General features: G+C 72.0%; 46 protein-coding genes (2 of these 46 running past the window's edge). 12 read left to right on the top strand and 34 right to left on the bottom strand.

The window, feature by feature from the left end; all coding sequences use genetic code 11:
• Together BKI49_RS26800 and BKI49_RS26795 are read right to left on the bottom strand one after the other, a co-directional pair.
• Window positions 1-863, bottom strand: the 5' portion of a protein-coding gene (locus tag BKI49_RS26800; protein ID WP_095936843.1) for a branched-chain amino acid aminotransferase. 226 nt of this gene lie to the left of the window's left edge; only the first 863 of its 1089 coding nucleotides appear in the window; the start codon lies at window positions 861-863; its stop codon lies off the left edge, out of view.
• A 263-nt stretch (window positions 864-1126) separates the two neighbouring features.
• On the bottom strand, window positions 1127-2170 hold the full coding sequence (locus tag BKI49_RS26795; RefSeq protein WP_095936885.1) for a 3-isopropylmalate dehydrogenase: 1044 nt from the start codon (window positions 2168-2170) through the stop codon (window positions 1127-1129).
• Between the two features lie 154 nt (window positions 2171-2324).
• On the opposite strand from BKI49_RS26795, the gene BKI49_RS26790 reads away from it, so the two are divergent.
• The gene (locus tag BKI49_RS26790; protein WP_095936842.1) at window positions 2325-3890 is read left to right on the top strand and encodes a purple acid phosphatase family protein; all 1566 of its coding nucleotides are present in this window, start codon (window positions 2325-2327) and stop codon (window positions 3888-3890) included.
• A 73-nt stretch (window positions 3891-3963) separates the two neighbouring features.
• Here BKI49_RS26790 and BKI49_RS36015 read toward each other — a convergent pair whose 3' ends face one another.
• Together BKI49_RS36015 and BKI49_RS26780 are read right to left on the bottom strand one after the other, a co-directional pair.
• Complete coding sequence (locus BKI49_RS36015) at window positions 3964-4092, bottom strand: hypothetical protein (protein ID WP_095936841.1); 129 nt, start codon at window positions 4090-4092, stop codon at window positions 3964-3966.
• Window positions 4093-4418: 326 nt separating this feature from the next.
• On the bottom strand, window positions 4419-4958 hold the full coding sequence (locus BKI49_RS26780) for a GNAT family N-acetyltransferase (protein WP_095936840.1): 540 nt from the start codon (window positions 4956-4958) through the stop codon (window positions 4419-4421).
• A 128-nt stretch (window positions 4959-5086) separates the two neighbouring features.
• On the opposite strand from BKI49_RS26780, the gene BKI49_RS26775 reads away from it, so the two are divergent.
• The gene (locus BKI49_RS26775; RefSeq protein ID WP_095936839.1) at window positions 5087-5959 is read left to right on the top strand and encodes an alpha/beta fold hydrolase; all 873 of its coding nucleotides are present in this window, start codon (window positions 5087-5089) and stop codon (window positions 5957-5959) included.
• 3 nt (window positions 5960-5962) lie between these two features.
• Here BKI49_RS26775 and pruA read toward each other — a convergent pair whose 3' ends face one another.
• Window positions 5963-7594: an L-glutamate gamma-semialdehyde dehydrogenase gene (gene pruA, locus BKI49_RS26770; protein ID WP_095936838.1), complete on the bottom strand. Its 1632-nt coding sequence runs from the start codon at window positions 7592-7594 to the stop codon at window positions 5963-5965.
• Window positions 7595-7630: 36 nt separating this feature from the next.
• Window positions 7631-8557 (bottom strand): proline dehydrogenase family protein, encoded by a 927-nt coding sequence (locus tag BKI49_RS26765; protein ID WP_095936837.1) that lies wholly within the window; start codon window positions 8555-8557, stop codon window positions 7631-7633.
• Between the two features lie 164 nt (window positions 8558-8721).
• On the opposite strand from BKI49_RS26765, the gene BKI49_RS26760 reads away from it, so the two are divergent.
• The gene (locus BKI49_RS26760) at window positions 8722-10059 is read left to right on the top strand and encodes a PucR family transcriptional regulator (protein WP_179332589.1); all 1338 of its coding nucleotides are present in this window, start codon (window positions 8722-8724) and stop codon (window positions 10057-10059) included.
• A 22-nt stretch (window positions 10060-10081) separates the two neighbouring features.
• Here BKI49_RS26760 and pdxR read toward each other — a convergent pair whose 3' ends face one another.
• A complete protein-coding gene (gene pdxR, locus BKI49_RS26755) occupies window positions 10082-11488 on the bottom strand; it encodes a MocR-like pyridoxine biosynthesis transcription factor PdxR (RefSeq protein ID WP_095936835.1) in 1407 nt (468 codons plus the stop codon).
• A 47-nt stretch (window positions 11489-11535) separates the two neighbouring features.
• Here pdxR and BKI49_RS26750 point away from each other — a divergent pair, with 47 nt between their 5' ends.
• Entirely contained in the window at window positions 11536-12714 is a 1179-nt protein-coding gene (locus BKI49_RS26750) for an MFS transporter (protein ID WP_095936834.1), read from the top strand.
• A 64-nt stretch (window positions 12715-12778) separates the two neighbouring features.
• Here BKI49_RS26750 and BKI49_RS26745 read toward each other — a convergent pair whose 3' ends face one another.
• Window positions 12779-13387, bottom strand: coding sequence for a TetR/AcrR family transcriptional regulator (locus BKI49_RS26745; RefSeq protein WP_095936833.1), 609 nt, complete (start codon window positions 13385-13387; stop codon window positions 12779-12781).
• Window positions 13388-13496: 109 nt separating this feature from the next.
• On the opposite strand from BKI49_RS26745, the gene BKI49_RS26740 reads away from it, so the two are divergent.
• Window positions 13497-15062, top strand: coding sequence for an MFS transporter (locus BKI49_RS26740; RefSeq protein ID WP_095936832.1), 1566 nt, complete (start codon window positions 13497-13499; stop codon window positions 15060-15062).
• A gap of 529 nt (window positions 15063-15591) precedes the next feature.
• Window positions 15592-18555, top strand: coding sequence for a helix-turn-helix transcriptional regulator (locus tag BKI49_RS26735; RefSeq protein WP_095936831.1), 2964 nt, complete (start codon window positions 15592-15594; stop codon window positions 18553-18555).
• A 997-nt stretch (window positions 18556-19552) separates the two neighbouring features.
• Here BKI49_RS26735 and serA read toward each other — a convergent pair.
• The 6 genes from serA to BKI49_RS26705 all read right to left on the bottom strand — a co-directional run bounded on the left by serA (window position 19553) and on the right by BKI49_RS26705 (window position 29581).
• Window positions 19553-21142 (bottom strand): phosphoglycerate dehydrogenase, encoded by a 1590-nt coding sequence (gene serA, locus BKI49_RS26730; RefSeq protein WP_095936830.1) that lies wholly within the window; start codon window positions 21140-21142, stop codon window positions 19553-19555.
• A 266-nt stretch (window positions 21143-21408) separates the two neighbouring features.
• Entirely contained in the window at window positions 21409-22410 is a 1002-nt protein-coding gene (gene ilvC, locus BKI49_RS26725; RefSeq protein ID WP_095936829.1) for a ketol-acid reductoisomerase, read from the bottom strand.
• 127 nt (window positions 22411-22537) lie between these two features.
• Window positions 22538-23068, bottom strand: a complete 531-nt coding sequence (gene ilvN, locus BKI49_RS26720; RefSeq protein ID WP_028805269.1) for an acetolactate synthase small subunit — start codon at window positions 23066-23068, stop codon at window positions 22538-22540.
• Window positions 23069-23087: 19 nt separating this feature from the next.
• The gene (locus BKI49_RS26715) at window positions 23088-24944 is read right to left on the bottom strand and encodes an acetolactate synthase large subunit (protein ID WP_095936828.1); all 1857 of its coding nucleotides are present in this window, start codon (window positions 24942-24944) and stop codon (window positions 23088-23090) included.
• 227 nt (window positions 24945-25171) lie between these two features.
• Window positions 25172-28420, bottom strand: a complete 3249-nt coding sequence (locus BKI49_RS26710) for a putative bifunctional diguanylate cyclase/phosphodiesterase (protein ID WP_095936827.1) — start codon at window positions 28418-28420, stop codon at window positions 25172-25174.
• Window positions 28421-28639: 219 nt separating this feature from the next.
• Window positions 28640-29581: a 2-hydroxyacid dehydrogenase gene (locus tag BKI49_RS26705; protein WP_095936826.1), complete on the bottom strand. Its 942-nt coding sequence runs from the start codon at window positions 29579-29581 to the stop codon at window positions 28640-28642.
• 76 nt (window positions 29582-29657) lie between these two features.
• On the opposite strand from BKI49_RS26705, the gene BKI49_RS26700 reads away from it, so the two are divergent.
• Together BKI49_RS26700 and BKI49_RS26695 are read left to right on the top strand one after the other, a co-directional pair.
• Window positions 29658-30656, top strand: coding sequence for an aldo/keto reductase (locus BKI49_RS26700; protein WP_095936825.1), 999 nt, complete (start codon window positions 29658-29660; stop codon window positions 30654-30656).
• A 100-nt stretch (window positions 30657-30756) separates the two neighbouring features.
• Complete coding sequence (locus BKI49_RS26695) at window positions 30757-31932, top strand: PQQ-dependent sugar dehydrogenase (RefSeq protein ID WP_095936824.1); 1176 nt, start codon at window positions 30757-30759, stop codon at window positions 31930-31932.
• A gap of 143 nt (window positions 31933-32075) precedes the next feature.
• Here the strand turns inward: BKI49_RS26695 and BKI49_RS36365 are convergent, their stop codons facing one another.
• From BKI49_RS36365 to BKI49_RS26630, 13 genes are all read right to left on the bottom strand, one after another.
• Window positions 32076-32462: a DUF6191 domain-containing protein gene (locus BKI49_RS36365; RefSeq protein ID WP_257004971.1), complete on the bottom strand. Its 387-nt coding sequence runs from the start codon at window positions 32460-32462 to the stop codon at window positions 32076-32078.
• Window positions 32463-32509: 47 nt separating this feature from the next.
• Window positions 32510-35599 (bottom strand): helix-turn-helix transcriptional regulator, encoded by a 3090-nt coding sequence (locus BKI49_RS26685; protein ID WP_095936884.1) that lies wholly within the window; start codon window positions 35597-35599, stop codon window positions 32510-32512.
• A gap of 185 nt (window positions 35600-35784) precedes the next feature.
• The gene (locus BKI49_RS26680) at window positions 35785-35976 is read right to left on the bottom strand and encodes a hypothetical protein (RefSeq protein WP_095936822.1); all 192 of its coding nucleotides are present in this window, start codon (window positions 35974-35976) and stop codon (window positions 35785-35787) included.
• Window positions 35977-36162: 186 nt separating this feature from the next.
• Window positions 36163-36780, bottom strand: coding sequence for a hypothetical protein (locus BKI49_RS26675; RefSeq protein WP_095936821.1), 618 nt, complete (start codon window positions 36778-36780; stop codon window positions 36163-36165).
• 35 nt (window positions 36781-36815) lie between these two features.
• Window positions 36816-37391: a GNAT family N-acetyltransferase gene (locus tag BKI49_RS26670; protein ID WP_095936820.1), complete on the bottom strand. Its 576-nt coding sequence runs from the start codon at window positions 37389-37391 to the stop codon at window positions 36816-36818.
• Entirely contained in the window at window positions 37369-39612 is a 2244-nt protein-coding gene (locus BKI49_RS26665) for an MMPL family transporter (RefSeq protein WP_095936819.1), read from the bottom strand. Before BKI49_RS26665 ends, BKI49_RS26670 begins: the two co-directional genes overlap by 23 nt.
• Window positions 39613-39795: 183 nt before the next feature.
• Window positions 39796-40104 (bottom strand): hypothetical protein, encoded by a 309-nt coding sequence (locus BKI49_RS26660; RefSeq protein ID WP_095936818.1) that lies wholly within the window; start codon window positions 40102-40104, stop codon window positions 39796-39798.
• A gap of 99 nt (window positions 40105-40203) precedes the next feature.
• Window positions 40204-41718: an Asp-tRNA(Asn)/Glu-tRNA(Gln) amidotransferase subunit GatB gene (gatB, locus tag BKI49_RS26655; protein ID WP_095936817.1), complete on the bottom strand. Its 1515-nt coding sequence runs from the start codon at window positions 41716-41718 to the stop codon at window positions 40204-40206.
• A gap of 15 nt (window positions 41719-41733) precedes the next feature.
• Complete coding sequence (locus BKI49_RS26650) at window positions 41734-41973, bottom strand: hypothetical protein (RefSeq protein ID WP_028805281.1); 240 nt, start codon at window positions 41971-41973, stop codon at window positions 41734-41736.
• Window positions 41970-43475, bottom strand: coding sequence for an Asp-tRNA(Asn)/Glu-tRNA(Gln) amidotransferase subunit GatA (gene gatA / locus BKI49_RS26645; RefSeq protein WP_095936816.1), 1506 nt, complete (start codon window positions 43473-43475; stop codon window positions 41970-41972). The genes BKI49_RS26650 and gatA overlap by 4 nt, the downstream gene beginning before the upstream one ends.
• Before the next feature lie 5 nt (window positions 43476-43480).
• Window positions 43481-43777, bottom strand: coding sequence for an Asp-tRNA(Asn)/Glu-tRNA(Gln) amidotransferase subunit GatC (gene gatC, locus BKI49_RS26640; RefSeq protein WP_095936815.1), 297 nt, complete (start codon window positions 43775-43777; stop codon window positions 43481-43483).
• A gap of 94 nt (window positions 43778-43871) precedes the next feature.
• Window positions 43872-44363 carry a cupin domain-containing protein gene (locus tag BKI49_RS26635; protein ID WP_095936814.1) on the bottom strand — a complete coding sequence of 164 codons (492 nt, stop codon included), beginning with the start codon at window positions 44361-44363 and terminating at the stop codon, window positions 43872-43874.
• A gap of 33 nt (window positions 44364-44396) precedes the next feature.
• A complete protein-coding gene (locus BKI49_RS26630) occupies window positions 44397-44765 on the bottom strand; it encodes a DUF4267 domain-containing protein (RefSeq protein WP_095936813.1) in 369 nt (122 codons plus the stop codon).
• Window positions 44766-44852: 87 nt separating this feature from the next.
• Between BKI49_RS26630 and BKI49_RS26625 the strand changes: the two genes are divergently transcribed.
• Complete coding sequence (locus tag BKI49_RS26625) at window positions 44853-45434, top strand: TetR/AcrR family transcriptional regulator (RefSeq protein ID WP_095936812.1); 582 nt, start codon at window positions 44853-44855, stop codon at window positions 45432-45434.
• A gap of 555 nt (window positions 45435-45989) precedes the next feature.
• Here BKI49_RS26625 and BKI49_RS26620 read toward each other — a convergent pair.
• The 5 genes from BKI49_RS26620 to BKI49_RS26600 form a co-directional block, all read right to left on the bottom strand.
• Entirely contained in the window at window positions 45990-48260 is a 2271-nt protein-coding gene (locus tag BKI49_RS26620) for a putative bifunctional diguanylate cyclase/phosphodiesterase (RefSeq protein WP_095936811.1), read from the bottom strand.
• A gap of 257 nt (window positions 48261-48517) precedes the next feature.
• Window positions 48518-50725, bottom strand: a complete 2208-nt coding sequence (gene ligA, locus BKI49_RS26615; protein WP_095936810.1) for an NAD-dependent DNA ligase LigA — start codon at window positions 50723-50725, stop codon at window positions 48518-48520.
• A 14-nt stretch (window positions 50726-50739) separates the two neighbouring features.
• Window positions 50740-51747 carry a methionine synthase gene (locus tag BKI49_RS26610; RefSeq protein WP_179332587.1) on the bottom strand — a complete coding sequence of 336 codons (1008 nt, stop codon included), beginning with the start codon at window positions 51745-51747 and terminating at the stop codon, window positions 50740-50742.
• 75 nt (window positions 51748-51822) lie between these two features.
• Entirely contained in the window at window positions 51823-52521 is a 699-nt protein-coding gene (locus BKI49_RS26605) for an SDR family oxidoreductase (protein WP_095936809.1), read from the bottom strand.
• A gap of 18 nt (window positions 52522-52539) precedes the next feature.
• Window positions 52540-53079 carry an LOG family protein gene (locus BKI49_RS26600; RefSeq protein ID WP_095936808.1) on the bottom strand — a complete coding sequence of 180 codons (540 nt, stop codon included), beginning with the start codon at window positions 53077-53079 and terminating at the stop codon, window positions 52540-52542.
• A gap of 51 nt (window positions 53080-53130) precedes the next feature.
• Here BKI49_RS26600 and BKI49_RS26595 point away from each other — a divergent pair, with 51 nt between their 5' ends.
• Both BKI49_RS26595 and BKI49_RS26590 read left to right on the top strand, forming a co-directional pair.
• The gene (locus BKI49_RS26595) at window positions 53131-53454 is read left to right on the top strand and encodes a DUF427 domain-containing protein (RefSeq protein ID WP_095936807.1); all 324 of its coding nucleotides are present in this window, start codon (window positions 53131-53133) and stop codon (window positions 53452-53454) included.
• Window positions 53455-53492: 38 nt separating this feature from the next.
• Window positions 53493-54287: an alpha/beta fold hydrolase gene (locus BKI49_RS26590; RefSeq protein ID WP_095936806.1), complete on the top strand. Its 795-nt coding sequence runs from the start codon at window positions 53493-53495 to the stop codon at window positions 54285-54287.
• Between the two features lie 147 nt (window positions 54288-54434).
• On the opposite strand, the gene mnmA is transcribed toward BKI49_RS26590, so the two are convergent.
• On the bottom strand, window positions 54435-55556 hold the full coding sequence (gene mnmA / locus BKI49_RS26585; protein WP_095936805.1) for a tRNA 2-thiouridine(34) synthase MnmA: 1122 nt from the start codon (window positions 55554-55556) through the stop codon (window positions 54435-54437).
• Between the two features lie 60 nt (window positions 55557-55616).
• Here mnmA and BKI49_RS26580 point away from each other — a divergent pair, with 60 nt between their 5' ends.
• Complete coding sequence (locus BKI49_RS26580) at window positions 55617-56300, top strand: N-acetylmuramoyl-L-alanine amidase (RefSeq protein ID WP_095936804.1); 684 nt, start codon at window positions 55617-55619, stop codon at window positions 56298-56300.
• Between the two features lie 57 nt (window positions 56301-56357).
• Here the strand turns inward: BKI49_RS26580 and BKI49_RS26575 are convergent, their stop codons facing one another.
• Window positions 56358-57168, bottom strand: partial view of a cysteine desulfurase family protein gene (locus BKI49_RS26575; protein ID WP_095936803.1) — the 3' portion only. It continues 359 nt past the right edge of the window; the window shows 811 of its 1170 coding nt (coding positions 360-1170); the start codon falls outside the window, past its right edge; it ends in the stop codon at window positions 56358-56360.

The raw sequence follows: 57168 nt of genomic DNA, 5'->3' as shown, positions 1-57168 counted from the left end.
ATGGAGACGCGGCCCTCCTCGGAGCCGTAGCCGAGGTCACGGGCGACGGTGAGGAGGGAGTCACGGGTGACGCCCTCCAGGATGGAGCCGGTCAGCGACGGGGTGACGATCTTGTCGCCGTACACGAAGTACAGGTTCATGCCGCCGAGTTCCTCGACCCACTTGTGCTCCACGGCGTCGAGGTAGCAGACCTGGTCGCAGCCCTTGGCGGCGGCCTCGGCCTGGGCGAGGAGGGAGGCCGCGTAGTTGCCGCCCGTCTTGGCGTCGCCCATGCCGCCGGGGACGGCGCGGACACGGTCCTCCGAGAGCCAGATCGAGACCGGCTTCACGCCACCGGCGAAGTAGGCGCCGGCGGGCGAGGCGATCACCAGGAACAGGTACTCGTTGGCGGGCTTCACACCCAGCCCGACCTCGGTCGCGATCATGAACGGACGGAGGTAGAGGGACTCCTCGCCGCCGTGCGCGGGCACCCAGGCGCTGTCCTGCTGGACGAGCACGTCACAGGCCTCGATGAACGTCTCGACGGGCAGTTCCGGCATGCCGAGGCGGCGGGCCGAGGCCTGGAAGCGCCGGGCGTTCTTGTCGGGGCGGAAGGTCGCCACGGAGCCGTCGGGCTGACGGTACGCCTTGAGGCCCTCGAAGATCTCCTGCGCGTAGTGCAGGGTCATGTTCGCGGGGTCCAGGGAGAGCGGGCCGTACGGAACGAGCTGTCCGTCGTGCCAGCCGCGGCCCTCGGTCCACTTGATCGTCACCATGTGGTCGGTGAAGTGGCGGCCGAAGCCGGGGTTGGCCAGGATCGCCTCGCGCTCCGTGGCGGAGAGCGGACTGGCGGACGGCTTGAGCTCGATCGTGGGCTGCGTCATGAGTGGTTGTCCTTCACCGGTTGTGTGTGACGGGCCGCGCTCACGCCCGAACTGCCAGTGGCCAGTGTTAGGACGTCCGAGCATTCCCTCATTCCGCGGCTCCGCGTTCGATTATCGCGCGCGGGGCACCGGGGACGAAAACTGCGTGAATGCGGCCCTTGGGGTTGCCCAGGGGTTGATGGTGGCACCCGGCGAGGGCATAGCAAAAGCCGCCGGGTGCGGATGCGACCCGGCGGCTCCTGTGTGAAGCGAGTGGCGGCGGGTCAGCCGGCTACTCGTACGGCGAGCGCGTCGCCGATTTCGTCGGTGCTCCTGGCGGGCTTGCCGACGCGCTCCGCGAGGTCGGCCGAGACGGCTTCCTCGATGCGGACGGCCTGCGTCTCGTAGCCGAGGTGGCGCAGCAGCAGGGCGACGGACAGGACCGTGGCGCTGGGGTCGGCCTTGCCCTGGCCCGCGATGTCGGGCGCCGAGCCGTGCACAGGCTCGAACATCGAGGGGAACTCGCCGCTCGGGTTGATGTTGCCGGAGGCGGCGACACCGATGCCGCCGGAGACGGCCGCGGCGAGGTCGGTGATGATGTCGCCGAAGAGGTTGTCGGTGACGATGACGTCGAAGCGGGCCGGGTCGGTGACGAGGTAGATCGTCGCGGCGTCGACGTGGATGTAGTCCGTGGTGACCTCGGGGAACTCCGCGGCCACCCGGTTGAAGATGTTGGTCCACAGGTGCCCCGCGAAGGTCAGCACGTTGTTCTTGTGGACCAGCGTGAGCTTCTTGCGCGGGCGGGCCTGGGCGCGGGCGAAGGCGTCGCGGACGACGCGCTCGACGCCGAAGGCCGTGTTCACGGAGACCTCGGTGGCGACCTCGTGCTCGGTGCCCTTGCGGATGGTGCCGCCGTTGCCGGTGTACGGGCCCTCGGTGCCCTCGCGGACCACGACGAAGTCGATCTCGGGCTGGCCGGCGAGCGGGGTCTCGACACCCGGGAGGAGCTTCGAGGGACGCAGGTTGACGTGGTGGTCGAAGGCGAAGCGGAGCTTCAGCAGGAAGCCGCGCTCCAGGACGCCGGACGGGACCGACGGGTCGCCGATCGCGCCGAGCAGGATCGCGTCGTGCTGCTTGAGGGCGTCGAGGTCCGCGTCGGTGAGGGTCTCACCGGTGGCGTGGTACCGCTTGGCACCGAAGTCGAACTCCTTGGTCTCCAGCTTCACATCCTGCGGGAGGACGGCGGAGAGGACCTTCAGACCCTGGGCCACGACTTCCTGGCCGATGCCGTCACCGGGGATCACTGCGAGATTGATGCTGCGAGACATGACGGCACCGTACTCCTTGTCCCATGGGATGACACGCCATGTCCGCCATCCGGACATCGCGTTCGCCGCCACGGCCCCGCGGAACGCCGACCCGACGCCCACCGTTCACCCTTACGTCCCGCGGCCGTTGGGGCGTCCTGGGAAGTTTCCCGACATGGACACCCCTGACGTCGGCATCCCGGAACAACTCGCGCGCCGTATGAGCATGGCCGAGCAGCACGAGTACCTGCGGACGAAGCTGACCCGCAGGCGCGCCCTGGTCACCGCGGGCGCGTTCGCGGGCGGCGGTCTGCTGGCCGGCTGCTCGCAGGGGGCGGGGGCGGCGACGCGCACGTCCGGCCCGTCCGTGCGTACGGCGACCGGGCAGGTGCACGGCTCCGTCGTCACGCCCTTCGGCCGCCACCTGGCCTTCGGCGCGGACCCGCGGACCCAGATGCGCGTCTCCTGGCAGGTGCCGCTCGCGGTCAGGAAGCCGTACGTGCGGGTGGGGCTGACGCCCTGGGAGCTGAGCCGGAAGATCGAGGCCGAGGTCAGGCCCCTGCACACGCCCGGCCTGCCGGGCCAGCGGTTCGCGCTGGACCAGTACTACCTGCACGCGGCGCTCGACGGGCTGCGCCCCGGCACGACGTACTACTACGGCGTCGGCCACGAGGGGTTCGACCCGGCGGCGCGCGACCGGCACGCGACGGTCGGCCGTTTCCGCACGGCGCCCGCCGCTGCCGAGAAGTTCGTGTTCACCGCCTTCGGCGACCAGGGCGTCACTCCCGAGGCGCTCGCCAACGACAAGCTGATCCTCGGCCGCCACCCGGCCTTCCACCTGCACGCGGGCGACATCTGCTACGCGGACTCGGTCGGGCTCGGCAAGGATTCCGACATCTACGACCCCAGCGCCTGGGACCTGTTCCTCAAGCAGACCGAGTCCGTGGCGAAGTCGGTGCCGTGGATGGTGACGACCGGCAACCACGACATGGAGGCGTGGTACTCGCCGAACGGCTACGGGGGCCAGTCGGCCCGCTGGTCGCTCCCGGACAACGGCTTCGACGCGCGCAAGGCGCCGGGCGTCTACTCCTTCACGTACGGCAATGTCGGGATCGTGGCGCTGGACGCGAACGACGTGTCGTACGAGATCCCCGCCAACAAGGGCTACTCGGGCGGGCGGCAGACGGCCTGGCTCGACAGGCGGCTCGGCGAGCTGCGGCGGACGGCCGACTTCGTGGTGGTCTTCTTCCACCACTGCGCGTACTCCACGGCGACGCACGCCTCCGACGGCGGGGTGCGGGACACCTGGGGGCCGCTGTTCGCCAAGCACCAGGTGGACCTGGTGATCAACGGCCACAACCACGTGTACGAGCGGACCGACGCCATCAAGGGCGGAAAGGTCGGCAGGCGCGTCCCGGTCGGCGCGTCGACGGATCCGACACGGGACGGGATCGTCCACGTCACGGCGGGCGGCGCGGGCAAGAGCCTGTACCGGTTCCCCACCGGGGTGAAGGACAGCTACGAGGGGAAGGTCGACAACCGCGAGTCCGTCGAGACCTTCCACTGGACCGGCTCCCGGCAGCAGAGGGCCGAGACCGTGGAGTGGTCACGGGTGCGGTACACCGGCTTCTCCTTCCTCTCCGTGGAGGCGGAGGCGGGCACCACTCCCCGGCTCAAGGTGTCGGCGCTCGCGCAGAGCGGCGAGCGCATCGACCACTTCGAGGTGCGGCGCGGCGCGTGAGCCCCGCGCCGCACCCCGTGCGGGTGCGGCTCCCGGTACGTGGCCCGGCCGTCGGCCGGGGCGTGCGGTCGGCTCAGTGGCCCGTCTCGCCGCCGTTGTCCCGGCGGTCGAGGGCGCGCTGGAGGGCCGCTGCCGCGTTCTTGCGGTCGGAATCGCTCGTACGGGAGATGTGGCGGACTCGGCGGACGGTCGTCTCGGCCATGATGAATCGACTCCTTTGCCTCCGGACGCGGTGGTCCGGAAGTGCGGTGAGGGATTTACGAGACGCCGGATGGGGCGGGGAGCGGTGCCGCAGGGGTTACCTGCCAGGGGCTCCGGCTCACGACCGCCATTCGCTGGGTCGAGCGAGACGTTCGGCTCCTACAAAACTAGGCGAGGAGCGGGCATCTGTCTCCACAGTTAGTCGGACTTCCTACTATCTGAGACGGCGATTCGGGTCACACCGCTCTGACCTGCACTGATCCCACTGGTCACATCGCTCACGGATGGATGCGGCCGCAGGGTGGCCGCCGCCCGTCCGGTCCGGCGTCAGAGCACGTCGCCGTCGCGCCAGTCGAGGACCAGCTCGTGCGCGGGATCGAGTGGGCCGGCCGACGAGGGGCGGACGAAGGTGGTCCCTTCCTCCTCCGGCAGCCGCACCACGCCGTCCGGGCCGAGCACGCAGATCCGGCCCGGCCAGACCCGCCAGCCGCGGGCCGCGTAGAGCGCGGCGCCCTCCTCGCTCGCGGAGAGCGCGCCCAGCGCGTACGCGCCGTCGACGATGCGCTCCAGCTCGGCCATCACCCGCCCGCCCAGGCCCGTGCGCCGCACGTCGGCGCGCACACCGACCGCCTCCACGTATCCGGTACGCAGCGAACGGCCGCGATGCAGGACGCGGCGCTGGACCACCGAACCGTGGGCGGCCAGGCCCCGCGCGTCGTGCACGAGGACGTGGAGGCCGCCGAGTCCATGGTCCCAGTCGTGGTCGTCGAAGCCCCCGTCGAAGGCGGCGTCCAGGAGCTCGCGGACGGCACGGAGGTCGCCCGGGGCGAGGTCCGCGGTGTGGGCCGTGCGCAGTCGGAGGGTCATCCGGCCAGTATCGCCGGGGAGTTGACCCTCCGTCGGCCTAACCTCCAAAAACATCTTGACCGGTTAGTCATGGATATGGTGAGGTGATCTCACCACCAAGGAGAACTTCAGGGGTTAGGGGAACCGTCATGACCGCGCACCGGATCCACCACCGCACCACCACCGTCCGAGGCCTGGAGATCGCCTACCGGGAGGCGGGCCCCGCCGACGCCCCCGTCCTGCTCCTCCTGCACGGCTTCCCGACCAGCTCGCACATGTTCCGGGACCTGATGCCGCTGCTCGCCGACCGCTACCACCTCGTGGCCCCCGACCACATCGGCTTCGGCCGCTCGGCGACGCCCGCCGCCGACGAGTTCCGCTACACCTTCGACCGACTGGCCGAGATCACCGGCGAGTTCACCGAGCAGCTCGGACTGAAGGAGTACGCGCTCTACATCCAGGACTACGGCGCCCCGATCGGCCTGCGCCTGGCCCTCGCGCACCCCGAGCGGGTGACCGCGATCATCACGCAGAACGGCAACGCGTACGAGGAGGGCCTGGGCGCCGACGCGTGGGCACCGGTGCTCGCGCTGATCGCGCAGCGCACGCCCGAGACCGAGGCGCCGGTCAGGGAGATCAGCAGCCCGGACGGCATCAAGTGGCAGTACCTGCACGGCGTCCCGGACCCGACGCTCGTCAGCCCCGACGCCTACGAGCACGACGCGGCCCGCATGGCCCGCCCGGGCCAGAGCGAGATCCAGCTCGACCTGATCTCCGACTACGGCTCCAACTTCGCCCTCTACCCGGCGTTCCACGAGTACTTCCGCGACAGCCAGGTCCCACTGCTCGCCGTCTGGGGCGCGCACGACGAGATCTTCGTCCCGGCGGGCGCCCTCGCCTTCCGGCGCGACCTCCCGCAGGCCGAGATCCACCTGCTCCCCGCCGGCCACTTCGCCCTGGAAACGCACGCGGGCCAGGCAGCCGCCCTGATCGGCGACTTCCTGGCCCGGCATGTCCGCTAGCGGTCAGCCCATGTGCGGGTAGCCGTAGTCGGTCGGCGGCACCAGCGTCTCCTTGATGGCGCGGGTCAGCGTCCAGCGCATCAGGTTCTGCGGGGCGCCGGCCTTGTCGTTGGTGCCGGAGGCACGGCCGCCGCCGAAGGGCTGCTGGCCGACGACGGCACCGGTCGACTTGTCGTTGATGTAGAAGTTGCCCGCCGCGTAGCGGAGCTTCTCCATCGTGTACGCGGCCGCCGCGCGGTCGCCGGAGATGACCGCGCCGGTGAGCGCGTAGTCGGACGCCGACTCCATCTGGGTCAGCATCTCGTCGTACTTGTCGTCCTCGTAGACGTACACGGCGAGGAAGGGGCCGAAGTACTCGGTCGTGAAGACCTCGTTCTCCGGGTCCGAGCACTCGACGACGGTCGGGCGCACGAAGTAGCCGACGGAGTCGTCGTACGAGCCGCCCGCGATGATCGTGCAGGTCTCGTCGTCCTTCGCGCGGTCGATGGCCGCCTTGTTCTTGGCGAACGCACGCTCGTCGATGACCGCGCCGATGAAGTTCGACAGGTCGGTGACGTCACCCATGGTCAGGTAGTCGACCTCGGCCGCGAACTCCTCCTTGAAACCGGAGTTCCAGATGGAGGCCGGGATGTAGGCGCGGGAGCTCGCCGAGCACTTCTGGCCCTGGTACTCGAAGGAACCGCGGGTCAGTGCGGTCTTGAGAACCGCGCGGTCCGCCGACGGGTGGGCGACGACGAAGTCCTTGCCGCCGGTCTCGCCGACCAGACGCGGGTAGGAGCGGTACTTCTCGATGTTGTTGCCGACCGTCTTCCACAGGTACTGGAAGGTCTTCGTCGAGCCGGTGAAGTGGATGCCGGCGAGGTCGCGGTGCTCCAGGGCGACCTTGGACACCTCGATGCCGTCACCGGTGACGAGGTTGATGACGCCCTTGGGCAGGCCCGCCTCCTCCAGGAGCTGCATCAGCAGCACGGCGGCGTGGGTCTGCGTCGGGGACGGCTTCCACACGACGACGTTGCCCATGAGCGCCGGAGCGGTGGGCAGGTTGCCCGCGATCGCGGTGAAGTTGAAGGGCGTGATCGCGTAGACGAAGCCCTCCAGCGGACGGTGGTCCATGCGGTTCCACACGCCCGGGGAGTTCGCCGGCGGCTGCTCGGCGAGGATCTGACGGGCGTAGTGGACGTTGAAGCGCCAGAAGTCGACGAGCTCGCACGGGGTGTCGATCTCGGCCTGCTGGGCGGTCTTCGACTGGCCGAGCATCGTGGAGGCGGCCAGCGTCTCGCGCCACGGGCCGGCGAGCAGCTCGGCGGCGCGCAGGATGATCGCGGCGCGGTCGTCGAAGGACATCGCGCGCCAGGCCGGCGCGGCCGCGAGGGCGGCGTCGATGGCGTCCTGCGCGTCCTGCTGGGTGGCGTGCGCGCCGGTGCCGATGACCGCCTTGTGGTTGTGCGGCTGCACGACCTCGAAGCGCTCACCGCCGCCGAGCCGCTTCTCGCCGCCGATGGTCATCGACAGCTCGATCGGGTTCTCGGCCAGCTCCTTGAGCTTGGCCTCCAGGCGGGCACGCTCGGGCGAGCCGGGGGCGTAGCCGTGCACCGGCTCGTTGACGGGGGTGGGGACCTGGGTCACAGCGTCCATGTGTTCCGTACTCCTTAGTGAGCGGGTGGTTCGGGCTCAGCCCTTGGTGAGGATCGAGCGGGCGAAGAAGAGCAGGTTGGCGGGCTTCTCCGCGAGGCGGCGCATGAAGTAGCCGTACCAGTCGGTGCCGTACGCGGTGTACACACGCATGCGGTGCCCCTCGGCGGCGAGCCGCAGGTGCTCGTCGCTGCGGATGCCGTACAGCATCTGGAACTCGTACTCGTCCAGTTTGCGCCCGGCCTTGCGCGCGAGCTCCTGCGCGATGGAGATGAGCCGCGGGTCGTGCGACCCGATCATCGGGTACCCCTCGCCCTCCATCAGGATCTTCAGGATGCGCACGTACGCCTTGTCGGTCTCCGCCTTCTGCTGGTAGGCGACCTCGGCGGGCTCCTTGTAGGCGCCCTTCACCAGGCGGACACGGCTGCCGCTCTCGGCGAGGCGGCGGGCGTCGGCCTCGGTGCGGAAGAGGTAGGCCTGGATGACGCAGCCGGTCTGCGGGAAGTCCTTCCGCAGCTCCTCGTGGATGGCGAACATCGAGTCGAGGGTGGTGTGGTCCTCGGCGTCCAGCGTCACGGTGGTGCCGATGGCGGCGGCGGCCTCGACAACCGGGCGGACGTTGGCGAGGGCGAGCTCGTGGCCGCCCTCCAGCGCCTGGCCGAACATCGACAGCTTGATGGACATCTCGGCCTTGGTGCCGAGGTCGAGCTGCTTGAGGCGCTCGATCAGGTCCAGGTAGGCGTCACGGGCCGCGGTGGCCTGCTCGGGGGTCGTGATGTCCTCGCCGACGACGTCCATCGTGACCTCGAGGCCCTTGCCCGTGAGCTCCCGGATGATGGGGACGACCTGGTCGACGGTCTCGCCGGGTATGAAGCGGTCGACGACCGGCTTGGTCACCGGGGCCGCCGAGATCAGACGGCGCATCTTGTCGCTGCGCGAGGCGGCGAGAATCACGGGACCCAGCACGGGGCACCTCCACAACAAAGCCAGCAGGAGGCCGAATCCCGACCATTCGGGTACGGCACGGAGAACCACCGTGAAACCTATGGATCGCTCCGATCCTCTGCCATCGACAGCTGTCACGCATCCGTGCCCTGGATCTCAGACAGATGTATGAAGGCCGCGCGAAAATGCGGGAGAATGCCCGGGTGACGGGTGAATACAGAGGGGACTACCAGGAGCTGGTCGACGAGATCTCGGCACTGCTCGGCGTCCCGGCGACGCTGGAGAACCGGGACTTCGAGCTCATCGCCTTCGGCGCCTACGACTCCGAGGGCGAGCTCGATCCATCGGCCCTGGACCCCGTGCGCGCCCGCTCGATCCTCACGCGCCGCTCCACCGCGGCGGTCCGCACCTGGTTCGAGGGCTTCGGCATCACCCGCGCCACCGGTCCGGTGCGTATCCCGCCCACCCCGGAGGCGGGCGTGTACCGCGGGAGGATCTGTCTGCCCGTACGCCATCGGGGTGTCGTCCTCGGCTACGTCTGGCTCCTCGACGACGACCCCGGTCCCACCGCCGCCCAGCTCGCCGCCGCCATGGAGGTCGCCTCCCGTATCGGCGCCCTGCTCGCGGACGAGGCGCAGGCGGGCGCGGACCTCACCCGCGAGCTGCGCGCGGTGCTCACCGCGGAGCGCGGCTGGCAGCGCGACATGGCCGTCGCCGAGCTGCGGTCGGCGCTCGGTCCGCGCGCCGACGTCCTGCACACCGTCGTCTGCGTGGCGCCGTGGCCGTCGGCCGACCCGGACGACGCCCCCTCCGCCCGTACGGTGCCGGGCGCGACCGCGCTGTGCACGGTGCCGTGGGGTGAGGGCACCTCTCACGCCCCCGAGGCAGGGGACCCCGGGCAGAGTCTGGCGCTGCTCGTGCGGCTGAGGTCGGCGGACGTGCTCTCCCCGGCGCTGACGGCGGCCTCCCGGTTCGTGCGGGAAGCGGAGGGCGGGCGCCGGGAGAGCGGGCCGTCGGCGGGCGGCCCGGACGCGACACGCGGGGAGGACGGACGGCTCCCGGGCACCAGGGAGGGCGCACGGACCAGGGCCGGCGCACGCGGCGGGCGGGGCCGGGCCGCGGCCGGGGTCGCCGTGGCCCGCGTGGGTCTCGCGGAGCTCGGGGCCGCCTGGCAGGAGGCCTCCGCCGCCGCCCGCGCCGTCCTCGCCGAGCCGCGGCTCGGCCCGGTCGCCGAGTGGGCGTCCATCGGCCCCTTCAGACTGCTCACCTCCCTTCCCCCGGAGGTGGCCCACGACCCCGTGGTGAAGGCGCTGCTGGCGCCCGCCCACCGCGAACTGGCGCGCACGGCCGAGGTGTTCCTCGACTGCGCGGGCCAGGCCGGCCGTACCGCCGCCGAGCTGGGCGTCCACCGCCAGACGCTCTACTACCGCCTGTCCCGGGTCGAACAGCTCACCGGCCTGGACCTGGACGACGGCGAGGACCGGCTGCTGCTGCACATGGCCCTGAAGGGGGCCCGGCTGTAGGGCCGTGCGGGCCGGCGCGCCGTCAGGGGCCCGCCAGCAGGTCGCCGACGGCCGCGATGCCCTCGGTGATCGCCCGTTCGCCCACGTCCCCGAAGCCCAGGACCAGCCGGGGCGGCTCGCTCGCGCCGGTCGAGCGGCACGGGCTCATGCCGTAGAGGCCGACGCCGCGTTCCCGCGCCGCGGCCACGACGGCCTGCTCGTCGGCATCCGGGGTGAGGTGGGCGACCGCGTGGAAGCCGGCGGCGAGGCCCGTGAGACGCACCGCGGGGGCGTGCTCGGCGAGCGCCGAGACGAGGGCCGCGCGCCGGGCCGCGTAGACCGTCCGCATGCGGCGCAGATGACGGTCGTGGCGGCCGGACTCGATCAGCCGGGCGAGGGCCAGTTGGTCGAGGGTCGGGGAGCCGCGGTCGGTGAGGTGCTTGGCCCGGGTGAGCGGGTCGGTGAGCGCGGGCGGACAGAGCAGCCAACCGATGCGCAGCGCCGGCGCGAGGGACTTGCTGACGGTGCCGACGGAGATCACCCGGTCCGCCGCGAGCCCCTGAAGTGCGCCCACGGGCTCGCGGTCGTAGCGGAACTCCGCGTCGTAGTCGTCCTCGACGACGTACGCGTCCCGTCGTGCCGCCCAGTCGACGAGGGCGAGTCGGCGCCCGGGGGCGAGGACCACTCCGGTCGGCCATTGGTGGGCCGGGGTGACGATGACGGCCCGCGCTCCGGTGGCGTCGAGCGCGGCGACGTCGACGCCGTCCTCGTCGACCGGGACGGGCACCGCCGTCAGGCCCGCGGCCTCGGCCGCGGCCGTCGCCGTGGCGGGCGCACCCGGGTCCTCGTACGCCACGACGCGCACGCCGGTCCGGGCCAGTGCGTGCAGGGTGAGGCCCAGGCCCTGCGCGTATCCGGAGCAGACCACGATCCGTTCGGGGTCGGCCGCCGCGGACCGCACCCGGCGCAGATAGCCGGCCAGCACCTCGCGCAGGACGGAACTCCCGCGCGGGTCGCCGTAGTCGAGGCCGGAGGTCGGCATGGCCCGGCCCGCCTCGCGTATCGCCCAGAGCCAGTCGGTGAGGGGGAAGCCGCCCAGGTCCGGTACGCCGTGGCGGAAGTCGGCGATGAGCCGTGGGGCCGCCGGGGTCGCGGGGACCGGCGCGGCGGGCACGTGGGCGACCGTCGCGACCCGGGTGGCGGAGCCGACCCGGGTCACCAGGTAGCCCTCCGCCTGGAGTTGGGCGTAGCAGTCCTGGACCAGACCTCTGGACAGGCCGAGCGTACGGGCCAGTTCGCGGGAGGACGGCAGGCGCTCGCCGGGGCCGAGGCGGCCGGTGCGGATCGCGTCGCGGACCTGGCGCTCCAGCTGGGCACGCAGCTGCTCGCCGCTGTCCCGGTCGACGGACAGGAGCAGTTCGGGTGACAGACCGGCCCACTGCAACGGCATGGAATTGGAGCTTACCGGCGGTCCGGCGCGCACCTAGCGTCGTTCCCATGACGACTACCGCGACGACTTCCCCGGCCCGCCCGCGTCTGGTCACCCGTCCGCTGCTGCTCCGCTTCGTGAGCATGGTCGGCGCCTCGACCGGCTTCTTCCTGCTCCTGTCGGTCGTCCCCCGCTACGCGACGGCGTCGGGCGCGGGCCCGGCCACCGGCGCGCTGATGCTGTCCACCGTCCTCGGCGAGCTGGCCGCCCCCCGTTTCGTGGCTCGTTACGGCCACCGGTTCGCGCTGGTCGTCGGGCTGGTCCTGCTCGGCGCGCCCGCCCTGGTCCTGACCCTCTCGCACGACCTTGCGTGGATCGTGGCGGTGTGCCTGGTGCGGGGCCTCGGCTTCGCGCTCACCCTGGTCGCGGGCGGGGCGCTGACCGCGTCGCTCATCCCGGCCGAGCGGCGCGGTGAGGGGCTGGCCCTGGTCGGAGTGGTCTCCGGCGTCCCCTCGCTGATCGCCCTGCCGCTGGGCGTGTGGCTCGCCACGCACGTCGGCTACACGCCCGTCGCGGTCGCCGCGGGTGTGGCGGCCCTGGCCTCGGTCGCCTCCGTGCCGGGTCTGCCGGGCCGTCAGGAGCCCGCGCCCGGTGGGGAGAAGCCGGTGGGTGTGGTGGCCGGCCTGCGCACCGGAGGCCTGGTGCGGCCCGCCGCGGTCTTCGCGGCCACGGCCGTCGCGACCGGCATCGTCGTCACGTTCCTGCCGCTCGCGGTGCCCGCCGCGCTGGACGGCGTGGTCGCGGTCGCCCTCTTCGTCCAGCCCGCCGCGTCGACGGCGGCACGCTGGGTGGCGGGCCGCCACGCCGACCGGCACGGGCCCGCGCGGCTGGTGCTGCCCGCTCTGGTCCTGTCCGCCGTGGGGATGCTGGTCACCGCCGCGACCGGCAGTGCGGTCGCCGTGCTCGCCGGGGTCGCCCTGTTCGGCATCGGCTTCGGCATCGCCCAGAACGCGACGCTGACGCTCATGTACACACGGGTCTCCGCCTCCGGGTACGGCACCGTCACCGCGCTCTGGAACCTCGCGTACGACGGCGGCATGGGCGTCGGCGCGGTCGGCTTCGGCGCGCTCGCCGGGTGGACGGGCTACTCCTGGGCGTTCGTGCTCACCGCCGTCCTGATGCTGGTGGCACTGGTGCCCGCCGTGCGCGACCGGCACACGGAGGCACCCGCGCGGCCGTCGTGCTGAGCGCGCCGTGCCGAGGCCCCCGGGCGCCGGGGGCCTGCCCGTCCGACGTCAGCCCCGTACGACGTCAGCCGGCGGCCGTCTCCCCCTGGCTGCCCTTCGCCGCGCCGTCGAGCACCCGTCGCAGGCCCTCGGTCAGCTGCTCGGCGGTCGTCGCCGAGTCCGCGTCGAAGAGCCACTGCACGCTGAGTCCGTTGAGCAGGATCTGGTAGAAGCCGCCCACCGTGCGCAGCGTCTCCTCGTCCACGTCGTCCTCGGATCCGCCCATGAGCAGGGGGACGAGGCCACGGCGCCCCTCGTCCGAGGCCTTCACCAGGTGATCGCGGACCGTGGGCAGCCGGTCGGTGTTGGTGATGACCTCGAAGGTGAGCATCCAGATCGCGCGGTCCTCGACGAAGGACCGGGTGACGTTCGTCCAGACCTCCTGGAAGCGGGCGAGCGAGCCCGGCTCCCCGACGGCCCCGCCGGCGCCGATGGACTCGAACGTCCCGCCGACGTCCGAGATGAGTTCGACGTAGGCCTGGGCGAGGAGCGCGTCCTTGGAGCCGTAGTGGTAGCCGATGGACGCCAGGTTCGTCCCCGACTCCTTCACGATGTCGCGCGCCGTGGTGCGCACGAACCCCTTCGCCAGCAGGCAGCGCTTGGCGCCTTCGAGCAGATCCTCACGGTGTCCCATGCGGGTCAGCGTACCCCGATCCACACAAGCGTCCTATACGCACGTATCAAACCAACGTCTTATACGCTCGTACTAGACAAGCGTTTAAGACGTCCGTACAGTCACTGCCATGACGAACCCGAAGAGCACGACCGCCTTCGCGTCCGGCGCTCCCGCCGGCCGCCGCGAATGGACCGCCCTCGGCGTCCTGATGCTTCCGCTGCTCCTGGTCTCCATGGACGTCTCGGTCCTCTACTTCGCGATCCCCGCGATCAGCGCGGACCTGGAGCCCAGCGGCACCCAGCAGCTCTGGATCTTCGACATCTACGCGTTCGTGCTCGCGGGCCTGCTGATGACGATGGGCTCCCTCGGCGACCGCATCGGCCGCCGCAAGCTCCTGCTGATCGGTGCCGCCGCCTTCGGCACGGCCTCCGTGATCGCCGCCTACGCCGACAGCGCCGAGATGCTGATCGCCGCCCGCGCGGTCCTCGGCATCGGCGGAGCGACCCTGATGCCGTCGACGATGGCGATCATCCGCACGATGTTCACCGACCCCGGACAGCGCGCGAAGGCGATCGGACTGTGGTCCGGCGTCATGACCGGCGGCATCGCGCTCGGCTCGGTGATGAGCGGCGTCCTCGTCGAGTACTTCTGGTGGGGCTCGGTCTTCCTGGTCAACCTGCCCGCGATGGCGCTGCTGCTGATACTCGGCCCGATCCTGCTCCCCGAGTCCAAGGACCCGAACCCCGGCCGCTTCGACCTGCTCGGCGTGCCGCTGTCGATGGCCGCCGTCCTCCCCGTCATCTACGGCATCAAGGAGATCCCCTCCGAGGGCTGGAACGTCCGCTACGTCGTCTCCATCACCGTCGGCCTGCTCTTCACCGCCCTCTTCGTCCACCGCCAGCGCACCACGAAGTCCCCGCTCATCTCCCCCGCCCTGTTCCGCGGCCGGGGCTTCGCCCCCGCCGTCGTCCTCAACCTGGTCTCGTCCTTCGGGATGATGGGATCGGCGTTCTTCACCACGCAGTACCTCCAGTCCGTGCTCGGCAAGAGCTCCATGGAGGCCGCGCTGTGGGCGCTGCTCCCCACCGTCCTGGTCGGCGTCGCCGCGCCGGTCGCCGCGCAGCTCGTGCAGAAGGGCGTGCACCGCGCCCACGTCGTCTCCGGCGGCTTCGTCACCGCCGCCTGCGGCTACGCGCTGCTGGCCCTCGCCGGCACCGACTCGATGTGGCTCGTCCTCGCCGGCGCCGGTGTCCTCGCCTCCGGCATCGTCACCGTGATGTCGCAGATGATGGACCTCGCCCTCGGCACGGTGCCCATCGGCAACGCCGGTGCCGCGTCCTCCCTGCTGGAGACGGGCGCCGAGTTCGGCGGCGCGCTGGGCATGGCCGTCCTCGGCTCCATCGGCACCGCGGTCTACCGTCACGACATGCCCTCCGGGGTTCCGGCCCCCGCCCACGAAACCCTCGGCGGCGCGCTGGCCGTGGCCCGGCAGCTCCCCGGCGACACCGGCCAGGCCTTGGCGACGGCCGCCCGGGAGGCCTTCACCCACGGCATGCAGGCGGCGGCGATCGCGGGCACGGTCGTACTGCTGGGGGCGGCGGCCCTGGCCACCGCGACCCTGCGGAAGGTGCACGTCCGGGAGGCCGAAAGCCCGGACGCCACGCACCCGGAGGCGGAGGGCGCGACCGCCTGACACGGTCCACCGAGCACGTTCCGCGAGGGGCCCGGACCACCGCAGGGTGGATCCGGGCCCCTCGCGTGCGTGGGACCGGGTCCCTCGTCCCGGAGGCCCGCCGCTCGGAGGCTCGCGCACGGGGCACGCGAGGCCGGAACGGGTCTGAACCGCGTGCTCGGGTCGCCGTCTACCGAGGTCCACCGTTCAGGTCGCCACCTGCTGGAAGCCAGTCGCCGTGGTCGCCACCTGTCGCGGCCCGTCGCCGTGATCGCCAGCTGCCGGGGCCCGTCGGTCGGCCCGCGTCGGTCGGAGTACGCGGGCCGGAGCACGCAGGACGGAGCCGTCGCGCCGGTCGCCACCCGCCGAGCGCGCCATTGGTCGGAGTGCACAGGCCGGAGCCGCCGCTTCCGGTCGCCACGCCCAGGGTCCCCGCCGGTCCCGGCGCACAGGCCGGAGCCGCCGCTCCCCCTCGCCGCCCCCTCGGGCCCGTCGGTCCGAGTACGTCGGTCGGAGCCGTCCTGTCCGAGCCGCGTGCCAGGATGTCCTCGTGGCACAGACTTTCGGTACGCCGTTCATCGGCCGCGCGGACGAACTCGCCCGGCTCACCGGCGTGCTGGAGCGGGCGAAGCAGGGCGACCCGCGCGCCGTGCTGGTGGCGGGCGACGCCGGCGTCGGCAAGACCCGCACCCTCGCGGAAGCCGCGGCCCACGCCGCCGCCATCGGCATGACGGTCCTCACCGGCCACTGCGTGGACCTCGGTGACGTAGGCCTGCCGTACCTGCCGTTCACGGAGATCCTCGGTGCCCTCGCCGCGGACGAACGCTTCGCCCCCGCCCTCGCGGCGCACCCTGCCGTGGGCCCGCTGCTCGGCGCCGGCCCCGGCACCGGCGCGGACCACGGCGGACGGCTCCAGCTCTTCGAGGGGCTGGCCGGACTCCTCGCCGCCGTCACCGACATCAGCCCGCTGCTGCTGGTCCTCGAAGACCTGCACTGGGCGGACCAGTCCTCCCGCGACCTCCTGCGCTTCCTGCTCAGCCGCGGCGTCCTGCAACGGCCGGCGGCCGGCGCCGCCGCGCACCGCCTCGCGGTCTTCGCCTCCTACCGGGCGGACGACCTGCACCGGCGCCACCCCCTGCGCCCCCTGCTCGCCGAACTGATACGACTGCCCGCCGTCGACCGCCTCGAACTGCGGCCCATGCCCGACGCCGAGGTGGCCCGCCTCGTCCGGGCCCTGCGCACGGACCCCGTGCCGGACACCACGGTCACCCGCATCGTCGAACGCGCCGAGGGCAACGCCTTCTACGCGGAGGAACTGCTCGCCGCGCTGCCGGGCGGCGTCGACCCCGCCTCCCCCGCCATGCCCAGCGGCCTCGCCGACGTCCTCCTCATCCGGATCGAGCAACTCTCCGAGACCGCCCAGCAGGTGCTGCGCACGGCCGCCGTCGCCGGCCGCCGCGTCGAGCACGACCTGCTGCGCGACGCCGTACAACTGCCGGAGGACGCGCTGGAGTCGGCGCTGCGCGAGGCCGTCGGCCGGCAGCTGCTCGTCCCCGACGAAGCTGCCGCGTACTCGTTCCGGCACGCTCTGACCCGCGAGGCCGTGTACGCCGACCTGCTGCCGGGCGAGCGGGTCCGGTTGCACGGAACCTTCGCCAGGCTCCTCGCGGAGAACGGCCGTTCGGCACGGAGCGCGGCGGAGCGGGCCCATCACTCGCGCGAGAGCCACGACCTCGCCGACGCGCTGACGGCCTCGCTCGAAGCCGCCGACCACGCCCAGCAGGTCGGCGCGCCCGCCGAAGAGCTGCGCCACGTGGAGATGGCCCTCGAACTGTGGCCCGCGGTGGACGCCGCGGCCCGCCCGGGGGACGGCGACCCGGTGACCCTCACCCTGCGCGCCTCCGCGGCGGCCGCGCGGGCCGGCGAGTCCCACCGGGCGGTCCACCTCACCCGCGCCGCGCTGGCCCGGGCGGGCTCGGACGCCGACTCGGAACTCGCGGCGCGCGTCCGCTACACCCTCGCGGGCAACCTGATGCGCATCGACAGCCTGAAGGCGGCCTTCACCTACAGCAGCGAAGCGCTCGCCATGATCCCCGAGGAGCCTCCGTCGTACACCTGGGTGTGGGCGGCGGCCACCCATGTCATGGCGGCACGGTACGTGGGCCGGGACGAGGACGCCGAGCGGGTCGCCCGGCAGGCGCTGCGTACCGCCGAACAGCTCCGGCTCGTCGACGCGCAGGCCGATCTGCTGGTCTCCCTGGTCGGCCTGGAGCCGGACAACCGGCGTACGCGGCGGGGCCGCGACCGGCTGCGGCAGGCCCGCGAACTGGCACGCGGCTCCGGCAACGTCCCGGTCGAGATGCGCGCGCTCTACAACCTCGCCATCGGCTGCTACGAATCGGGCGACCTCGACGAGTGCCTGAACTGGCTCGGCGAGGGCCTGGACCGTGCCCGCCGCTCCGGTCTCGTCTCCTCGCCGTACGCGCTGGAGCTGCGCTACCTCCAGTCCCTGGTGCTCTACACCCTGGGCCGCTGGGACGAGTGCGTCACCGCGGCGGCGGCCGATGCCGAACGGCTGCCCGCCGCGGCCGGGTTCGCGACCGGACCCGCCCTGTACGTGGCCGTGGCGCGCGGTGACGAGGACGCCGACGACCGCGCCCGTGCCCTGCTGACGGGACCGTTCGACTGGCTGGCCACCCTCATCGGCGGGATCGTGCTGACCGACGCCGCCGCCCTGCGCGGGGACGCCGACGCCGCCGTCGGGCGGATGCGCGACACGATCAGCGCGCTCACCGGGAACACGGCCACCGACCGGCCCGACGTCGGGGTCCGGCTGGCCGCCCTCGCCCTGTCCGCGGTCGCGGACACGGCCGTGGAGCTGCGGCTGACCGGGGACGAGGCGGGGGCGCGCCGGTGGACCGACACCGCGGCCGAGCTGGTGGAGACCGCGCGGGTCACCGCGGACCGGGGCGAGGACGGGTCGCGGCAGGGGCCGGAGGGGCTGGCCTGGCTGGCGCGGGCCGAAGCGGAGTGGCTGCGCGCGCACTCCGGGCCGGACGTGCCGGCCTGGGAGAAGGCCGTCACCGCGTTCGGTTACGGCGATCCGTACGAGCTGGCCCGTTGCCGGTGGCGGCTCGCCGAGGCGCTGCTCGCGGCGGACCGACGGGTGGAGGCCGCCGAGCAGGCGCGGGAGGCGCGTGGGACCGCGGTCCGGCTGGGGGCGGAGCCGCTGCGTGAGGCCGTGGATGCGCTTGTGCGGCGCGGGCGGCTGGGCGAGGCGCCGTCCGGCGCGGACCGCTCCCCCCTGCTGACCGCCCGGGAGAGCGATGTCCTGCTGTTGCTCTCCCGGGGGCGCACCAATCGTCAGATCGGGGAGGAGCTCTTCATCAGCGGCAAGACCGCGAGTGTGCACGTGTCCAACATCCTCGCGAAGCTGGGTGCCGCGAGTCGCACGGAGGCCGTCGTCATCGCCTACCGGGAGGGCCTGGTCACCCCCGGCCCGGACGGCCCCTGACCCCGGCCGGAACGGTCCCCCTGCCCCCGGCCGGAACGGTCCCCGGACCCCGGCCGGAACGGTCCCGGAACCCGGCCCCGACGCTCCGCAGGCCTCGATCGGACACCCGGCCCGGACACCCGGCGCGGACACCCCGGCCCGGACACCCCGGCCCGGATGCCTCGGCCCGGACACCCGGCGCGGATGCCCTCGGCTGTGGATGCCTCGGCCCCAGGTCGGCGCCGCCCCGGGTTTCTTCGCCCCCGCCGCCCCTACCCGTCCCCTGCCCTGGGGCTCCGCCCCAGACCCCGCTCCTCAAACGCCGGAGGGGCTATTTCTTGCTGCTGCACTCCCCCGCTTGCGCACCACAGCAACCACAAACACCGGACACGCCAATGCCCCCGGAGTGCGCAAGCCCCCAGCCCGTCCGGCATTTGAGGACAAGGCCGTCCAGGCCGATACGACAACGCCGGACGCGCCAGTGCCCCCGGGGTGCGGAAACTCCCAGCCCGTCCCGCGCCTGAGGACAAGGCCGCCCAGGCCGATACGACAACGCCGGACGCGCCAGTGCCCCCGGAGCGCGGAAACTCCCAGCCCGTCCCGCGCCTGAGGACAAGGCCGCCCAGGCCGATACGACAACGCCGGACGCGCCAGTGCCCCCGGAGCGCGGAAACTCCCAGCCCGTCCCGCGCCTGAGGACAAGGCCGCCCAGGCCGATACGACAACGCCGGACGCGCCAGTGCCCCCGGGGTGCGGAAACTCCCAGCCCGTCCGGCGATTGAGGACAAGGCCGTCCAGGCCGATACGACAACGCCGGACGCGCCGGTGCTCCCGGTGTGCGGAAACTCCCAGCCCGTCCGGCGATTGAGGACAAGGCCGTCCAGGCCGATACGACAACGCCGGACGCGCCGGTGCTCCCGGTGTGCGGAAGCTCCCAGCCCGTCCGGCGTTTGAGGACGAGGCCGTCCAGGCCGATGCGGGGGTCTGGGGGCGGCAGCCCCCAGGGGTGCGGGCGACCTCAGACGAGGTTGACCGAGCGAGCCGAAGCCGCTCCGATCTCCTCCGACAGCTCACCGAGCACCGTCGGCGAGACCGTGTCGTCCACGGTGAGGACGGCGACCGCCTCGCCGCCCACCGCGGCACGGGCGACCTGCATACCGCCGATGTTGATGCCGGCCTCACCGAGGATGCGGCCGACGGTGCCGACGACACCGGGACGGTCCTCGTAGCGCAGCACGACCATGTGGTCGGCGAGCGCGAGGTCCACGTCGTACTCGCCGACGGCGACGATCTTCTGGAGGTGCTTCGGCCCGGCCAGCGTGCCGGACACCGAGACCTCCTGGCCGTCGCCGAGCGTTCCGCGCACGGTGACGACATTGCGGTGGTCCGGGGACTCCGAGCTGGTGGTCAGCCGGACCTCGACGCCGCGCTCCTGGGCGAACAGCGGGGCGTTGACGTACGACACCGTCTCGTCGACAACGTCCTCGAACACGCCCTTGAGCGCGGAGAGTTCGAGCACCTTGACGTCGTGCTGGGTGATCTCGCCGTACACCTCGACGTCGAGACGGACCGCGACCTCGCCCGCGAGGGCGGTGAAGATGCGGCCGAGACGCTCGGCGAGCGGCAGGCCCGGCTTGACGTCCTCGGCGATGACACCGCCCTGGACGTTCACCGCGTCGGGGACGAGCTCGCCCGCGAGGGCCAGGCGCACCGAGCGGGCGACGGCGATGCCGGCCTTCTCCTGCGCCTCGTCGGTGGAGGCGCCGAGGTGCGGGGTGCAGACGACCTGGTCGAGCTCGAAGAGCGGGGAGTCCGTGCAGGGCTCCTTCGCGTACACGTCGAGGCCGGCGCCGGCGACGCGGCCCTCCTTGAGCGCCGAGTACAGCGCCTCCTCGTCGACGATCCCGCCGCGCGCGGCGTTGACGATGCGCACCGAGGGCTTGACCTTGTGCAGCGCCTCGTCGCCGATGAGGCCGAGGGTCTCGGGGGTCTTGGGGAGGTGGACGGTGATGAAGTCCGACACCTCCAGCAGCTCGTCCAGCGACAGCACCTTGACGCCCATCTGCGCGGCCCGGGCGGGCTGCACGTAGGGGTCGTAGGCGACGACCTTCATGCCGAAGGCGGACATGCGCTGCGCGACGAGCGCGCCGATGCGGCCGAGGCCGACGACACCGAGGGTCTTCTCGGCGAGCTCGACACCGGTGTACTTGCTGCGCTTCCACTCGCCGTTCTTCAGGGCCGAGTTGGCCTGCGGGATGTTGCGCGCGGTGGCGAGGAGGAGACCGCAGGCCAGTTCGGCGGCGGTGACGATGTTCGAGGTGGGGGCGTTGACGACCATCACGCCGGCCTTGGTGGCAGCGGAGACGTCGACGTTGTCCAGGCCGACGCCGGCTCGTGCGACGACCTTCAGCTTCTTCGCGGCCGCCACGGCCTCGGCGTCGACCTTGGTGGCCGAGCGGATCAGGATGGCGTCGACGTCGGCGACGGCGGGCAGCAGTTCGGCGCGGTCCGCGCCGTTGCAGTGCCGGATCTCGAAGTCCGGGCCCAGGGCGTCGACGGTCGCGGGCGACAGCTCTTCAGCGATGAGTACGACAGGTTTCGAGCTCACGTGAGTCCTCACAAGTCCAATGCGGACGGCCGTCCCGACGGCCGCAGGCGGTGGAGGTTGGCTAGCCGCGTGGAAGACGCACGACGCTGTGGGCCTGACGCGTATGTTGTGCAGCAGTGTAGTGGCGTCACGCCGTTCGTCTTACGCCGCTGCGGAAGGATCACCCGTCCGTGGCTGGACGGGATGGACAACGCCGTGTTCTCGGCGTTACCCGGGGTTCGACGAAGGGGCCGGAGCGTCACGCTCCGGCCCCCGCGTCGTTCGGCTCACGCCTCGTCGTCGTTCACCCACGACATGAGCTTGCGCAGCTCCTTGCCCGTGGTCTCCAGGAGGTGGTTCTCGTCCTGGGTCTTGTACTCGTTGTACTTCTTCAGACCGGAGTGGTACTCCTCCATCCAGTTCTTGGCGAACGTGCCGTCCTGGATCTCGGCGAGGACCTTCTTCATCTCGGCCTTGGTGGCGTCCGTGATGATGCGCGGGCCGGTGACGTAGTCGCCCCACTCGGCGGTCTCGGAGACGGACCAGCGCATCTTCTCCAGGCCGCCCTCGTACATCAGGTCGACGATGAGCTTCAGCTCGTGGAGGCACTCGAAGTAGGCGATCTCCGGCTGGTAGCCGGCCTCGGTCAGGGTCTCGAAGCCCGCCTTGACCAGCGCCGCCGTACCACCGCAGAGGACGGCCTGCTCACCGAACAGGTCGGTCTCGGTCTCCTCGGTGAAGGTCGTCTTGATGACGCCGGCACGGGTACCGCCGATGCCCTTGGCGTACGAGAGCGCGAGCGCGAAGGCGTTGCCGGTCGCGTCCTGCTCGACGGCCGCGATGCAGGGAACGCCGCGACCCTCCTCGTACTGGCGGCGCACCAGGTGGCCCGGGCCCTTGGGGGCGACCATGGCGACGTCGACGCCGGCCGGGGGCTTGATGAAGCCGAAGCGGATGTTCAGGCCGTGGCCGAAGAACAGCGCGTCGCCGTCCTTCAGGTTGCCCTGGATGGACTCCTCGTAGACCTGGGCCTGGATCGGGTCCGGCACCAGGATCATGATGACGTCGGCCTCGGCGGCGGCCTCCGACGGCGTCACCACGCGCAGGCCCTGCTCCTCGGCCTTCGCCTTGGACTTGGAGCCCTCGTGCAGACCGACGCGGACGTCGACACCCGAGTCACGCAGCGACAGCGCGTGGGCGTGGCCCTGGCTGCCGTAGCCGATGACCGCGACCTTGCGGCCCTGGATGATGGACAGGTCGGCGTCGTCGTCGTAGAACAGCTCGGCCACTGGGGTTCTCCTTGGTGTGCTCGTGTTGCGTCCCACCGTACGGCGGGCGGGGGAAAGGAAGTCTTCGGGTCTCGGCATGCGGGCGGACTGTGTGCGCTGTCCGCCCGCACCGAGACGGTTTCCGGGATTAGGCCGACCGGTCCAGAGCGCGCAGCGACCGGTCCGTGATCGAACGCGCCCCGCGTCCGATCGCGATCGTGCCGGACTGGACGAGCTCCTTGATGCCGAACGGCTCCAGCATCTTGAGCATGGCCTCCAGCTTGTCGCTGCCACCGGTCGCCTCGATGGTGACCGCCTCCGGGGAGACGTCCACGGTCTTGGCGCGGAACAACTGAACGATCTCGACGATCTGGGAGCGCGTCTCGTTGTCGGCGCGGACCTTCACCAGAACGAGTTCGCGCTGAACGGCCGAACCGGGTTCCAGCTCGACGATCTTCAGCACGTTGACGAGCTTGTTGAGCTGCTTGGTGACCTGTTCGAGCGGCAGTGCCTCGATCACGTTCACCACGATGGTGATGCGGGAGATGTCGGGGTGCTCCGTGACACCGACGGCCAGCGAGTCGATGTTGAAGCCGCGACGGGAGAACAGGGCCGCGATCCGGGCGAGGATGCCGGGCTTGTTCTCGACGAGGACGGAGAGGGTGTGCTTGCTGCTCATGATCTGACTCGGCTCTCTCTCAGTCGTCTTCGTTGTCGCCGAAGTCGGGGCGGACGTCCCGGGCTGCCATGATCTCGTCGTTCGAGGTGCCGGCGGCGACCATCGGCCACACCATCGCGTCCTCGTGGACGATGAAGTCGACGACGACCGGGCGGTCGTTGATCGAGTTCGCCTCTTCGATGACCTTGTCGAGATCGTCCGGGGACTCGCAGCGGATGGCGTGGCAGCCCATGGCCTCCGACAGCTTCACGAAGTCGGGGACGCGGGTGCCGGCGCTCGGCTGCTTGCCGTCCGCCTCCGGGCCGGAGTGCAGCACGGTGTTGGAGTAGCGCTGGTTGTAGAAGAGGGTCTGCCACTGGCGGACCATCCCGAGGGCGCCGTTGTTGATGATGGCGACCTTGATCGGGATGTTGTTCAGGGCGCAGGTGGTCAGTTCCTGATTGGTCATCTGGAAGCAGCCGTCGCCGTCGATCGCCCAGACCGCGCGGTCCGGCTGACCGGCCTTGGCGCCCATCGCGGCCGGGACCGCGTAGCCCATCGTCCCGGCGCCGCCCGAGTTCAGCCAGGTGGCGGGCTTCTCGTACTGGATGAAGTGCGCGGCCCACATCTGGTGCTGGCCGACGCCCGCGGCGAAGATCGTGCCCTCGGGCGCGAGCTGCCCGATGCGCTCGATGACCTGCTGCGGCGAGAGCGAGCCGTTGTCGGGCTGGTCGTAGCCGAGCGGGTACGTCTCGCGCCAGCGGTTCAGGTCGTTCCACCAGGCGGAGTAGTCGCCGGCGTGTCCCTCGCCGTGCTCCTTCTGCACGGCCTGGATCAGGTCGGCGATGACCTCGCGGGCGTCACCGACGATCGGCACGTCGGCGGCGCGGTTCTTGCCGATCTCGGCCGGGTCGATGTCGGCGTGGACGATCTTGGCGTACGGGGCGAAGCTGTCCAGCTTGCCGGTGACGCGGTCGTCGAAGCGGGCTCCGAGGGCGACGATCAGGTCGGCCTTCTGCAGCGCGGTGACGGCGGTGACCGCACCGTGCATGCCCGGCATTCCCACGTGCAGCGGGTGGCTGTCGGGGAATGCGCCGAGCGCCATCAGGGTGGTGGTGACGGGCGCTCCGGTGAGTTCTGCGAGGACCTTCAGCTCGGCGGTGGCGTTCGCCTTGAGGACGCCGCCGCCGACGTACAGGACGGGCCGCTTGGCCTGGGTGATCAGCTTGGCGGCCTCGCGGATCTGCTTGGCGTGCGGCTTGGTCACCGGGCGGTAGCCGGGCAGGTCCTGGACGGGCGGCCACTGGAAGGTGGTCTGCGCCTGGAGGGCGTCCTTGGCGATGTCGACGAGGACGGGGCCGGGGCGGCCGGTGGAGGCGATGTGGAAGGCCTCCGCGATCGTCCGCGGGATGTCCTCCGCCTTGGTCACCAGGAAGTTGTGCTTGGTGATCGGCATGGTGATGCCGACGATGTCCGCCTCCTGGAAGGCGTCCGTGCCGATCGCCTTGGAGGCGACCTGCCCGGTGATCGCCACGAGCGGCACCGAGTCCATGTGCGCGTCGGCGATCGGGGTGACCAGGTTGGTGGCACCGGGGCCCGAGGTCGCCATGCAGACACCGACCCTGCCGGTGGCCTGCGCGTAACCGGTGGCCGCGTGGCCGGCGCCCTGCTCGTGGCGGACGAGCACGTGCCGCACCCGCTTGGAGTCCATCAGCGGGTCGTACGCCGGAAGGATCGCACCGCCGGGAATGCCGAATACGGTCTCGGCCCCGACCTCCTCAAGCGAGCGGATGAGGGACTGCGCGCCCGTGACGTGCTCGGGGGCGGACTGCTGTCCTCCGGAACGGGGCCGCGGCTGCGGATGGTGGGCCCCGGTGGCCTGCTCGGTCATCGGCATTCTCTTCTCGATGCTGAGGGTTTTTGCGAGTTTTGTGCGGTGTACGACATGTGCCTGTGCAACAAAAAACCCCTCGTGCCGTGAGGCAAGCGAGGGGAGCGCGCCGGGTGCGGTCGCTGGGTGTCCCGGGTCCGTCCGGTGGCCACCTAGCTTCAGCCGACGCGCTTTCCAAGTACGAGAATTCGGGTGCGCATGGCATTGACCCTCCCCCCGGCACGCACCGACTGTCAAGTGGGTGGGACGGGAGTCTCATTATGTGAGCGGAGGGCCGTACCGCCCCCGAAAACTGCCGGCACACCACTCGTATACACCCCTGAGCCGCCGCCCGCGAACGCGGGCTCGACGGGGCCGTGGGGTACCGGATATTGGCCGGAAGACAGCGCTCTGCGCAGCCGGTACTCGTCGAGCGGCCCGGAGAACGCCATGCCCTGCCCATGGGTGCAGCCCATCGCGCGCAATGCGATGACCTGCTCCGGTAGGTCGACGCCGTCGGCCACGGACTGGAGCCCGAGGTCGGTGGCGATCCGCAGCAGCCCACTGGTGATCTTGTGCAGCCGGGCGGACTCGACCACTCCCTCGACCAGACTCCTGTCGAGCTTGAGCACGTCTACGGGGAGCCTCCTGAGCGCCGTGATGGCCGCGTAGCCGCTGCCGAAGCCGTCCAGCGCGATACGGACGCCGAGGCGCCTGAGCGCGTTCAGCCGGCGCTCCAGCTCGTCCAGGGAGACCCGGGGATCGGTGTCGGACAGCTCGATGATCAGGGCGCCGGAGGCGACCCCGTGCCGGATGAGCAGGGCCTCCACGGATCCGAGGGGGCCCGAGCGGTCCAGCAGCCGCCGCGCGTTCGTCCGGACGGTGACGGGCACCGTGACGCCCGCGGCGGTGCGCTGGGCGGCCTGTTCGACGGCTTCCTCGAGCACCCAGCGGCCGAGTTCGGCGGTCTTGTCGCTGTCCTCGGCGACGCGCAGGAACTCCGCGGGCGTGAAGAGCACACCCTGGGCGGAGCGCCAGCGCGCCTGCGCGGTGACCGACGTGATCCGGCCGCTCTCGAGCGACACCACGGGCTGGTGCAGCAGCGCGAACTCGCCGTCCTGCAGGGCCGACCTCAGCCGGGTCGCCAGCTCCGCCTTGCGTACGACGTCCTGCTGCATCTGCGGCGCGTACAGCTCGACCCGTCCCTTGCCCGCCGCCTTGGCGCGGTACATGGCCAGGTCCGCGTTGCGCTGGAGCTCTCCGGCGCCCAGGCCCGGTTCGGCGAAGGCGACGCCGATGGACGCGGCCACCCGGACATCGTTGCCGTCGATGGAGTAGGGCTGGGAGAGGGTGACCCGCAGCCGGTCGGCGAGCTCCATGATGTGGTGTTCGCGGGCGCTGCGGTCGCGGTTGCCGTCGCCGACGATCAGTGCCGCGAACTCGTCGCCGCCCAGGCGGGCGGCGGTGTCGCCCTGCCGTACCGAGTCCTGGAGTCTGCGGGCGGCCTGAACGAGGAGTTCGTCGCCGGCCTGGTGCCCGATGGTGTCGTTGACCGCCTTGAAGCCGTCGAGGTCGATGAAGAGGACGGCGGTGCCGCGGTCGGAGGAGCGGCGGCCGGAGAGCGCCTGCTGGACGCGCCGGGTGAACAGCGCGCGGTTGGGCAGGTCGGTGAGCGGGTCGTGCTCGGCGTTGTGCTGCAACTGCGCCTGGAGGCGGACCCGCTCGGTGACGTCGCGGCTGTTGAAGATGAGGCCCCCGTGGTGGCGGTTGACGGTGGACTCCACATTGAGCCAGCCGCCGTCGCCGGACCGGAAACGGCACTCGATCCGGGTGGTGGGTTCCTCGGTGTGGCTGGCCGCGAGAAAACGTCGCACTTCGTGAACTACGCAGCCGAGGTCTTCGGGGTGGATGAGCGCGGCGAGCTCGGAGCCGACGAGATCGTCGGCGTCGCGTCCGTAGACTCCGGCGGCGGCCGGGCTGACGTACCGCAGGACGCCGTTGGGCGCGGCGATCATGATGACGTCGCTGGAGCCCTGCACCAGGGAGCGGAAGTGGTTCTCCTTCTGCGCCAGCTCCTGGGTGAGGGTGATGTTGTCGAGCAGCATGATGCCCTGGCGCACCACGAGGGCCAGCACGACGAGGCCCGCGGTGATCAGGACCACGCGGTCCACGTTGTGGCCGTTGAGGACGTTGTAGAGGATGCCCAGGGTGCAGACGGCGGCGGCCAGGTAGGGCGTGAGGGCGGCCAGCGAGCCGGCGATCGGGCGGGAGGCCGGATACCGGCCGTGGCCTCCGTCCTGGGGGTTCACGTGCGCGTGTCCCCCTTGCTGTCCGTCGGGCTGTGACGGCTGTGGTCCGTCGTGACCCTGTGGTCCGTCGGCGCCCGGGCCCTGGAATCCGTGGGATGCGTGGTCCGCCCGCTGCCCGGCGCGGTCTCCCCGGCGCTGCCCCGGAATGTGCTCGTGGACCACGCGCGCGTGCCCGTCCGCGGGGTCGTCGGCGTCCGGCTGTCCGTGCCGGGTGCCGACCCAGGGCGCGTACGCGAGGAGCAGTGAGCCGGCGAACCAGCCTGCGTCGAGGAGCTGGCCCGAGTGATAGCTGTTGTGCAGGAGCGGCGAGGTGAACAGGGCGTCGCACATCACGGTCAGGGCGAGCGCCCCGATCGCCGTGTTCACCGCGGAGCGGTTCACCGACGAACGCCTGAAGTGCAGCGCGAGCACCATGCTGACCAGCGCGATGTCCAGCAGCGGGTACGCGAGGGACAGCGCGGTGTGGGCGACGCTCGGGCCGTCGAACTTCGCGGCCTGGGCGAGCGCGAGGCTCCATGACAGCGTGAGCAGCGAGCCTCCGATCAACCAGGCGTCCAGCGCGAGGCACACCCAACCCGCCTTGGTGACGGGCCTCTTGGCGAGCACGAGCAGTCCTACGATGGCGGGTGGCGCGAAGCACAGGAAGAACAGGTCGGCATAGCTCGGGCTGGGAACTGGACGGCCGAGGACCACCTCGTACCACCCCCAGACCAGGTTTCCGAGCGAGGCCATGGCGGAGGAGAGCGCGAACAGCAGCCACGCCGGTCGAAAACGGCTGTGCCGGCTACGGGCGTAGCGGAAGCAGGAGACGGCCGCGGTGCCCGCGGCGGCGCTCAGTCCGAAGTCGCCCATGATCAGCGCAAGTCCGGCGGAGCCCCAGCCGAGCGCGGAACCGACGGCGTATCCCGCGCACACGAGGGCCAGTGCGAGTTGTGAGTACAGACCCGTCCCACCGCCGAACACCGGCCGACGGGTCAGCAGTGCCCCTGGCGAGCTCACCGGGGCCACCCGGTCCGCACTCCGGAGTCCCGCTGGTCGCCGTGGGCCGGGTGCGCGTGCCTCCGACGGCCGCCGTGCCTGCGGTGGTGATGGCCACCATGACCGTGGCCGCCGTACCCGGCGTGGCCGCGTCTGCGCGTGGCCGCGCGCAAGGGCCGTCGTCGGCGGCTCCGCCGCGTCGGATCGTTGGTCCATAGGCCGTGCATCGCCCGTCGCCCCCCTCGCAGTCCGAATGTTCAACCCCGGCGCCGAACGGTGCGCGGCGCAGCCCCTGTCGGGACGATACACCAGTCTCGTCACTCAGGGACATAGTTCCTCTACGCTCCGTAACGACCAGCGCGGATGTCGGAACTGCCCGCGTTCGAGGAACTGCGGAGGGTGCTCGAAGCGGACGGTGCGCGAACGGGACGTGACCTAAGCGCCGGTGGTAAGGACCACGTTCCGCAGCGGCTCCCGGTTCACGAAACGGTTCAACTGGTCCGCCAGGAGCCGCTTGGCGCGCGGCATGAACGCCGAAGTGGGACCGCCGACATGGGGGCTGATGAGCACGCCGGGCGCGTGCCACAAGGGGTGTCCCTGCGGCAGCGGCTCGGGATCGGTGACGTCGAGGGCCGCGGTGAGCCGGCCGCTCTCCAGCTCGGCGAGCAGGGCCTTGGTGTCGACGACGGGGCCGCGCGCGACGTTCACGAGGAGCGCGCCGTCCTTCATCCGGGACAGGAACTCGGCGTCCACCAGGCCTCTCGTGTCCTTGGTGAGGGGCGTGGACAGCACCACGACGTCGGCCTCGGGCAGCAGGGAGGGAAGTTCCGTGAGTGGATGCACCAGACCGCGCGCCATGGTGCGCTCGGAGCGCGCGACGCGCGCCACCCGCGCCACCTCGAAGGGCGCGAGCCGGTCCTCGATGGCGGCCCCGATGGACCCGTAGCCCACGATCAGCACGGACTTGTCGGCGAGCGCGGGACGGAAGCCCGAGCGCCACTCGCCCTTGTCCTGGGCGCGCACGAAGTCGGGGATGCCGCGCAGTGAGGCGAGGATCAGGGCGAGGGTGAGCTCCGCCGTGCTCGCCTCGTGCACACCGCGCGCGTTGCACAGCTGTACTCCCGGACGCAGGTGCCCGAGGCTCGGCAGGACGTGGTCGACACCGGCGGAGAGCGTCTGCACGACCTGGACCGACGTCATCCCGGGCATCGGCCGCTGCGAGACGGCGGGCGGCTTCATGTAGGGGACGACGTAGAACGCGCACACGGCCGGGTCGGCGGGGAAGTCCTGGCCACCGTCCCAGAAGCGATAGTTCAGGCCATCGGGGAGGCCTTCGATCTCGTCGGCGCGAATCGGGAGCCACACATCGGGAGTCATGGTCAGGAGGCTATGCCAGGCACCCGGAGGTGCAGAGGTTAGGTTGGGGTGCCAGCAAGGGGAGGATTACGGCCAGGTGGAGCGCAGGACGATCGGGGCGGCGGCGCTCGAGGTGGGCGCGGTCGGGCTCGGGTGCATGCCGATGAGCTGGGCGTACACCGCTTCGCGGCAGCGCGGCGAGGAGTCGCTGCGCGCGGTGCACACGGCGCTCGACCAGGGCTCTACGCTGCTCGACACGGCCGACATGTACGGCCCCTTCACCAATGAGCTACTGGTGGGACGGGTCCTGAAGGAGCGGCGCTCCGACGCCTTCGTGTCGACCAAGGTCGGTCTGCTGGTCGGCGAGCAGCACATCGTGGCCAACGGCCGCCCCGGCTACGTGAGACGGGCGTGCGACGCGTCGCTGCGCCGGCTCCAGACGGACGTGATCGACCTCTATCAGCTGCATCGCGCGGACCCGGAGGTCCCGGTCGAGGAGACCTGGGGCGCGATGGCCGACCTGGTCACCGCTGGCAAGGTCCGCTCGCTCGGCCTGTGTGCGGTGGGCGCCCGGTCCGGCCGCCGCTCGGGGGCGCGGCTGCACGACGGGACGATCCGGCAGCTGGAGCGGGTGCAGCAGGTCTTCCCGGTCAGCGCGGTCGAGGCCGAGCTGTCGGTGTGGTCGACGGAGGCGCTGGACGCGCTGCTGCCGTGGTGCGCGGCGCGCGGGGTCGGCTTCCTGTCGGCGATGCCGCTCGGCAACGGTTTCCTGACCGGCACGCTGACCCCGGGCGAGGGTTTCGAGCCCGACGACGTGCGCGCCCGCCACCCCCGGTTCACCGCGGAGATGATGGCGGCGAACCAGCCGATCGTGGCGGGGCTGCGGCGGATCGCCCGGCGGCACGGGGACGAGGTGACGCCCGCGCAGGTGGCGCTCGCGTGGGTGCTGGCTCAGGGGCCGCAGGTGGTTCCGGTGCCGGGGACCAAGCAGGAGCGCTGGGTCACCGAGAACGCGCGGGCGGCCGGACTGCGGCTGACGGCGGCGGACCTCGCCGAGGTGGCGGCGCTGCCGGGGGCGCGGGGATCCTGGGACTGAGCCCGCCCGTTGCGGGGCCGTCCGCCTCGGGCTTCGGTGATCGGGAACCTGCGCGGCACCGGCGGTGTATGAACAGTAGGACCGCCGCGTCGAAGGGACCTTGATCGTGCAACGACGAGTGGTGACGGCCGTGTTGGCCGCGGCAGCGCTTCTGGTGACGGCCGGCTGTTCCTCCGGGGACGGGGGCGCGCCGGACGACGGGAAGAGCGCGTTCCCGGGCCTCGGGAGTTCGACGCCTGCGCCGGAGTCCCCCGGGAGTCCCACCGAAAAGGCACCCCCGGCGAAGGGTTCGGTGAAGGTGGTGCGGACGGTCGCCGAGGGCCTGAAGACGCCCTGGGGGCTGGCGCCGCTGCCGGAGGGCGGGCTCCTGGTGTCGTCGCGGGACGAGGGGACGATCGTCCGGGTGGACGAGAGGACCGGCCGGAAGACGGAGCTCGGCGAGGTCCCGGGGGTCGCGCCCGCGGGCGAGGGCGGCCTCCTGGGCATCGCGCTCTCCCCGGACTACGCCTCGGACCACATGGTCTACGCGTACTTCACCACCGCCTCGGACAACCGCATCGTCCGCATGCTGTACGACGCGAAGAAGCCGCCGGGTGAGCAGCTCGGCGCCCCGGACACCGTCTTCAAGGGCATCCCCAAGGGTGTGATCCACAACGGCGGCCGGATCGCGTTCGGCCCGGACAAGATGCTGTACGCGGGCGCGGGCGAGACCGGTGACCGGGGGCAGGCCCAGGACAAGAAGGCGCTGGGCGGCAAGATCCTGCGGATGACCCCGGACGGCGATCCCGCGCCGGGCAATCCCTTCGGCGACTCCGTCGTCTACTCGTACGGCCACCGCAATGTGCAGGGGCTGGCCTGGGACGACAAACAGCGGCTGTGGGCCTCCGAGTTCGGCCAGGACACCTGGGACGAGCTGAACCAGATCAAGCCCGGCGACAATTACGGCTGGCCGGTCGTCGAGGGCCGCGGCGGCGACGCCAAGTACCACGATCCGGTCGCCCAGTGGCACACCGACGACGCCTCCCCCAGCGGCATCGCCTACGCCGAGGGTTCCATCTGGATGGCGGGTCTCAAGGGCGAGAGGCTCTGGCGCATCCCGCTGAGCGGCACGAAGGCGTCGGCGGCCCCCGAGTCCTTCCTCAAGGGCGAGTACGGCCGCCTGCGGACCGTCGTCTCCGCCGGTGGCGACAAGCTCTGGCTGACGACGAGCGAGACGGACGGCCGCGGCAGCCCCGCGAAGGGGGACGACAAGATCTTGGAGCTGAAGGTGAGCTAGGGACAGCGCCCGGGGGGCCGATTCCCGACTCCTGACCGGGTCGTGGTCCCCGTCGGGGCCTGAGTCCGGGCCGGGTCGTGGTCCCCGTCGGGGCCTGAGTCCTGGCCGGGGTCGGGGTGCCGGCCGGGTTCGTGGTCGGCGCCCTATTCGGGCTCGGAGTCCTGCGCGGGCTCGGAGTCCTGCGCGACCTCGGGCTCGGAGTCCTGCGCGGGCTCGGATCCCTGTCCGGACTCTGGCTGTGCGTCCTGCGCGGACTCGGCCTCGGGGTCATGCCCGGACTCAGGACCCTGCCCGGCCCCAGGCCCCTGCCCGGACGCCGGCTCGGATGCGCCGTCCGGCTCGTCGTCGGCGTTCTGTTCCTGCTCGGGCCCCTGCTCGTGTTTCGGCAGTCGTACGACGACCTTGCCCGAGGACAGGTCTATGGGGCCGCGGCCCGGGTCGCCGTCCGTCAGGTCGACCCGGCTCAGCTCCAGTCGCTTGCGTTCGTCATTGGTGTGCTTGCGGCCTGGTGCGAAGAGCTCCTCGAACATGTTGAACACAGCGCCTCCCTCGGCCCGGATCCTTCACAGCGTAGATCTCAGCCCGTCGCCCTGGCGGCAGGGGCCTCCGGAGGAAAGAGCCGCAGCCGGTGTGCGAGCGCCGCGGCCTCCCCCCGTCCTGAGACGTCCAGCTTGGCCAGAATGTTCGAGACGTGGACGCTGGCCGTCTTCGGGGAGATGAACAGCTCCTCGGCGATCTGCCGGTTGCTGCGGCCGGCGGCCACGAGGCGCAGCACGTCGCGCTCGCGGCTGGTGAGGCCGAGCGCCAGCGCCGGGTCCTTGGGGGCGGGAGCGCCCGGTCCGGGGGCGGCGGTCAGGTTCAGCCGGGCTCGCTGGGCGAGCAGGGCGACGGCGTCGGCGAGCGGACGCGCGCCGAGGTGCTCGGCCGCCGCCCCGGCCAGCCGCAGCAGTTCGGTGGCGCGGGCGCGGTCGTCCTCCTCGGCGCCCGAGACCAGCAGGGCCTCGGCGAGGCGGTACCGGACCCGGGCGAGGTCGTAGGGGCGCTCCAGGAGTTCGAAGGCGGTGACGACCTCGGACCAGTCGTCCGGGGCGATGATCCCTTCGGCGCGCCGGAGCTCGGCACGCACCCAGGCCTCGTGGGCGAGCCACACGGGTGCGCCCGTGGCCAGCCGCTTCGCCATGGTGCGGACGCGTTCCACGGTGTCGGTGCGGCCCCCTTCGGCGTGCGGCAGTCCCCGCGCGTCCGCCTCCGCGGTGGCGGCGGCGAGCAGCAGCGGCCAGGCGTATCGCTGGGTGCCGGGCGGGAAGCCGCAGTCCACGGCCTGTTCCAGGACGGCGCGGGCGTCGAGGAGACGGCCCTCCGCCGCGGCGACGCCGAGGGTGGTGCGCAGCAGTGGCAGGGCGTGCTGCGGCTGGATGTCGTGGGTTCCGAAGTGGTCGCCGGCGGCGGCCAGCTGGCGTCCGGCCTCGGCGAGGTCCCCGCGGGCGAGGGCGAGGGGGGCGAGCCGGGAGGCGCCGACGCCGGACGGCTTGCCGCTGAGCCCGATGCCCAGTGCGTTCCGGGCCGCTTCGGTGGCCTCGTCCCAGTGGCCGAGGGAGCCGAGCGACTCGGAGAGGTTCCCCCAGATCCAGGCCTCGGTGTCCAGCAGCCCGTGCTTCCGCGCGAGTTCGGCGCCCTCGCGCAGGATCCGGACGGCTTCCCGGGAGCGGCCGACCGACTCCAGGTGGGAGGGCAGGTTGATGTGCACGCGGCCCATCACGAGGAAGACGTCCTGCCGGACCACCTGCTCCCTGACCTCGTACAGCTCTTCGAGCCCCGCCTCGACGTCGCCCGAGTCGACCATGAGTCCGCCGAGGGTGAGCCGCGCGTTCAGCTCGATGTCGCGGGCGCCCACCATGCGCGCGTACTCCACGGCGCGCTCGGCGGCGGACACGGCGCCGGGGCCCGGCTCGTGCAGCATGCACCAGGCGGCGACGTTCGACAGGACGTCGGCGTGCACCTCGGACGGCGGGAGGCCGCGGACCAGGTCCTGGGCGGTGGCGAGTTCCGTCCAGCCGTCGCCGCGGGCCTGTGCCTGGATGAGGCGGGAGCGCTGGATCCAGAACCAGGCGGCGCGCAGGGGGTCTCCCTTGACCGCGCCCGCCGGGGAGTTCGGGGGCGGCGCGGCCTCGTCCTCCAGGAGGTGCAGCGCCCGCTTGGTGATCTTCAGGGCGCGCTCGCGCTCCCCGCAGAGCCGGCCCGCGACGGCGGCCTCGGCCATCAGGTCGAGGTAGCGCAGGGGTGTGGTGGCCGGGTCGCAGCCGCAGGGCGGGTAGACCTCCACGTAGTCGACGGGCCGCAGTTCGGCGCGGACGGTCTCCGGGGTGACCTCCCACAGCTCCATCGCCCGCTCCAGGAGCCGCAGTTGTTCGGAGGGGGCGTGGCGGCGGCGGGCCTGGACGGAGGCGTCGAGGACGGCGGGGAGGGCCTTGGCCGCGTCGTGGGCGTGGTACCAGTAGCTGGCCAGGCGGGTGACGCGCTCGTCGGCCGGTACGAGCGCCGGGTCGGCCTCCAGGGCCTCGGCGTACCGGCGGTTGAAGCGGGACCGCTCGCCGGGCAGCAGGTCGTCGCTGACGGCCTCGCGGACCAGGGAGTGGCGGAAGCGATAGCCGTCGCCGCCGGGTGAGGCGAGCAGGATGTTGGCGCCCACGCAGGCGCGCAGCGCCTCGATGAGGTCGTCCTCGGCGAGCCGTGCCACGGCGGCGAGCAGCGGGTACTCGACGGTGGAGCCGCCCTCGGCGACGATCCGGGTGACCCGCTGGGCGCTTTCGGGCAGGCCCTCGACCCGCACGAGGAGCAGGTCGCGCAGGGAGTCCGTGAGCCCGGTGGGACAGCCCTCGTGCGCGGCGACGGCGAGTTCCTCGACGAAGAAGGCGTTGCCGTCGGAGCGGCCGAAGATGTCGTCGACCTGGGCCGGATCGGGTTCGTGGGCGAGGATCCCGGCGATCTGGCGGCCGACCTCGGCGCGGCTGAGGCGGCTCAGTTCGATGCGGCGGACGGTGCGCAGCCGGTCCAGTTCGGCGAGGAGGGGGCGCAGCGGGTGGCGGCGGTGGATGTCGTCGGCGCGATAGCTGGCGACGACGACGAGACGGCCGCTGCGCAGCGTGCGGAAGAGGTAGGCGAGGAGATGGCGGGTGGAGGCGTCGGCCCAGTGCAGGTCTTCGAGGGCGACGACGACGGTGCGGTCGGCCGCGACGCGCTCCAGGAGACGGGCGGTGAGTTCGAACAGGCGGGCCATGCCCTCCTCTTCGTACCGGCGGCCGGAGGTCTCGCCGAGCTCCGGCAGGAGCCGGGCCAGTTCCTCCTCCTGTCCGGCCGCCGCGGCCGCGAGCTCGTCGGGGAGTTGCCGGCGCAGGGCGCGCAGGGCGGTGGAGAACGGCGCGAAGGGGAGACCGTCGGCACCGATCTCCACGCAGCCGCCGCAGGCGAAGACGACGCCTGCGCGCGCGGCCGCCGCGGCGAACTCCTCCAGCAGGCGGGTCTTCCCGACGCCCGCCTCGCCGCCGAGCAGCAGCGCCTGCGGCTCACCCGCGGCGGCGCGGGCGAGCGCCTCGTTCAACTCCCCCATCTCGTCGGCGCGTCCGACGAACACCGGGCTGACGGACCTGGTCTCCACAGGCCCGAGCATCGCACAGGGGTCCGACAGTGCGGCACCGGATATCGCGACGACGTCCGCGGTGCCGGCGCCCGTGGCGGGGGCCGTACGGACGAAGGCGCCGACCTTCTCGGTCGGCGCCTCGCCGGGGAGGTTCCCTGTCGTGTTCCGCGGCGGGCGGCCGCCCCCGGTACGGCCGCCCGCCCGTGCCCCGGCGTTCACGCGACGCGTGCGAACCGGTGCCTGCGAGGGTGGTTGCTATGTCCCTCGTTCTCGTTGCGTCCTGCCTCACGCGCGGCGGCGTTGCGGGCGGCCCGGCGGACGCGGCGCGCCTCCCGGACGAGCCGGTGGGTCTCGGCCTCGCGGATGAGCTCTGCGGAACGGATCTGGTGAAGCTCGTACTCGAACATCTCGTGTCCCTCGTGAGGAGTCGGTTTCGGCCTCGCTTGTTCGCGATGCCTCAACTTTCGTCTCCCAGGGGGGTGCGCCACATCGGGAGAGTTCCGCATCTTGCGCGCGTGAGGGGCCTTAGGACGGACGCGGATGACCGGCGCCGGCCCTAAGGCCCCTCAGACGTACGGGACGGACGGAGCGTGTCAGCCGGTGGAGGGCAGTCCGAGCAGGATGTCGGAGTACTTGGCCACCGCGAGCACGAGGCCGATGACGCCGAGCGCGACGCCCGCCCAGGCGACCGACTTGATCCAGGCGGCCTGCGGCCTGCCGGGTGCGCCGAAGGCGGGCCGGGCGAGCACGACGACACCGACGATCAGTGCGGCCAGCGCGAACAGGCCGCCCACCAGGGCGGTCGCCGCCCAGGCGTCGCCGTAGACCTCCTTGACCTGCTTGGCGACGCTGGCGGAGGAGGAGGTCTGGAGCTGACCGACGAGCGTCTCGCGGGCGGCGGCGACGGTGGCGACCCAGCTGCCGGTGAGCGAGACCACGCCGAGCCCGGCGGACACGACGGCTGCCGCGCCCTGGCCCACGCCGGTGGCTCCCTCGCCGTCGCCCGGGGTGTCGTCCCCGGCCGTGTCGTCGCCGGTGGTGTCGTCGGCCCCGGCCGTGTCGCCGGTGCCGGCCCCGGTCGACGTCGTCTCGTCGGTGACGCTGCCGTCCGCCTCGGTGACGTCCTCCTTGGTGACGTCCACGGTCTTCTCGTCGCTCGTGGCCCCGGTGCCGGTGTCGGTCCCGGCTTCGTCAACTGTCTTGGTACCCATGCCCCGCACCGTACGGACGCTGTCTGAGAAGTCTCTTAATGATCGTCGTGAGCGGCACGCACGCGTGCGGCACGCCATTGCGGCGCGAGGACGGACCAGACCTCCATGTCGTGGCGCGCGTCCCGGTAGACGTAGCTCTGCCGCAGTACGCCGTCCCGGGTCATGCCGAGCCGCCGGGCGACGTTCAGGCTGGGGGTGTTCGCGCTCGGGGCGATCCACTCCACGCGATGCATGCCGCGCTCGTCGACGGCCCAGTCGATGAGGACGCGCATGCCGCGGGTGACGAGTCCGCGGCCGGCTGCGGCAGGCTCCAGCCAGCAGCCGGCCTCGCAGGTGCCCATGGCGGTGTCGAAGATCCGGAAGAGCAGTCCGCCGACGAGTTTCCCGTCCAGCCAGATCCCGTGCAGGCTGCCGCTGTCGGCGGCGCGCTTGTCCGCGTACAGCTGCAGGTAGTTCCGCGCGGAGTCGAGGTCCGTCACGTGGTCCGGGAGCGACACATGGCGGCCGATGTAGTCCCGGCCACGCTCCATGTGCGTGAAGAACTCCTCGGCGTGCCAGGGCTCAAGGGGCCGCAGCTCCGCTCCGTCGTCACCCAGGGATATCGCGTACATCCCGCTGCCGCTCCTTCTCCAGTACGTCCGCCACGTCGGCGTCCACCGCTTCGGCCAGCCTCTCATGGGCGGCGCGGCACTCGGGCGGCTCGATGCTGATGCGCGGCAGGCAGCGGTCGAGGCGGCGGGGCAGCCACCAGTTCGCTCCGCCCAGCATGTGCATGAGGGCGGGCACGAGCAGCGTGCGCAGGACGAAGGCGTCGAGGGCGACCGCCGAGGCGAGGGCGATGCCGAACATCGCGATGACGCGGTCGCCGCTGAGCACGAAGGCGAGGAAGACGGAGATCATGATGACGGCGGCGGAGTTGATCACGCGGCTGGTCTCGGCGAGACCGACCCGGACGGCGCGCCGGTTGTCCCGGGTCTCCAGCCATTCCTCGTACATCCGGCTGACCAGGAAGACCTGGTAGTCCATGGAGAGTCCGAAGAGGACGGACACCATGATCACGGGCAGGAAGGGTTCGATCGGCCCGGCACGGCCGAGTCCGAGCAGCTCGCCGCCCCAGCCCCACTGGAAGATCGCGACGACGACCCCGAAGGCGGCGGCGACGGCGGCGACGTTCATCACCGCGGCCTTCACTGGGATGCCGATCGAGCGGAAGGCGAGCAGCAGCAGGACGCAGCCGAGCCCGATCACGACGCCCACGAAGAGCGGGAGTTTGCCGACGACGACGTCCGCGAAGTCGTCGTAGCTCGCCGTCACCCCGCCGACGTGCACGTCGAGCGCGGTGCCCGCCTCGGCCCGCGGCAGCACCTCGGCGCGCAGCCGGTCGACGAGGTCGCTGGTCTGCCGGGACTGCGGGGCGGAATCCGGTACGACGGTGAGGTACGCGGTGTCGCCGCCGCTGTCGTAGGTGACGGGTGTCACCGTCGCGACGCCCTTGGTCGCCCGGAGCGTGGCGTCCAGGTTGTCGAGCGCGAGCCGGCCCTCGGCCCCGCCGACCCGGGTGACGAGGGTCAGGGGGCCGTTGACGCCGGGCCCGAAGCCGTCCGCGACGAGGTCGTAGGCCTGGCGTGTGGTCGTGCGCCCGGGGTCGTTGCCCTGGTCGGAGGTGCCCAGGCGGAGCGAGAACGTGGGCAGGGCGAGGAGCACCATGACGACGACAGCGACGGTGCCGAGGAGCTTGGGGTGCCGTTCCACGAAGGCGGACCAGCGGGCGGCGAACCCGGTGGGGAGCTCCGGTTCGGGCCCGTGCTCGTGGAGCCTGCGCCGTTCGCGGCGGTTCAGCGCGCGTGGGCCGATCCAGGAGAGCAGGGCCGGCAGCAGGGTCACGGAGGCCGCGACGGTGAGGACGACGGTCAGGGAGGCGGCGACCGCGACGCCGTTGAGGAAGCCGAGCCGCAGGATGAGCATCCCGAGCAGGGCGATGCAGACGGTGGCGCCCGCGAAGACGACCGCGCGCCCGGTGGTGGCGACGGCGTTCCGCGCGGCCTCGTCGACGGGCAGGCCGCGTTTGAGGCCCCGCCGGTGCCGGGTCACGATGAACAGCGCGTAGTCGATGCCGACGCCGAGTCCGATCAGCATGCCGAGCATCGGCGCGAAGTCGGCGACGGTCATGGCATGTCCGAGGAGCACGATTGCGGCGTACGCGGTGCCGACGCCGACCAGTGCGGTCGCGACGGGCAGCAGGGATGCGGCGAGCGAGCCGAAGGCGAGGAAGAGGACGACGGCGGCGACGACCACGCCGACGACCTCGGCGAGGTGCCCGCCGGACGACTGGGTGAGCCCGATCGCGCTGCCGCCCAGCTCCACTTGGAGCCCTTCGCTCTCGGCGGCCTTCGCGGTGTCGACGACGGCCCGGGCCTCGGCCTTGTCGATGTGCTCGGCGCGGTCGTCGAAGGTGACGGTGGCGTAGGCCGTGCGGCCGTCGGAGCTGATCCGGTCGGTGCCGCGGCTGCCGTAGGGGCCGACGACGGAGGCCACTCCGGGAAGGTCGACGATCCGGTCCAGGGTCCGGGTCATCGTCTGTTCGACGTCGGAGGAGCGCACGGTGGCCGATGTGGTGTGCCAGACGACGGTGTCGCTGTCGCCGCCGAGGCCGGGGAAGCCGTCGGACAGGAGGCGGGCGGCGCGGCCGGATTCGGTGCCGGGGGCTTCGTAGTCGTTCGAGTAGGCGGAGCCCGTGACGGCAGCGGCGGCGGTGACGCCGCCGAGGGCGAGAAGCCAGAGCAGTACGGCCACGAGGCGGTGTCGGACACACCAGCGTGCGAGGGCTGCCACGGACGAGCTCCCTGAGTGATTTGTGGATCTTTATCGGGAACTGCCCGCAAAGAACGCATGACTTACGCGTCATCACTCTTGCAGCCGGTAGTGATCGTTTGCCCCGTTCGCGGGGCTCCTCACGAGAGTGCGAGCCAACTCACAGGACATTCCCGTGAACTCTGTCGCCCCGCGAGGCGTCGGTCAGTCGAACTGGTCTCCCACGGCCATGACCATCACCCCGGCGACCATCAGCCACAACGCCCGCCGCGTGCGACCACGAGAACCGAGAACCGAGGCGATCGCGCACAGGGCGGCACCGGAGGCGTACGAGACGGGTATGAGCGCGGGCGCGGAGCCGGTGGAGCGCAGCGCCGAGGCGGCCAGCCCGGCGACGGCCAGCAGCGCTCCGGCACAGACCGCCGTCCAACGGGCACGCCGTACCTCGTGCGCCGGGTCCTCGACGTCACCGGGCTGTGCGTCAGATATCTCGGAGTCGCTGCTTCCGCTCATGGCGCGCGAGCGTAGCGCGTGTCCCTGAGAAGGTGCGCGCATGCCCAGGGGGGTGCATCGGAACCGATGCACCCCCCTGGGGTTCTGAAGAGGACGGGCTCAGCCCTCGCTGACGCCCAGCTTCTCCAGGATGAGCTCCTTGACGCGGGCCGCGTCGGCCTGGCCGCGCGTGGCCTTCATGACCGCGCCGACGAGCGCGCCCGCGGCCTGGACCTTGCCGCCACGGATCTTGTCGGCGATGCCCGGGTTCCCGGCGATGGCCTCGTCGACGGCGGTGGTGAGCGCGCCCTCGTCCGAGACGACCTTCAGGCCGCGCTTCTCGACGACCTCGTCGGGCTCGCCCTCGCCGGCGAGCACGCCCTCGATGACCTGGCGGGCCAGCTTGTCGTTGAGGGAGCCCTCGGTGACCAGGGCGGTCACGCGGGCGACCTGCGCCGGGGTGATCGGCAGGTCCTCCAGGGCCTTGCCCGACTCGTTGGCGCTGCGGGCCAGTTCACCCATCCACCACTTGCGGGCGGACGTGGCGTCGGCACCGGCCTCGATCGTGGCGACGATCGGGTCGATGGCACCGGCGTTGAGGATCGACTGCATGTCGTGGGCGCCGATGCCCCACTCCTCGCGCAGCCGGTTGCGGCGGGCCAGCGGCTGCTCGGGCAGACCGGCGCGCAGCTCCTCGACCCACTCACGGGACGGGGCGACGGGGACGAGGTCGGGCTCCGGGAAGTACCGGTAGTCCTCGGCCTCCTCCTTCACGCGGCCCGAGGTCGTCGACCCGGTGTCCTCGTGGAAGTGGCGGGTCTCCTGGATGATCGTGCCGCCGGAGGAGAGCACGGCCGCGTGGCGCATGATCTCGAAGCGGGCCGCGCGCTCGACCGAGCGCAGGGAGTTCACGTTCTTCGTCTCGGAGCGCGTGCCGAACTTCTCGCGGCCGTGCGGACGCAGCGACAGGTTCACGTCGCAGCGCATCTGCCCCATCTCCATGCGGGCCTCCGACACACCGAGCGCCCGGATGAGCTCGCGCAGTTCGGCGACGTAGGCCTTGGCGACCTCGGGAGCCCGCTCGCCCGCGCCCTCGATCGGCTTGGTGACGATCTCGATGAGGGGGATGCCCGCACGGTTGTAGTCGAGCAAGGAGTGCGAGGCGCCGTGGATGCGGCCGGTGGCACCGCCGACGTGCGTCGACTTGCCGGTGTCCTCCTCCATGTGGGCGCGCTCGATCTCCACGCGGAAGACCTCGCCGTCCTCCAACTGCACGTCGAGGTAGCCGTTGAAGGCGATCGGCTCGTCGTACTGGGAGGTCTGGAAGTTCTTCGGCATGTCCGGATAGAAGTAGTTCTTCCGGGCGAAGCGGCACCACTCGGCGATCTCGCAGTGCAGCGCGAGGCCGATCTTGACGGCGGACTCGACGCCGATCGCGTTGACGACCGGGAGTGCGCCGGGCATGCCGAGGCAGGTCGGGCAGGTCTGCGAGTTGGGCTCGGCGCCCAGCTCGGTCGAACACCCGCAGAACATCTTCGTCTTGGTGCCGAGTTCGACATGGACCTCGAGGCCCATGACGGGGTCGTACGACGCCAGCGCGTCCTCGTACGACACCAGGTCGGTCGTGGTGGTCACGGTGAAACTTCCCTCTCAGCCCAGCAGGACGTCGTCGTCGCCCAGCCGCTTCAGCTCGCGGTACAGGATGGCGAGACCGGTGGCGATCGCGACGGCGGACACGGTGGCGTCGATGAGCCGCAGCGTGTCGTGCTCGGCGCGAGCCTTCTTGATCTGCTTGGCGACCCCGAACGCGCCGAACGCGGTCCCGGCCATCGACAGATACGTACCGGACTTCGACTTCTTGAAGCCCTTGGCCTTGTTCAGTGCACTCACAGCGACGGAGCCTCCTCGATCAGCGGGTGCCCCCACTTTTCCACGAAGGCGGCCTCGACGGCGGCGCCGACCTTGTACAGCCGGTCGTCCTTCAGCGCCGGAGCGATGATCTGGAGACCGACGGGCAGGTTGTCCTCCGGCGCGAGACCGCAGGGCAGCGACATGGCGGCGTTGCCCGCCAGGTTGGTCGGGATGGTGCACAGGTCCGCCAGGTACATCGCCATCGGGTCGTCGGCACGCTCGCCGATCGCGAAGGCGGTGGTCGGCGTGGTCGGCGAGACGATGACGTCGACCTGCTCGAAGGCCTTCTCGAAGTCGCGCGTGATGAGCGTGCGGACCTTCTGGGCGCTGCCGTAGTACGCGTCGTAGTAGCCGGAGCTGAGCGCGTACGTGCCGAGCATGACGCGGCGCTTGACCTCGGCGCCGAAGCCGGCCTCGCGGGTGAGGGCGGTGACGTCCTCGGCCGAGCGGGTGCCGTCGTCGCCCGTACGGAGGCCGTAGCGCAGGCCGTCGAAGCGGGCGAGGTTGGACGAGCACTCGGACGGGGCGATCAGGTAGTACGCCGAAAGGGCGAGGTCGAAGGACGGGCAGTCCAGCTCGACGATCTCCGCGCCCAGCTCCTTGAGCAGCTCGACGGACTCGTCGAACCGCTGGATGACGCCGGCCTGGTAGCCCTCGCCTCGGAACTGCTTGACGACGCCGACGCGCATACCCGCCACGCTGCCGTTGCGGGCGGCCTCGACGACCGGCGGGACCGGCGCGTCGATGGAGGTCGAGTCGAGCGGGTCGTGCCCGGCGATGACCTCGTGCAGGAGGGCCGCGTCCAGGACCGTGCGGGCGCAGGGACCGCCCTGGTCGAGGGAGGACGAGAACGCCACCATGCCGAAGCGGGAGACGGCGCCGTAGGTGGGCTTGACGCCTACCGTGCCGGTGACGGCCGCGGGCTGGCGGATGGAGCCGCCGGTGTCCGTTCCGATCGCCAGGGGCGACTGGAAGGAGGCGAGGGCGGCGGAGGAGCCACCGCCGGAGCCGCCGGGGATCTTGGTGAGGTCCCAGGGGTTGCCGGTCGGCCCGTAGGCGCTGTTCTCGGTCGACGACCCCATGGCGAACTCGTCCATGTTGGTCTTGCCGAGGATGACGACGTCGGCGGCCTTCAGCCGCTTGGTGAGCGTCGCGTCGTACGGCGGGATCCAGCCTTCGAGGATCTTCGAACCGACGGTCGTCGGAATGCCCTCGGTGGTGAAGATGTCCTTGAGCGCGAGCGGAACGCCGGCGAGCGGGCCGAGCTTCTCGCCGGCCTCCCGCTTGGCGTCCACGGCACGGGCCTGGGCGAGGGCGCCCTCGCGGTCGACGTGCAGGAAGGCGTGCACCTTCTCGTCGACGGCCTCGATGCGCGCCAGGTGGGCCTCGGTGACCTCGACCGCGGTGAGCTCGCCGGCCGCGATCTTCTCGGCGATCTCGGCCGCGGTGAGCTTGATGATGTTGACGTTGGTGTCCGTCATGGTGATTAGTCCTCCCCCAGGATCTGCGGCACCTTGAAACGCTGCTGCTCCTGGGCCGGGGCGCCGGACAGCGCCTGCTCGGGGGTGAGCGACGGACGGACCTCGTCCACGCGCATGACGTTCGTCAGCGGCAGCGGATGAGAGGTCGGCGGTACGTCTTGGTCGGCGACCTCACTGACGCGGGCGACCGCGCCGATGATGTCGTCCAGCTGTCCCGCGAAGTGATCGAGCTCTTCGGGCTTCAGCTCCAGACGCGCCAGCCGGGCGAGGTGGGCGACCTCCTCGCGCGTGATGCCAGGCATGCAGCGTTCCTCTGGGGTGAGTGAGTATGGTTTGGGGCCAATCCTAGGGTGCCGGGCCCGGTGCCCGTGAAACGGTTTCCCCTGCCGGGCTCCCTCAGCGGCGGCCGTCCCACGCCCGGCTGTGCAGGAAGTGGTTGTCGTAGAGCTCCTGCACGTCCAGCAGACTCTCCGGGGCGGCCTCTCCGAGGGCCACCCGCCGCAGGTGGCGGAAGTACTCGAAGCGCTCCACGCCCGGGGTGATGACGACGAGGAGGTCGGCGTCTGCTCCGGGCGCGGCGGCGAAGGCGTGCGGTACGCCCGGCGGGACGACGACCAGGTCACCGCGTTCGGCGGTGACGACCTCCTCGCCCGACAGGAGTTCGGCGCGGCCGTCGAGGACGAAGAACATCTCCGCGGACTTGGCGTGCCAGTGGGGGTGGGCGCCGTCGGCACCGCTCGTGAGGGTGACGCGCTGGGTGGACAGCGCCCCGCCCGTGGCGCTGCTGTCGGCCAGCAGCCGCACGGTGGTGGGCGCCCGGCCCACCACTTCGGCCTCCGCCTCGCGGACGATCACGGTCGAGTCGAACGTCGGAACGATCAGCGACATGTCGGGACTCCCTGTGGATGTCGGGCGGGGCGATCAGAGGGCGAAGAGCAGACCGGCGCTGACGAGGACGACGACGGCGGTGGCGAAGTGGATGCCGAACGCGACGGCCTTGGTACCGCCGTGGCGCAGCACTATCAGCGTGTCACCGAGCGGGACGATCGCGACCAGGAGCATGAACCACGCCTCCGCCCGGGCACCGGCGAAGGCCAGCAGGGCCAGACCGATGACACCGAGGGCGGCGTCCCGCAGGCCCTTGATCGTGAGGTAGGCCGCGTCTCCGTCGGGCTTGGCGGGGACGCCGTAGCCGGCGGCGGCGGCCTGCGGCTGGAACAGGAACCGGGCCCCGATGAACAGCACGAGCAGGTCGAGGACGACGGCGAGCGTGTAAGCGGTGACGGTCATGCCGGATCTCCTTGCTAGCATCGCTAGTGACAAGAGCGAAGCTAGCAGAGCATCGACACGAACGCTAGCGATGCTAGGATTCTGGTCATGTCGATTCAGACGCGCCGGGAGCGCGAGCGGGCGGAGCGAGAGCGGCTGATCGTCACGGCCGCACGGGAACTGGCGGAGGCCGAGGGCTGGGAGGCGGTCACCACGCGGCGGCTGGCCGCCGAGATCGAGTACAGCCAGCCCGTCCTCTACAGCCACTTCAAGGGCAAGGACGCCATCATGGCGGCGGTCGCGGTGGAGGGCTTCGCCGAGATGGCGGAGGAGCTGCGGAAGGCGCGCACGGCGGCCGGGGGGACACGGGCTGCCCTCGCGGCGGTGGGCGAGGCGTACACGGCGTTCGCGCGGCGGCGGCCCGCGCTGTACGACGCGATGTTCACGCACACCGTGGACCTGCCGTTCGCCACGCCGGAGGCGCCCTCGGCGCTGCACGCGGCGTTCGGCGAGCTGCTCCGGGCCGTCGAGCCCGTCGCGGCCGACGGGGAGGATCCCGGCCAGCTCACGGAGACGTACTGGGCCGGGCTGCACGGTCTGACCACCCTGATGCGCAGCGGTCGTCTCCCGGAGGGCGCCCACGACCGCCGACTGGCCCTACTGACCGCGCACTTCACCGCGTCGGACTGACCTGGGGCCGGTCCACAGCGGCCCCAGGAGCCGGCCCGGGCGGGCCGACACCACCGGGTCCGCCACCTGGAGCGCCCCGGTCGGGGCCACCCGGCCCGCGGCTGCCGGAGGCCGCTCAAGTGGCCGTGGGCGACATCGGCAGAGCTGCCCGACCGGGCCGGCGTAGGTCACCAGGACCGACCGTCGTCGCCGCGGGCACGGCCACCCGACCGAGGGACGGCCCGAGGCCGCTCAAGTGGCCGCGGGCGCCGCGGACGGAGCTGCCGCACCTGTCTCCGGCGGGGGACGCTCGGGTGGCTGTCGTGGGTGCCGCCGACGGAGCTGCCGCACCTGTCTCCGGCGGGGGACGCTCGTGTGGCTGCCGCGGGTGCCGTCGACGGAGCTGCCGAACCTGTCTCCTCCGGCGGGGGCCACTCGTGTGGCTGCCGCGGGCTCCGCCGACGGAGCCGCCGTACGTGTCTCCCGCAGGGGCCGCTCGGGTGGTTGCCGTGGGCGCCGTCGGCCGGGCTGTGCGGCCCGGCTCCGCTCGGCCGGACGGGTCGGTGGGGGGCCGGGTTACACGATCCGGCCGGGGTCGTCCGCGGCGGACGCCGGCAGGGCCGCCTTCGGTCGCTGCCAGCCACGGCTGCCGCGGGCCCGCAGCCAGGCCGTCGCCTCGTCGGCGGGCATCGCGGCCGCGACCAGCCAGCCCTGTACGGCGTCGCAGCCAAGGTCGCGCAGGCGCTCCCAGGTCTCGTCGTCCTCGACGCCTTCGGCGACGACGAGGAGGCCCAGCGAGTGCGCCAGGTCGACCGTGCAACGCACGATCTCCGCATCCTCGGCGTCCACCGCGAGCCGGGCCACGAAGGAGCGGTCGATCTTCAGTTCGCTGACCGGCAGGCGCCTGAGGTGCACGAGCGAGGAGTACCCGGTACCGAAGTCGTCCAGCGACATCTTCACGCCGTGGCCGGTCAGTCCCGCGAGGGTGTCGGCGGCGCGCTGCGGGTCCTCCAGGAGCACGTGCTCCGTTATCTCCAGCTGGAGCGCTCCCGCCGGGACCCCGTGCCGGGCGAGCCGGGCGGCGACCGCGCCGGCGAAGCCGGGGGTGTGCACATCGCGCGGCGAGACGTTCACCGCGACCGGCACGTGCAGCCCCTGCGCCCGCCACCGCGCGACCTGTCCGAGTGCCGTCTCCAGCACGTACTCGGTGAGATGGGGCATCAGTCCGGAGGACTCGGCGATGGCGATGAACTCGTCCGGCGGAACCTTCCCTCGCTCGGGGTGCACCCAGCGGACCAGTGCCTCGAGTCCCGCCACCTGGCCGTTGAATCGGACCTTGGGCTGGTAGTGCAGCTCGACGTCGCCGGCGTCGAGGGCCCGGCGCAGGTCGCCGAGCAGGCCGAGCCGGTCCGGGGTGTTGGAGTCGCGCTTGGACTCGTACACCTCGACGCCCGTGCGGTCCCGCTTCGCCTGGTACATGGCGACGTCCGCCCGCCGCAGCAGCCCCTCCGCGTCGAGCGCGTGGTCGGGGAAGACGGCGAGGCCGGCGCTGGCCTCCAGCACGAGGGTGAGGCCGTCGAGGTCGAGCGGGGAGCCGAGCGCGGCAACGAGGTTGCGCGCGACCCGGGTGGCCGACGTCGTGGAGTCGGCGACCGGCAGTAACACCGCGAACTCGTCGCCGCCGAGCCGCGCGGCCTCCGCCCCGCGCGGCAGCGCCAGACGCAGCCGGTCCGCTATCTGGAGGAGCAGCCGGTCCCCCGCGAGATGCCCCAACGTGTCGTTCACCGACCGGAAACGGTCGAGGTCGATCAGCATCAGGGCGGAGCGCGCGCCGATGCGCTCGGCGTCGTCCAGGGCCGTCCAGGTCCGCTCCAGCAGCCACTGCCGGTTGGGCAGACCCGTCAGCGGGTCGCGCAGTTGCTCCTCCGCCCGGGCACGGGCGATCCACAGCGTGGAGTCGAGGGCGATCAGCGGGATCGCGAAGAGCGGCAGCAGGATCGGCAGCGCGACGGCGACCACGCAGACCAGCGGCGCGATCCCGAGGAGCGCGACGGCGACGAGCCCTTGTCTGACCAGGGCGGTGCGCGCGACGGTGGGCAGACCGCCGGTGCGCGGCGCGTGCAGGTACCAGAGCAGGGCACGGGTGACGGCGAGGTAGGCGGCCGCGACGAGCACCACCTCGGGTGCCGCGTAGAGCGTCCAGGTCCTCGGGTCCCAGGGCGTCTCGACGGTCGGGAACCGTCCGAACACCGCGAGGACCAGCGCGCCCGCCCCGATGCCGAGGATGTCGACCGCGCCGTGCAGGACGCCCTGCCGCCAGCGGTTGCGCCGTGCGGCGCCGACCAGGACCACGACGGTCAGGCTGACCATGCCGGCGGGCACCCAGCCGTACAGCAGCAGGACCGCGAGCGTGAGCGCGGCGCCGGAGCCGGTGCCGCCCCACCACCGGGCCCGGCCGAGGGCGACCAGATGGCCGACGATGACGCCGGTGAGCAGGGCGAGCGCCCAGCCGACGGTGCCGCACGGGAAGAGCGCGTGGTTGCCGCTGAACGCCCGGTAGAAACCGGCTCCGAGGAAGAAGCCCGCCGCCGCGACGACCGCCGCGGGCAGCGCGGGCCACGAGATGTGCCGTTCGGAATCGTGTTCGGAATCGTGACCGGGCAGGCCGTCGCCGAGCCCCGCGTCGAGCGGGCCGACGCCGGGTGCGGCGGGTGCCATGAGGGGTCCGGGGTCGCGCTGCCCGGCGCGCCCCTCGGTCCGCCCCGTCCGGAGTCCGGCCATCCACGCGCCGGTCATCCGGCGCAGGCGCAGCCGTGAGTCGGGGGCCGCACTCTCGGTCGGTTCCATTCCCGTCCCTCTCACAGCCGGCGGTGCCCACGCCACGCGGTCCGTTGCCGACCACGACTGCCAACGGCGCGTCCGAAAACCTTCCCCGGCACTCGTGATGAGCAGGGGATGCCCCGACCGCAGCTGGGCACGGCAGGTGCACACCTCAACAGTAGGCCGCAGAAGGCTTCCACGGGCAGCGGTCGTCGACGGTTGCCCGAATGCGACCTGGCCACCCGTATGCATCTGATATGCGCCGAACGGGTGGTCTTCAACCGCTACTCCTCGATCGGAAGCGCAACTTCCGCCGCGGCCTCGGGTCCTTGTTCCAGAAGGACGGCGAAGCCCTCCTCGTTCAGAACGGGGACCTTCAGCTGCATCGCCTTGTCGTACTTCGAACCAGGATTGTCACCCACCACGACGAATGACGTCTTCTTGGAGACAGAACCGGTCACTTTCGCTCCCCTGCTCTGCAGTGCCTCCTTGGCGCCGTCGCGCGTGTGGTGTTCGAGCGTGCCGGTGACGACGACGGTGAGCCCCTCCAGGGGGCGCGGCCCCTCGTCCTCGCCGGAGCCCTCCTCCTCCGTCCGGACCCCGGCGGCCCGCCACTTGCGGAGAATCTCGCGGTGCCAGTCCTCGGCGAACCACTCCTTGAGCGAGGCCGCGATGATCGGCCCGACGCCCTCGGTGGTGGCGAGCTCCTCCTCGGTCGCCTGCTCGATCCGGTCGATGGAACGGAACTCACGCGCCAGCGCCTCGGCCGCCACCGGCCCGACATGACGGATCGACAGACCGGTCAGTACGCGTGCGAGGGGGCGCTCCTTGGCGGCGGCGATGTTGTCCAGCATCGCCAGCGCGTTCTTCTTCGGCTCGCCCTGCTGGTTGGCGAAGACCGTGGCGATCTTCTCCTCGCCCGTCTTCGGATCGCGCTTGGGCAGACCGCTGTCCTGGTCGAGGACGTACGCCTTGATGGGCAGCAGCTGCTCGACGGTGAGGTCGAAGAGGTCGCCCTCGTCCGCCAGCGGCGGGTCCGACGGCTCCAGCGGCTTGGTCAGGGCCGCCGCGGCGACATACCCGAAGTGCTCGATGTCCAGGGCCTTGCGGCCCGCGAGATAGAACAGCCGCTCGCGCAACTGGGCCGGGCAGCTGCGGGCGTTCGGGCAGCGCAGGTCGACGTCGCCCTCCTTCATGGGCCGCAGCGGCGTGCCGCACTCGGGACACTCGGCGGGCATCACGAACTCGCGCTCGCTGCCGTCGCGCAGGTCGACGACCGGGCCGAGGATCTCCGGGATGACGTCGCCCGCCTTGCGCAGCACCACCGTGTCCCCGATGAGGACGCCCTTGGCCTTCACCACGTCCTGGTTGTGCAAGGTGGCGAACTCGACCTCGGAACCGGCGACGGTGACCGGCTCGACCTGTGCGTACGGCGTGACGCGGCCGGTGCGGCCGACGCCGACGCGGATGTTGATCAGCTTGGTGTTGACCTCCTCGGGCGCGTACTTCCAGGCGATCGCCCAGCGCGGCGCACGCGAGGTGGAGCCCAGCCGCCCCTGGAGGGGGATCTCGTCGAGCTTCACGACCACGCCGTCGATCTCGTGCTCCACGGAGTGGCGGTTCTCTCCGTAGTACGCGATGAACTCCCGTACGCCGTCGAGGTCGTCGACCACCTTCGCGTACCGCGTGGTCGGCAGGCCCCACTCGTGGAGCAGCGTGTACGCCTCGGACAGCCGGGTGAGGCCCTCGAAGCCCTCCAGCGCGCCGATGCCGTGGACCACCATGTGCAGCGGGCGGGTCGCGGTGACGCGCGGGTCCTTCTGCCGCAATGAACCCGCCGCCGCGTTGCGGGGGTTGGCGAAGGGCTTGTCGCCGGCCTTCACCAGACGGGCGTTCAGCTCCTCGAACTTCTCCATCGGGAAGTAGACCTCGCCGCGGATCTCCACGAGGTCGGGGACGCGGTCGCCGTGCAGCCGGTCCGGAATCTCCGTGATCGTCCGCACATTGGGAGTGATGTCCTCGCCGGTGCGGCCGTCGCCGCGGGTCGCCGCGCGAGTGAGCCGGCCGCGCTCGTACGTGAGGTTCACCGCGAGCCCGTCGACCTTCAGCTCGCACAGGAAGTGGTGGACGGAGGTGCCCACGTCCTTGGCGACACGCTCGGCCCAGGCGGCGAGCTCCAGGTCGGAGAAGGCGTTGTCGAGCGAGAGCATGCGCTGGCGGTGCTCGACGGAGGTGAAGTCCGTCGCGTACGCCCCGGCGACCTTCTGGGTCGGCGAGTCCGGGGTGCGCAGCTCGGGATACTCCTCCTCCAGCGCCTCCAGGGAGCGCAGCAGTTTGTCGAACTCCGCGTCGCTGACGACGGGAGCGTCCTTCACGTAGTACCGGAAGCGGTGCTCCTCGATCTGCTCAGCGAGCTGCGCGTGCTTCTCCCGTGCCTCGGCGGGCACCGAATCCGAAGCCGAGGCGGTCTCTGCGTGCTTTTCGCCGGCCACCGTATGTCCTCCCGTTACTCAGGGTTGTCCGCGAGGGATCTCGCCGCCCGGACGCAGTGGGCGAGCGCCCTGCGCGCGAAGTCGGGGGAAGCCCCCGCGAGCCCGCACGTCGGGGTGACCGTGACCGATTCCGCGAGAAGTCCCGGTCGCAGCCCCAGCCTGCGCCACAGCGTCCTGACACCCATGACGCTACCGGCAGGGTCCGACAACGGGGCATCCACGCTCGGCACGACACCGGCGAAGAGCCGCGTGCCCCCTTCCACCGCCTCGCCGATCGCCTCGTCGTCACGCTCGGTGAGGAGCGAGAAGTCGAAGGAGACAGCCGCCGCGCCCGCCCGGCGCAGCAGGGCGAAGGGCACGTCCGGTGCGCACGAGTGGACCACGACGGGCCCGTCGCCGTGAACCCCGACGACGTCCCGGAGCGTGGCCTCGACCACCTGCCGGTCCACGGCACGGTGGGTGCGGTAACCGCTGGCCGTCCTGACCTGCCCGCGCAGCACGGCGACGAGTGACGGCTCGTCGAGCTGGAGGACGACCCGGGCGCCGGGGACGCGCCGCCGCACCTCGTCGAGATGGAGCCGCAGGCCCTCGGCGAGCGACCCGGCGAGGTCACGGCACGCGCCCGCGTCGGAGAGTGCCGCCTCGCCGTTCCTCAACTCCAGGGCGGCGCCCAGGGTCCAGGGGCCGACGGCCTGCACCTTGAGCGGTCCCTCGTACCCCTGGGTGAACTCCTCCAGGGCGTCGAGGTCCTCGCCGAGCCAGGACCTGGCCCGCTTGGTGTCCCGTCCGGGCCGGTCCCCGATCCGCCAGCCGCTCGGCTCCACGCGCGCGTACAGCTCGACCAGCATCCCCGCGGTCCGCCCGATCATGTCCGCGCCGGGCCCCCGCGCGGGCAGCTCCGGAAGGAACGGGAAGTCCTCGAAGGACCCGGTGACGGTCTTCGCGGCCTCCCGGGCGTCACCGCCCGGCATGGACCCGACCCCGGTGGCGCCGCCGAACCTGAACTCGCTGTTTTCACTCACCCCGGAAGCGTACGTAACGCTCCCGGGGCGAGGCCGACGAAGGTGCCGGCACCGGAGCACCGTCCGCGCGGAACGTCAGCGTCCCGGACGCACCGTCAGGTCGTTGACCTCCGCGTCCTTCGGCAGGTCGAGGGCCATCAGGATCGTGGTCGCGACGGACTCGGGGTCGATCCACCTCGCGGCGTCGTACTCCTTGCCCTCCTGCTGGTGGACCTTGGCCTGCATGGGGCTCGCCGTGCGGCCGGGGTACACGGAGGTGACCCGGACGCCGTTCGCGTGCTCCTCGTGGCGCAGGGAGTCCGCCAGGGCCTTCAGACCGTGCTTGGACGCGGCGTACGCGGACCAGTCGGCGTGCGCGTTGAGACCGGCGCCGGAGTTGACGAACACCACGTGGCCCTGGGCGACGCGGAGTTGCGGCAGGAAGTGCCGGGTCAGTTCGGCGGGGGCGATCAGATTGACGTTCAGCTGGTGGCGCCAGGACTTCGGGGTGAGTTCGCCCACCGGGCCCAGGTCGACCACGCCCGCGATGTGCAGGAGCGAGTCGACGCGGTCCGGCAGGGTCTGGTGCGAGAACGCCCAGGAGAGCTTGTCCGGGTCCGCCAGGTCGCCGACCAGGGTCCGGGCCCCGGGGAGCTCGGCCGCGAGTTCCTTCGCGCGGCCGGCGTCGCGCGCGTGCAGCACGAGTTCGTCCCCGCGCGCGTGGAGGCGGCGGGCGACGGCCGCGCCGATGCCGGAGCCCGCCCCGGTGATCACATGTGTAGCCATGACCGCCATGCTCGCATCACCCGTCGGTCACCGGACGCCCTGGCTCTCCTCCAGGTACGCCAGCGCGCCGACCGGCTCCTCGGCGAAGAACACCAGCTCGGTCAGCGGGCGGGGCAGGAAACCCTCGGCCTCCATGCGCCGGAACTGCTCCTTGAGGCCGTCGTAGAAGCCCGCTGTGTTCAGCAGGACCACCGGCTTGTCCGTCCTGCCGTGCTTCTTCAGCTCCAGGATCTCGGTGGCCTCGTCGAGGGTCCCCGTGCCGCCGACCATGATCACCACCGCGTCGGCCTTCTCCAGGAGCAGCGCCTTGCGCTCGGCGAGGTCACGGGCGACGACCATCTCGTCCGCGCCCACCCGGGCCTTCGCGGCCAGGAAGTCCACCGAGACGCCCAGCAGCCGTCCGCCCGCCTCCTGCACGCCGTCGGCGACGACCTTCATGAGACCGACGTCGGAGCCGCCCCACACCAGCGTGTGGCCGCCCTTTCCGAGGAGTTCGGCGAACTCGCGGGCGGGGCGGGTGTAGCGGTCGTCGAGGTCGGCCGCGGAGAGGAAGACGCAGATGTTCATGGGTTCACCGTACGCGGGAAGAACACGGGCTCCGCGAGCGCTTCCACGGGTATGGCTGAAGGACACACGATCACCATCGAGCAGAGCGACCGGCACGTGCGCGTGATGCGCGGTGACCAGGTCCTGGCGGAGAGCGACCGCTCCCTCGTGCTGCGCGAGACCGGCTGTCCCGCGCGGTACTACATCCCGGCCGAGGACGTGCGCCTCGACCTGCTGACCCCCTCCGACACGCACACCCAGTGCCCGTTCAAGGGCACGGCGTCCTACTGGTCGCTGCCGGACGCGACGGACCTCGTCTGGTCCTACCCCGAGCCGAAGCCCGACGTGGCACAGATCAAGGATCACTTCTGCTTCTACGAGGTGGAGGTGTCGTGACCCGATGAGTTCCGGTCCGCCCGGCAGTCTCTACGGGTATGGACAAGAAGACCGTCTCGCGCGACGGGACCCCCATCGCCTACGAACGCCTCGGTGACGGCCCGGCGATCATCCTGGTCGCCGGAGCCATGTGTACGGGTGCCACGCTGGCGCCGCTCGCCGCGGCCCTGTCGGACCGCTTCGGAGCGGTCGTCTACGACCGCCGGGGGCGCGGCGCGAGCGGCGACACCGCGCCGTTCGCGGTCGCCCGCGAGGTCGAGGACATCGCGGCGCTGATCGAGGCGTGCGGCGGCAGCGCCGCGCTCTTCGGCGTCTCCTCGGGCGGCGCGCTCGCCCTGGAGGCGGCCGCGAGCGGACTGCCCCTCACCGAAGTCGCCGTCTACGAAACACCGTTCGCGGTCCATGACGAGGGCCGTGCGGAGCGGCGGGAGTACACCGAGCGGCTGACCGGGCTGCTCGCCGAGGACCGGCGCGGCGACGCCGTGGAGCTGTTCCTGTCGCTCACCGGCATGCCCCCGGAGATGATCGCGGGTGCCCGCCGCTCCCCCGCGTGGCCCGACATGGAGGCCATCGCCCCCACCCTGGCGTACGACGACGCCGCACTGGGCGACGGCCCGGTGCCCACGGAGCGGCTGGGCGCGATCGGCGCCCCGCTGCTGTCCGTGGCGGGCGGCGCGAGTCCCGAGTGGATGCGCGAGGCGGCGCGCGCCGTCGCGGACGCGGCGCCGGACGGGACGTACCGGGTGCTGGACGGCCAGACCCACATGGTGGACCCGCAGGTCCTCGCCCCGGTGCTGGCGGACTTCTTCGGCGGCACGGCCGAGGCCGGCTGAGGCGGCGCGGCCGCGGGGATCAGCACTCCGCGAGCCCGGCCGGGCGGAACGCCACAGGCTCCCGGCCGGCCCGGCACCGGCCGGGCCACTCGGCCCAGGCCGGCGTGCCGCGCCCGCCGGCCCCTTCTGGACCGAGGCCGTCGCGCTCTATACCGCGGCCGTCGCGCGCGTGGTCGTCGCGATCGTCGCCGACCCCACCACGCGCGTGCCGTCGTACAGGACGACCGCCTGGCCGGGGGCGACGCCGCGGACCGGCTCGGTGAAGGCGACGCGCAGTTCTCCGTCCACGAGTTCCGCCGTCACCTCGGTCTCGCCGCCGTGCGCGCGCAGCTGCGCCGTGTACGTGCCCGGGCCGGCCGGGGCGGCGCCGCACCAGCGCGGCTTGATCGCCGTCAGGGCGCTCACGTCGAGGGAGTCCGCCGGGCCGACCGTCACCGTGTTGTTCACCGGCGAGATGTCCAGTACGTAGCGCGGCTTGCCGTCGGCGGCGGGGGTGCCGATGCGCAGTCCCTTGCGCTGGCCGATGGTGAAGCCGTACGCGCCCTCGTGGGTGCCCAGCTTCGCGCCGGCCTCGTCGACGATGTCGCCCTCGGCCCGGCCGAGCCGGTTCGCCAGAAAGCCCTGGGTGTCGCCGTCGGCGATGAAGCAGATGTCGTGCGAGTCGGGCTTCTTGGCGACGGCGAGGCCGCGGCGCTCGGCCTCCGCGCGGATCTCGTCCTTCGTGGTGACCGTGTCCCCGAGCGGGAACAGCGCGTGGGCGAGCTGACGGTCGTCGAGGACACCGAGGACGTACGACTGGTCCTTGGCCATGTCGGAGGCGCGGTGCAGCTCGCGCGTGCCGTCCTCGTTCACGAACACCTTGGCGTAGTGGCCCGTGCAGACCGCGTCGAAGCCGAGGGCGAGCGCCTTGTCGAGCAGGGCGGCGAACTTGATCTTCTCGTTGCAGCGCAGGCAGGGGTTCGGGGTGCGCCCGGCCTCGTACTCGGCGATGAAGTCCTCGACGACGTCCTCGCGGAAGCGCTCGGCGAGGTCCCACACGTAGAACGGGATGCCGATGACGTCGGCCGCGCGGCGGGCGTCGCGCGAGTCCTCGATCGTGCAACAGCCACGCGCGCCCGTGCGGAACGACTGGGGGTTCGCCGACAGGGCGAGGTGCACGCCGGTCACGTCGTGGCCGGCTTCCGCCGCACGGGCGGCGGCGACGGCGGAGTCCACACCGCCCGACATGGCGGCGAGTACGCGGAGGGGGCGCTGCGAGGTGTCAGTCATAACCCCTCCAGGGTACGGGGCCGCGGGAACCGGATCCCCCGCATATGCGTTGAAGATCGCATGGGGGAGAAAAAGGCGAAGCCACGGGGCCGCGGGGCAGGGGACGCGGACCGTCGCGTCGGGCGCCGGGCGCTGCTCGTCGGCGGTGCCGCGGCCGCCCTGGGCACGGCGGCACTGGCCCGGGAGGAGCTCGGGCACCTGTGGTGGCGGCTGCCCGGCGTGGACAAACCGCGGGTGGCGGGGGCGGTGGACTTCCGGGGCGCCCAGTGGGTGGCGGCGTCCCCGGCGAACTGGCGCCGCGCGGACCGGCCCGCCGACTATGCGATAGACCGGGTCGTCGTCCATGTCACCCAGGGCAGTTTCCGGAGCGCGGTGAAGGTCTTCCAGGACCCGGGGCACGGCGCGGCGGCGCACTATGTCGTCCGCAGGGACGGACACATCACCCAGATGATCCGCGAGCTGGACGTGGCGTTCCACGCGGGCAACCGCGAGTACAACGAACGGAGCGTCGGCATCGAGCACGAGGGCTTCGTCGAGCGCGCCTCCTCGTTCACGGACGCGATGTACGCCGCCTCCGCGCGGCTCGCGGCCGGGATATGCGGGCGCTACGACATCCCTGTCGACCGGAAGCACATCATCGGGCACGTGGAAGTGCCGGGCACGGACCACACCGACCCCGGACCGCACTGGGACTGGGACCGGTACATACGGCTCGTACGGCAGGCGCGTACGGCCAAGGCCTGACCCCGCGCCGGTCCGCGCGGCCGGGGCGGGTCACCGCCGGGGCCGGTCGCGGCCGCGCTAGCTGAGACCCGCCGTGCGCGCGCGTTCCACCGCCGGACCGATCGCCTTCGCCACCGCCTCGACGTCCGCCTCGGTGGAGGTGTGGCCGAGGGAGAAGCGCAGGGTGCCCCGGGCGAGGTCGGGGTCGGTTCCGGTGGCGAGGAGGACGTGGCTGGGCTGGGCGACGCCCGCGGTGCAGGCTGAGCCCGTGGAGCACTCGATGCCCTGCGCGTCCAGCAGGAGCAGGAGCGAGTCGCCCTCGCAGCCGGGGAAGGTGAAGTGCGCGTTGGCCGGCAGGCGTCCGCCGGCCGCCGGGTCGCCGCCGAGGATCGCGTCGGGCACCGCCTCGCGCACGACCTCGACCAGTCGGTCGCGCAGGGCTCCGATCTCCCGGGCGAACCACTCGCGCTGCTCGGCGGCCAGCCGTCCGGCGACGGCGAAGGACGCGATCGCGGGCACGTCGAGGGTGCCGGAGCGGACGTGCCGTTCCTGGCCGCCGCCGTGCAGCACCGGCACGGGGCTGTACTCACGGCCGAGGAGCAGCGCGCCGATGCCGTACGGTCCGCCGATCTTGTGGCCGGAGACGGTCATGGCGGCGAGCCCGGAGGTGCCGAAGTCGACGGGGACCTGACCGAAGGCCTGGACGGCGTCGGCGTGCAGCGGGACGCCGAACTCGGCGGCCACGTCGGCCAGTTCGCGCACCGGCATCACGGTGCCGATCTCGTTGTTCGCCCACATGACGGTGGCGAGCGCGACGTCGTCGGGATTGCGGGCGAGTGCCTCGCGCAGCGCCTGCGGGTGCACGCGGCCGTGGGAGTCGACGGGCAGA

The organism is Streptomyces sp. Tue6028, assembly GCF_002300165.1.
In the GTDB taxonomy this organism is placed as follows: Bacteria; Actinomycetota; Actinomycetes; order Streptomycetales; family Streptomycetaceae; genus Streptomyces; species Streptomyces siamensis.
The sequence above is the reverse complement of the archived record's forward strand: the minus strand, read 5'-3'. Positions and strand labels throughout refer to the sequence as shown.

What these genes read in the sequence shown, in the direction of transcription:
- BKI49_RS26790 (WP_095936842.1), top strand. Translation starts at nt 2,325, where the DNA reads ATGGACACCCCTGACGTCGGCATCCCGGAACAACTCGCGCGCCGTATG.
- ilvN (WP_028805269.1), bottom strand. Translation starts at nt 23,068, where the DNA reads ATGAGCAGCAAGCACACCCTCTCCGTCCTCGTCGAGAACAAGCCCGGC.
- mnmA (WP_095936805.1), bottom strand. Translation starts at nt 55,556, where the DNA reads ATGACTGACACCTCGCAGCGCCCCCTCCGCGTACTCGCCGCCATGTCG.
- BKI49_RS26705 (WP_095936826.1), bottom strand. Translation starts at nt 29,581, where the DNA reads ATGACTCCCGATGTGTGGCTCCCGATTCGCGCCGACGAGATCGAAGGC.
- gatA (WP_095936816.1), bottom strand. Translation starts at nt 43,475, where the DNA reads ATGACGGACACCAACGTCAACATCATCAAGCTCACCGCGGCCGAGATC.
- BKI49_RS26595 (WP_095936807.1), top strand. Translation starts at nt 53,131, where the DNA reads ATGGCTGAAGGACACACGATCACCATCGAGCAGAGCGACCGGCACGTG.
- BKI49_RS36015 (WP_095936841.1), bottom strand. Translation starts at nt 4,092, where the DNA reads ATGGCCGAGACGACCGTCCGCCGAGTCCGCCACATCTCCCGTACGAGC.
- BKI49_RS26580 (WP_095936804.1), top strand. Translation starts at nt 55,617, where the DNA reads ATGGGGGAGAAAAAGGCGAAGCCACGGGGCCGCGGGGCAGGGGACGCG.
- BKI49_RS36365 (WP_257004971.1), bottom strand. Translation starts at nt 32,462, where the DNA reads ATGTTCGAGGAGCTCTTCGCACCAGGCCGCAAGCACACCAATGACGAA.
- BKI49_RS26590 (WP_095936806.1), top strand. Translation starts at nt 53,493, where the DNA reads ATGGACAAGAAGACCGTCTCGCGCGACGGGACCCCCATCGCCTACGAA.
- BKI49_RS26660 (WP_095936818.1), bottom strand. Translation starts at nt 40,104, where the DNA reads ATGAGCGGAAGCAGCGACTCCGAGATATCTGACGCACAGCCCGGTGAC.
- BKI49_RS26685 (WP_095936884.1), bottom strand. Translation starts at nt 35,599, where the DNA reads ATGCTCGGGCCTGTGGAGACCAGGTCCGTCAGCCCGGTGTTCGTCGGA.
- BKI49_RS26775 (WP_095936839.1), top strand. Translation starts at nt 5,087, where the DNA reads ATGACCGCGCACCGGATCCACCACCGCACCACCACCGTCCGAGGCCTG.
- BKI49_RS26620 (WP_095936811.1), bottom strand. Translation starts at nt 48,260, where the DNA reads ATGGAACCGACCGAGAGTGCGGCCCCCGACTCACGGCTGCGCCTGCGC.
- BKI49_RS26780 (WP_095936840.1), bottom strand. Translation starts at nt 4,958, where the DNA reads ATGACCCTCCGACTGCGCACGGCCCACACCGCGGACCTCGCCCCGGGC.
- BKI49_RS26675 (WP_095936821.1), bottom strand. Translation starts at nt 36,780, where the DNA reads ATGGGTACCAAGACAGTTGACGAAGCCGGGACCGACACCGGCACCGGG.
- BKI49_RS26750 (WP_095936834.1), top strand. Translation starts at nt 11,536, where the DNA reads ATGACGACTACCGCGACGACTTCCCCGGCCCGCCCGCGTCTGGTCACC.
- BKI49_RS26760 (WP_179332589.1), top strand. Translation starts at nt 8,722, where the DNA reads ATGCGGGAGAATGCCCGGGTGACGGGTGAATACAGAGGGGACTACCAG.
- BKI49_RS26740 (WP_095936832.1), top strand. Translation starts at nt 13,497, where the DNA reads ATGACGAACCCGAAGAGCACGACCGCCTTCGCGTCCGGCGCTCCCGCC.
- BKI49_RS26715 (WP_095936828.1), bottom strand. Translation starts at nt 24,944, where the DNA reads ATGCCGATGACCGAGCAGGCCACCGGGGCCCACCATCCGCAGCCGCGG.
- BKI49_RS26680 (WP_095936822.1), bottom strand. Translation starts at nt 35,976, where the DNA reads ATGTTCGAGTACGAGCTTCACCAGATCCGTTCCGCAGAGCTCATCCGC.
- BKI49_RS26600 (WP_095936808.1), bottom strand. Translation starts at nt 53,079, where the DNA reads ATGAACATCTGCGTCTTCCTCTCCGCGGCCGACCTCGACGACCGCTAC.
- BKI49_RS26670 (WP_095936820.1), bottom strand. Translation starts at nt 37,391, where the DNA reads ATGTACGCGATATCCCTGGGTGACGACGGAGCGGAGCTGCGGCCCCTT.
- BKI49_RS26605 (WP_095936809.1), bottom strand. Translation starts at nt 52,521, where the DNA reads ATGGCGGTCATGGCTACACATGTGATCACCGGGGCGGGCTCCGGCATC.
- BKI49_RS26710 (WP_095936827.1), bottom strand. Translation starts at nt 28,420, where the DNA reads ATGGACCAACGATCCGACGCGGCGGAGCCGCCGACGACGGCCCTTGCG.
- pruA (WP_095936838.1), bottom strand. Translation starts at nt 7,594, where the DNA reads ATGGACGCTGTGACCCAGGTCCCCACCCCCGTCAACGAGCCGGTGCAC.
- BKI49_RS26635 (WP_095936814.1), bottom strand. Translation starts at nt 44,363, where the DNA reads ATGTCGCTGATCGTTCCGACGTTCGACTCGACCGTGATCGTCCGCGAG.
- BKI49_RS26795 (WP_095936885.1), bottom strand. Translation starts at nt 2,170, where the DNA reads ATGTCTCGCAGCATCAATCTCGCAGTGATCCCCGGTGACGGCATCGGC.
- BKI49_RS26745 (WP_095936833.1), bottom strand. Translation starts at nt 13,387, where the DNA reads ATGGGACACCGTGAGGATCTGCTCGAAGGCGCCAAGCGCTGCCTGCTG.
- BKI49_RS26625 (WP_095936812.1), top strand. Translation starts at nt 44,853, where the DNA reads ATGTCGATTCAGACGCGCCGGGAGCGCGAGCGGGCGGAGCGAGAGCGG.
- BKI49_RS26630 (WP_095936813.1), bottom strand. Translation starts at nt 44,765, where the DNA reads ATGACCGTCACCGCTTACACGCTCGCCGTCGTCCTCGACCTGCTCGTG.
- pdxR (WP_095936835.1), bottom strand. Translation starts at nt 11,488, where the DNA reads ATGCCGTTGCAGTGGGCCGGTCTGTCACCCGAACTGCTCCTGTCCGTC.
- gatC (WP_095936815.1), bottom strand. Translation starts at nt 43,777, where the DNA reads ATGCCTGGCATCACGCGCGAGGAGGTCGCCCACCTCGCCCGGCTGGCG.